At 36.3% G+C, this 57,671-nt stretch carries 52 protein-coding genes and 1 tRNA gene (1 of these 53 running past the window's edge); 27 read left to right on the top strand and 26 right to left on the bottom strand.

The features are described from left to right. Window positions 1-540: aminoacyl-tRNA hydrolase (locus ISP73_01830; protein MBL6657323.1), on the top strand; the 540-nt coding region annotated here is incomplete at its 5' end. A gap of 36 nt (window positions 541-576) precedes the next feature. On the opposite strand, the gene ISP73_01835 is transcribed toward ISP73_01830, so the two are convergent. Further along, window positions 577-1,380 (bottom strand): class I SAM-dependent methyltransferase, encoded by an 804-nt coding sequence (locus ISP73_01835; protein MBL6657324.1) that lies wholly within the window; start codon window positions 1,378-1,380, stop codon window positions 577-579. Then, entirely contained in the window at window positions 1,377-2,975 is a 1,599-nt protein-coding gene (locus ISP73_01840; GenBank protein MBL6657325.1) for a T9SS type A sorting domain-containing protein, read from the bottom strand. The genes ISP73_01835 and ISP73_01840 overlap by 4 nt, the downstream gene beginning before the upstream one ends. Window positions 2,976-3,075: 100 nt before the next feature. Between ISP73_01840 and ISP73_01845 the strand changes: the two genes are divergently transcribed. Then, the gene (locus ISP73_01845) at window positions 3,076-3,345 is read left to right on the top strand and encodes a T9SS type A sorting domain-containing protein (protein ID MBL6657326.1); all 270 of its coding nucleotides are present in this window, start codon (window positions 3,076-3,078) and stop codon (window positions 3,343-3,345) included. Between the two features lie 47 nt (window positions 3,346-3,392). Here ISP73_01845 and ISP73_01850 read toward each other — a convergent pair whose 3' ends face one another. Beyond that, window positions 3,393-4,922 carry a glycine--tRNA ligase gene (locus tag ISP73_01850; GenBank protein ID MBL6657327.1) on the bottom strand — a complete coding sequence of 510 codons (1,530 nt, stop codon included), beginning with the start codon at window positions 4,920-4,922 and terminating at the stop codon, window positions 3,393-3,395. Between the two features lie 59 nt (window positions 4,923-4,981). Between ISP73_01850 and ISP73_01855 the strand changes: the two genes are divergently transcribed. The 3 genes from ISP73_01855 (at window position 4,982) to ISP73_01865 (ending at window position 9,330) form a co-directional block, all read left to right on the top strand. Continuing rightward, complete coding sequence (locus tag ISP73_01855; GenBank protein MBL6657328.1) at window positions 4,982-5,554, top strand: DUF3109 family protein; 573 nt, start codon at window positions 4,982-4,984, stop codon at window positions 5,552-5,554. A 369-nt stretch (window positions 5,555-5,923) separates the two neighbouring features. Next, a complete protein-coding gene (locus ISP73_01860) occupies window positions 5,924-6,907 on the top strand; it encodes a ribonucleotide-diphosphate reductase subunit beta (protein MBL6657329.1) in 984 nt (327 codons plus the stop codon). Between the two features lie 35 nt (window positions 6,908-6,942). Continuing rightward, window positions 6,943-9,330 (top strand): ribonucleoside-diphosphate reductase subunit alpha, encoded by a 2,388-nt coding sequence (locus tag ISP73_01865; protein MBL6657330.1) that lies wholly within the window; start codon window positions 6,943-6,945, stop codon window positions 9,328-9,330. 75 nt (window positions 9,331-9,405) lie between these two features. Here the strand turns inward: ISP73_01865 and ISP73_01870 are convergent, their stop codons facing one another. Continuing rightward, the gene (locus ISP73_01870) at window positions 9,406-10,584 is read right to left on the bottom strand and encodes an acyl-CoA dehydrogenase family protein (protein ID MBL6657331.1); all 1,179 of its coding nucleotides are present in this window, start codon (window positions 10,582-10,584) and stop codon (window positions 9,406-9,408) included. Window positions 10,585-10,660: 76 nt separating this feature from the next. On the opposite strand from ISP73_01870, the gene ISP73_01875 reads away from it, so the two are divergent. The 7 genes from ISP73_01875 to ISP73_01905 are packed head-to-tail and all read left to right on the top strand — an operon-like array spanning window position 10,661 to window position 15,908. Next, entirely contained in the window at window positions 10,661-11,014 is a 354-nt protein-coding gene (locus ISP73_01875; GenBank protein MBL6657332.1) for a hypothetical protein, read from the top strand. Beyond that, window positions 11,015-11,644, top strand: a complete 630-nt coding sequence (locus ISP73_01880; protein MBL6657333.1) for a DUF4271 domain-containing protein — start codon at window positions 11,015-11,017, stop codon at window positions 11,642-11,644. Between the two features lie 40 nt (window positions 11,645-11,684). Then, complete coding sequence (locus ISP73_01885) at window positions 11,685-12,440, top strand: uroporphyrinogen-III synthase (GenBank protein ID MBL6657334.1); 756 nt, start codon at window positions 11,685-11,687, stop codon at window positions 12,438-12,440. A gap of 12 nt (window positions 12,441-12,452) precedes the next feature. Then, window positions 12,453-12,830, top strand: coding sequence for a ribonuclease P protein component (gene rnpA, locus ISP73_01890; protein ID MBL6657335.1), 378 nt, complete (start codon window positions 12,453-12,455; stop codon window positions 12,828-12,830). Beyond that, window positions 12,827-13,048 carry a membrane protein insertion efficiency factor YidD gene (gene yidD, locus ISP73_01895; GenBank protein MBL6657336.1) on the top strand — a complete coding sequence of 74 codons (222 nt, stop codon included), beginning with the start codon at window positions 12,827-12,829 and terminating at the stop codon, window positions 13,046-13,048. The genes rnpA and yidD overlap by 4 nt, the downstream gene beginning before the upstream one ends. Before the next feature lie 17 nt (window positions 13,049-13,065). Beyond that, on the top strand, window positions 13,066-14,727 hold the full coding sequence (locus tag ISP73_01900; protein ID MBL6657337.1) for a S41 family peptidase: 1,662 nt from the start codon (window positions 13,066-13,068) through the stop codon (window positions 14,725-14,727). Next, the gene (locus ISP73_01905) at window positions 14,727-15,908 is read left to right on the top strand and encodes an O-antigen ligase family protein (protein MBL6657338.1); all 1,182 of its coding nucleotides are present in this window, start codon (window positions 14,727-14,729) and stop codon (window positions 15,906-15,908) included. Before ISP73_01900 ends, ISP73_01905 begins: the two co-directional genes overlap by 1 nt. On the opposite strand, the gene alr is transcribed toward ISP73_01905, so the two are convergent. Together alr and ISP73_01915 are read right to left on the bottom strand one after the other, a co-directional pair. After that, on the bottom strand, window positions 15,893-16,975 hold the full coding sequence (gene alr / locus ISP73_01910; GenBank protein ID MBL6657339.1) for an alanine racemase: 1,083 nt from the start codon (window positions 16,973-16,975) through the stop codon (window positions 15,893-15,895). The two genes, ISP73_01905 and alr, sit on opposite strands and share 16 nt — an antisense overlap. Further along, entirely contained in the window at window positions 16,975-17,532 is a 558-nt protein-coding gene (locus tag ISP73_01915) for a thymidine kinase (GenBank protein ID MBL6657340.1), read from the bottom strand. The genes alr and ISP73_01915 overlap by 1 nt, the downstream gene beginning before the upstream one ends. Window positions 17,533-17,579: 47 nt before the next feature. On the opposite strand from ISP73_01915, the gene ISP73_01920 reads away from it, so the two are divergent. From ISP73_01920 to recJ, 4 genes are read left to right on the top strand one after another with little or no spacing between them, the layout of a single operon-like run. Beyond that, window positions 17,580-18,455 (top strand): DUF2279 domain-containing protein, encoded by an 876-nt coding sequence (locus ISP73_01920; GenBank protein MBL6657341.1) that lies wholly within the window; start codon window positions 17,580-17,582, stop codon window positions 18,453-18,455. 10 nt (window positions 18,456-18,465) lie between these two features. After that, entirely contained in the window at window positions 18,466-19,137 is a 672-nt protein-coding gene (gene rsmI, locus ISP73_01925) for a 16S rRNA (cytidine(1402)-2'-O)-methyltransferase (GenBank protein ID MBL6657342.1), read from the top strand. Beyond that, on the top strand, window positions 19,134-20,198 hold the full coding sequence (locus ISP73_01930) for a bifunctional 3-deoxy-7-phosphoheptulonate synthase/chorismate mutase type II (protein MBL6657343.1): 1,065 nt from the start codon (window positions 19,134-19,136) through the stop codon (window positions 20,196-20,198). Before rsmI ends, ISP73_01930 begins: the two co-directional genes overlap by 4 nt. Continuing rightward, entirely contained in the window at window positions 20,191-21,879 is a 1,689-nt protein-coding gene (gene recJ, locus ISP73_01935) for a single-stranded-DNA-specific exonuclease RecJ (GenBank protein ID MBL6657344.1), read from the top strand. Before ISP73_01930 ends, recJ begins: the two co-directional genes overlap by 8 nt. Here the strand turns inward: recJ and dnaG are convergent, their stop codons facing one another. The 3 genes from dnaG to rlmN are packed head-to-tail and all read right to left on the bottom strand — an operon-like array spanning window position 21,880 to window position 25,841. Beyond that, window positions 21,880-23,784 (bottom strand): DNA primase, encoded by a 1,905-nt coding sequence (gene dnaG / locus ISP73_01940; protein MBL6657345.1) that lies wholly within the window; start codon window positions 23,782-23,784, stop codon window positions 21,880-21,882. Continuing rightward, window positions 23,781-24,755 carry a polyprenyl synthetase family protein gene (locus tag ISP73_01945; GenBank protein ID MBL6657346.1) on the bottom strand — a complete coding sequence of 325 codons (975 nt, stop codon included), beginning with the start codon at window positions 24,753-24,755 and terminating at the stop codon, window positions 23,781-23,783. The genes dnaG and ISP73_01945 overlap by 4 nt, the downstream gene beginning before the upstream one ends. Before the next feature lie 36 nt (window positions 24,756-24,791). Next, window positions 24,792-25,841, bottom strand: coding sequence for a 23S rRNA (adenine(2503)-C(2))-methyltransferase RlmN (gene rlmN, locus ISP73_01950; protein MBL6657347.1), 1,050 nt, complete (start codon window positions 25,839-25,841; stop codon window positions 24,792-24,794). Window positions 25,842-25,870: 29 nt separating this feature from the next. On the opposite strand from rlmN, the gene ISP73_01955 reads away from it, so the two are divergent. Beyond that, window positions 25,871-27,007 (top strand): amidohydrolase family protein, encoded by a 1,137-nt coding sequence (locus ISP73_01955; GenBank protein MBL6657348.1) that lies wholly within the window; start codon window positions 25,871-25,873, stop codon window positions 27,005-27,007. Here ISP73_01955 and ISP73_01960 read toward each other — a convergent pair. Genes ISP73_01960 through ISP73_01985 form a run of 6 tightly spaced genes read right to left on the bottom strand, consistent with a single transcriptional unit; the run spans window position 26,991 to window position 31,375 of the window. Continuing rightward, window positions 26,991-27,662 (bottom strand): 2-C-methyl-D-erythritol 4-phosphate cytidylyltransferase, encoded by a 672-nt coding sequence (locus ISP73_01960; GenBank protein MBL6657349.1) that lies wholly within the window; start codon window positions 27,660-27,662, stop codon window positions 26,991-26,993. The two genes, ISP73_01955 and ISP73_01960, sit on opposite strands and share 17 nt — an antisense overlap. 2 nt (window positions 27,663-27,664) lie before the next feature. After that, window positions 27,665-28,720 (bottom strand): tRNA preQ1(34) S-adenosylmethionine ribosyltransferase-isomerase QueA, encoded by a 1,056-nt coding sequence (gene queA / locus ISP73_01965; protein ID MBL6657350.1) that lies wholly within the window; start codon window positions 28,718-28,720, stop codon window positions 27,665-27,667. A gap of 47 nt (window positions 28,721-28,767) precedes the next feature. Beyond that, the gene (truB, locus tag ISP73_01970) at window positions 28,768-29,475 is read right to left on the bottom strand and encodes a tRNA pseudouridine(55) synthase TruB (GenBank protein ID MBL6657351.1); all 708 of its coding nucleotides are present in this window, start codon (window positions 29,473-29,475) and stop codon (window positions 28,768-28,770) included. Then, window positions 29,476-30,279, bottom strand: coding sequence for an undecaprenyl-diphosphate phosphatase (locus ISP73_01975; GenBank protein ID MBL6657352.1), 804 nt, complete (start codon window positions 30,277-30,279; stop codon window positions 29,476-29,478). It abuts the gene before it with no gap. Further along, window positions 30,272-30,493, bottom strand: coding sequence for a DUF3098 domain-containing protein (locus ISP73_01980; protein ID MBL6657353.1), 222 nt, complete (start codon window positions 30,491-30,493; stop codon window positions 30,272-30,274). Before ISP73_01980 ends, ISP73_01975 begins: the two co-directional genes overlap by 8 nt. Before the next feature lie 3 nt (window positions 30,494-30,496). Next, window positions 30,497-31,375: a cell division protein FtsX gene (locus ISP73_01985; GenBank protein ID MBL6657354.1), complete on the bottom strand. Its 879-nt coding sequence runs from the start codon at window positions 31,373-31,375 to the stop codon at window positions 30,497-30,499. Window positions 31,376-31,451: 76 nt separating this feature from the next. Between ISP73_01985 and ISP73_01990 the strand changes: the two genes are divergently transcribed. Genes ISP73_01990 through ISP73_02020 form a run of 7 tightly spaced genes read left to right on the top strand, consistent with a single transcriptional unit; the run spans window position 31,452 to window position 43,478 of the window. After that, window positions 31,452-34,223: a leucine--tRNA ligase gene (locus ISP73_01990; protein MBL6657355.1), complete on the top strand. Its 2,772-nt coding sequence runs from the start codon at window positions 31,452-31,454 to the stop codon at window positions 34,221-34,223. 58 nt (window positions 34,224-34,281) lie between these two features. Beyond that, complete coding sequence (locus ISP73_01995) at window positions 34,282-35,277, top strand: tryptophan 2,3-dioxygenase (protein MBL6657356.1); 996 nt, start codon at window positions 34,282-34,284, stop codon at window positions 35,275-35,277. An 8-nt stretch (window positions 35,278-35,285) separates the two neighbouring features. Next, window positions 35,286-36,506, top strand: coding sequence for a peptidoglycan DD-metalloendopeptidase family protein (locus ISP73_02000; GenBank protein ID MBL6657357.1), 1,221 nt, complete (start codon window positions 35,286-35,288; stop codon window positions 36,504-36,506). A gap of 27 nt (window positions 36,507-36,533) precedes the next feature. Then, a complete protein-coding gene (locus ISP73_02005) occupies window positions 36,534-39,725 on the top strand; it encodes a gliding motility-associated C-terminal domain-containing protein (protein MBL6657358.1) in 3,192 nt (1,063 codons plus the stop codon). Next, the gene (locus ISP73_02010) at window positions 39,722-40,645 is read left to right on the top strand and encodes a PorP/SprF family type IX secretion system membrane protein (protein ID MBL6657359.1); all 924 of its coding nucleotides are present in this window, start codon (window positions 39,722-39,724) and stop codon (window positions 40,643-40,645) included. Before ISP73_02005 ends, ISP73_02010 begins: the two co-directional genes overlap by 4 nt. A 32-nt stretch (window positions 40,646-40,677) precedes the next feature. Then, entirely contained in the window at window positions 40,678-42,522 is a 1,845-nt protein-coding gene (locus ISP73_02015) for a tetratricopeptide repeat protein (protein MBL6657360.1), read from the top strand. Window positions 42,523-42,581: 59 nt separating this feature from the next. Next, window positions 42,582-43,478: a nucleotidyltransferase gene (locus ISP73_02020; GenBank protein MBL6657361.1), complete on the top strand. Its 897-nt coding sequence runs from the start codon at window positions 42,582-42,584 to the stop codon at window positions 43,476-43,478. A gap of 178 nt (window positions 43,479-43,656) precedes the next feature. Here ISP73_02020 and ispG read toward each other — a convergent pair whose 3' ends face one another. From ispG to ISP73_02035, 3 genes are all read right to left on the bottom strand, one after another. After that, entirely contained in the window at window positions 43,657-45,588 is a 1,932-nt protein-coding gene (gene ispG / locus ISP73_02025; protein ID MBL6657362.1) for a (E)-4-hydroxy-3-methylbut-2-enyl-diphosphate synthase, read from the bottom strand. A 61-nt stretch (window positions 45,589-45,649) separates the two neighbouring features. Beyond that, window positions 45,650-47,893 (bottom strand): T9SS type A sorting domain-containing protein, encoded by a 2,244-nt coding sequence (locus ISP73_02030; GenBank protein MBL6657363.1) that lies wholly within the window; start codon window positions 47,891-47,893, stop codon window positions 45,650-45,652. A 52-nt stretch (window positions 47,894-47,945) separates the two neighbouring features. Further along, on the bottom strand, window positions 47,946-49,766 hold the full coding sequence (locus tag ISP73_02035) for an ABC transporter ATP-binding protein (protein ID MBL6657364.1): 1,821 nt from the start codon (window positions 49,764-49,766) through the stop codon (window positions 47,946-47,948). 54 nt (window positions 49,767-49,820) lie between these two features. Between ISP73_02035 and rbfA the strand changes: the two genes are divergently transcribed. Both rbfA and ISP73_02045 read left to right on the top strand, forming a co-directional pair. Further along, a complete protein-coding gene (rbfA, locus tag ISP73_02040; GenBank protein ID MBL6657365.1) occupies window positions 49,821-50,159 on the top strand; it encodes a 30S ribosome-binding factor RbfA in 339 nt (112 codons plus the stop codon). Window positions 50,160-50,161: 2 nt separating this feature from the next. After that, window positions 50,162-51,361, top strand: coding sequence for an ABC transporter permease (locus ISP73_02045; protein MBL6657366.1), 1,200 nt, complete (start codon window positions 50,162-50,164; stop codon window positions 51,359-51,361). On the opposite strand, the gene ISP73_02050 is transcribed toward ISP73_02045, so the two are convergent. Both ISP73_02050 and dusB read right to left on the bottom strand, forming a co-directional pair. Continuing rightward, on the bottom strand, window positions 51,358-52,083 hold the full coding sequence (locus ISP73_02050; protein ID MBL6657367.1) for a pseudouridine synthase: 726 nt from the start codon (window positions 52,081-52,083) through the stop codon (window positions 51,358-51,360). The genes ISP73_02045 and ISP73_02050 overlap by 4 nt on opposite strands. Next, window positions 52,084-53,079: a tRNA dihydrouridine synthase DusB gene (dusB, locus tag ISP73_02055; protein ID MBL6657368.1), complete on the bottom strand. Its 996-nt coding sequence runs from the start codon at window positions 53,077-53,079 to the stop codon at window positions 52,084-52,086. It lies immediately after the preceding gene. A 115-nt stretch (window positions 53,080-53,194) separates the two neighbouring features. Here dusB and ISP73_02060 point away from each other — a divergent pair, with 115 nt between their 5' ends. Beyond that, a complete protein-coding gene (locus ISP73_02060) occupies window positions 53,195-53,998 on the top strand; it encodes a CPBP family intramembrane metalloprotease (protein MBL6657369.1) in 804 nt (267 codons plus the stop codon). Between the two features lie 42 nt (window positions 53,999-54,040). Here ISP73_02060 and ISP73_02065 read toward each other — a convergent pair whose 3' ends face one another. From ISP73_02065 to ISP73_02090, 6 genes are all read right to left on the bottom strand, one after another. Next, window positions 54,041-54,508 (bottom strand): biopolymer transporter ExbD, encoded by a 468-nt coding sequence (locus ISP73_02065; GenBank protein MBL6657370.1) that lies wholly within the window; start codon window positions 54,506-54,508, stop codon window positions 54,041-54,043. A gap of 2 nt (window positions 54,509-54,510) precedes the next feature. Then, window positions 54,511-55,056 carry a biopolymer transporter ExbD gene (locus tag ISP73_02070; protein ID MBL6657371.1) on the bottom strand — a complete coding sequence of 182 codons (546 nt, stop codon included), beginning with the start codon at window positions 55,054-55,056 and terminating at the stop codon, window positions 54,511-54,513. Window positions 55,057-55,060: 4 nt separating this feature from the next. Continuing rightward, window positions 55,061-55,399 (bottom strand): hypothetical protein, encoded by a 339-nt coding sequence (locus ISP73_02075; protein MBL6657372.1) that lies wholly within the window; start codon window positions 55,397-55,399, stop codon window positions 55,061-55,063. Between the two features lie 3 nt (window positions 55,400-55,402). Further along, complete coding sequence (locus tag ISP73_02080; protein ID MBL6657373.1) at window positions 55,403-56,215, bottom strand: MotA/TolQ/ExbB proton channel family protein; 813 nt, start codon at window positions 56,213-56,215, stop codon at window positions 55,403-55,405. Between the two features lie 408 nt (window positions 56,216-56,623). Further along, window positions 56,624-56,708 (bottom strand) — tRNA-Ser (locus tag ISP73_02085). Between the two features lie 30 nt (window positions 56,709-56,738). Beyond that, on the bottom strand, window positions 56,739-57,671 hold the 3' portion of the coding sequence (locus ISP73_02090) for an asparaginase (GenBank protein MBL6657374.1). Its footprint extends 72 nt past the window's final position; only the last 933 of its 1,005 coding nucleotides appear in the window; the start codon falls outside the window, past its right edge; the stop codon is at window positions 56,739-56,741.

A 57,671-nucleotide genomic window follows, 5' to 3' on the forward strand; every position in this document is an offset into this window, starting at 1 on the left:
GGAAACCCTGGTGTCAAGTACGAAAATACAAGACACAATATAGGATTTAAAGTATTGGACGCTCTAGCCGAGTCGTCCAATACTTCTTTTAAAGAGGAAAAACACGCTTACTACACTTCCATAAAACATAAGTCCAGAACCTATCACCTTATTAAACCTACCACTTTTATGAATTTGAGTGGCAAAGCCTTAAACTATTGGATGCAACATCTAAAAGTTAAAGTCGAAAATGTTCTTGTGGTGACCGATGATATTGCTTTGCCCTTTAGTGTCATGCGACTTAGAGGCAAAGGCTCAGATGGTGGACACAACGGTTTAAAAGACATCAACTATTACTTAGGACATACTAAATATGCCCGTTTACGCTTTGGAGTAGGCGATCAGTTTTTGAAAGGGCAACAGGCTCAATACGTCTTATCGGAGTGGACAACAGACGAAGAAAAGGACTTGTCAGAACGCATTCAACACGCCACAAAGATGGTACTCGCTTTTGGCACTATTGGCTTGGCACGAACCATGAGTGATTTTAATGGAAAATGATTCCTTAGTTCAAGGTATCGCAGTTTCCCTACCTAACTAATTTACCTTTCTTATCAGCCAAATATCTTGTGTAGCTTTTCCATTTATAATATCTCCAGCAATATGCTCTAGTACTTTATGTTTGCCCACGAGTTTATGGATAAAATTTTTAGGATGATGACTAGCAAAACTTCGATGTACTACTTTAATGCTTTTATGCTCTATGAGTTTATCGTCAAAAAACCGTTCTTTTTCTTCATCTGATAATTTGTTGATGAAAGCCTCTCCACTTAAAGTAATCTGTAATGTCCCATTTGGTTTAAGAATGCGAATCAATTCATCAAACCATTTATAGTGCAATTCTTCAGAAAGATGAGTGAAAATAGAAATGCCATAAATAGCATCAAAGGTATTTTCATTGTAGTTTGTAGGTGGATATAATTGATTGGTACTGAATTGAATATTCTTAATATTTTTTGTGCACCAATTGATATACTTTAAATTATAATCTGTTCCGTAGCATATGCAATTTGGACTAAGTATTTTTGGAAAATGTCTTATTACCCTAGCTGTTCCACAGCCCCAATCTAAAAGCTTAATGTTGTCGATAGGCATATATTTATTGAAACGCTTAAGAATATGCTTTGCTGTTTCAATACTCCCAAAGTAATACGTATTATAATTACTTATTCCAAATGCTTCATACATATAATAGGCTGGAGGTAGAATAATGTGAGGATTACTTTTTTTAAATCGTAATCTCTGTGTTGTACTTTTAATATAGTGATAAAGAAAAAATAAGTAATCAACTATAAGTATAAAGAAAGTAGGTCTTAATGTTTTAAGAAGTAATTTTTTCATTGAATAACTAAACTACTAATATATGATTTTTTGTCATTGCTTAACTCAATAAAATAGATACCTGTTCTTAAATTCGTTTTAATTGGGAAGTACTTGTCTGAATATTGGCCATTTTCAAAAATTAGACGACCTGATGAATCATAAATATTTATTCTATTTATTATATCTTCACTATCGATTTTGAAATTACCTTTACTTGGGTTAGGATAAATTTTCACAACACTATTGTTATCAATTTCATTTCGTCCTCTTAAATTTGCTCCCAAATCAATATACTTTTTAGCTTCTAATTTAACGTTGCAACCTTCTTGAAATGATACGTTTTTATTGATGTATATTTCTTCACCATAAAAGTTGATTTCAGAGTTATTTAGAAAATTAATGTTACAATTATTACCTCCTAGGGATATCTTTTTCGCAAATACATCAGGGTATTTGGTCCAGTATGTTTTATTACATACGTTAATGTAAATTTCAAAGTTATCCACAACTCTAAACAGTTGTCCTTCTCCTTTTTCTAAGTAGGCGTTTAAAAAAGCCCCAGTAGTTAATTCGTTTTCAAATTGATTTAAAATTGAATAATTATCGTTAAAGTTTAATTTTAGGCTTAAACCATTTTTTATACTCTTGTTGAAAATCCAAAAATAATTATTCTCATATTTATCTTCCATAAACGAAATAACAAAATTTGACATATTAGAATTATTATTTGTTTCAATAGGATTTTGAGCGTCAAAAAGACTATTGAAAAATAAGTCGTTCTGTAAGTTCTGCCAATTCGATTGTGAAGGAATGATTGTTGTTTGGTTTTCTCCAATACCTGTGTTCGTAGAATAGTGATATACATTTTTTAATTCTAAAGAAAATAATAAATCCCCATTATCGATTAAATTACCGTGTAGTTCTTTCAAACTTTCTTTTGTGGTTTGGCTTACAAGATTATCCCAAAATTTCGACCCTAACCAAGAATGATTAGAGCAATTGATGCTATATCCATTGCCACAGCCACCTGCTTGACCCTCTCTAGCCCAATAGAAAATTCCTTTTGATCCGTAAACTAAATTAGAGAAGATAACGTAGTTAAATTCAGCAATTTTTTTCCCTTCACCTGAGGGCATTCTTGGTGTAAACATTATAAAATATGGGAGATTATACTCTTTACCTAATGAAGAAAGAATTTGTAAGTTTTGAAAGTAATTTGTGTTGCCACTCATTGGGTAGTGGTCTACAGATAAAAAGTTCGGATTAGTTATATTTATAAAATCTTTTATGTAATTTTTATACTGTTGTATGTTAGCCTGTGGGCCAATATATTCATGATTTATTTCTAATTGATTTTTTGTTGAGTAATTTGGGTATAAATTAGAAAACCTGATTTTATTGTCACTATAATTATGTATAGCATCAGAAAAAGGTTTAGTTGTTGAAAAGTGTGCGTTTTTTGATGGTTCGTCGACAATATGCCACCCAATTACTGCTGGGTGTGAACCATAATAATTTAATGCCGAACTACATTTTTCAAAGTCAAAATTTGGGTTGTCATTATTTCTATATACACTTATTTCGTGACAATTTAAAATAACTTTCAGATTCAAAGAGTGAGCACGACTTAAAAAGTCTAGTACTGGAGTTGTTTCAGTATTTGAAACAGACTCTAACGGTTGTGCGTCTGATACAGCAAAACTTACGGTTACGATTGATTCTACAGTAAGTATAGTAGAAAAAGAGACTCTGAATATTAGAGTATACCCTAATCCATTCGAAAACTATACAGCAGTAGAGTTTGATAATCCTCAAAGTGAGCATTACACAGTAAAATTAATAGATGTTAGAGGGAGGTTAGTTCATCATCAAGAAGTAATTACAGAACGATTAGTCATTTATAGAAATCAAATGCAAAGGGGTATCTATTATTTGGAAGTTGATGGTAAACGTAAGGCTCGAGAAATAGTAATTATTCAATAAAATATAAAAGCCCCAATTTGGGGCTTTTATATTTGAGTTTTGAGGCATTATAAGTAGTTTCTAAAATCCACTTTTTTTGAAACAAGTGCATGTAAGCTGTCTATTGCTACTCGCTCTTGAGTCATAGTGTCTCTGTCTCTAACTGTTACTGTATTGTCTTCCAAGCTTTGGTGATCTACCGTAATGCAATAAGGTGTACCTATAGCGTCTTGACGTCTATAACGTTTACCAATGGAGTCTTTTTCTTCGTATTGGCACAGGAAGTCGCACTGAAGAAGACTCAAGATTTCACGAGCCTTTTCTGGCAATCCATCCTTTTTAGTTAGGGGCAAAATCGCTGCTTTCACAGGAGCCAATAATGCAGGGATTGACAATACTAACCTGTTTTCGCCATTCACCTCTTCCTCTTTATAAGAGTTGCTAAGAATAGTTAAAAACATTCGGTCAAGACCAATGGAGGTCTCTACCACATAAGGGACATAGCTCTCATTAATCTCAGGGTCAAAGTATTGCACTTTTCGTCCTGAATGTTCCTGATGACTTTTCAAATCGAAGTCTGTACGAGAATGAATTCCCTCTAATTCTTTGAACCCAAAAGGAAACTTAAATTCAATATCGCAAGCAGCATTAGCGTAGTGGGCCAAATTGTCGTGGTCGTGAAAACGGAAAAGTTCTTTGTCGATTCCAAGACTCAAATGCCATTTCATTCTAGAGTCTTTCCAATGTTCATACCATTTCATTTCCTCGCCAGGACGAACAAAAAATTGCATTTCCATTTGCTCAAACTCGCGCATACGGAAGATAAATTGACGCGCTACAATTTCGTTTCTAAATGCCTTCCCAGTTTGTGCTATACCAAAAGGAATTTTCATACGAGCAGTTTTCTGCACATTCAAAAAATTAACAAAAATACCTTGAGCGGTTTCAGGTCTGAGGTAAAGGTCAGTAGCCCCATCGCTTGTCGACCCCATTTGTGTTTTGAACATTAAATTGAACTGACGAACATCGGTCCAATTTTTTGTGCCAGACACAGGGCAAACGATTTCTAACTCTTCAATAAGTGCTTTAACATCATCCAATTTATTAGCACTCATAGATTCGCTAAAGCGTTGCATAATGCTTAGGCATTTTGACTTGTAACCCAAAACTCTAGGGTTAGTGCTTACAAATTGTTCTTTGTCGAAACTATCGCCAAAACGCTTGATAGCTTTTTTGACTTCTTTATCAATTTTGCCTTCAATTTTAGCCACATAGTCTTCAATAAGAACATCGGCTCTGTATCGTTTTTTAGAATCTTTATTATCTATGAGAGGGTCGTTAAAAGCATCAACATGACCCGACGCTTTCCAAGTGGTAGGGTGCATAAAAATAGCAGAGTCCAAACCCACAATATTTTCATTCATATTAACCATTGACTTCCACCAATAGTTGCGAATATTATTCTTTAGTTCAGAGCCGTTAGGGCCATAATCATATACTGCTGCTAGTCCATCATACAACTCACTAGATTGAAAAATAAAACCATACTCTTTAGCGTGAGCAACGACTTTTTTAAATACCTCTTCATAATTTGCCATGTCGCAAAAATAAACATATTAGTTACACTTTTACATCCTCTTTTGTTATCTTTGTATAGATGGTTCAGATTGAAGACAAGATTATTTCATTAGACGTGTTTGACAGACAATTTGCTTGCGACTTATCCGCTTGCAAAGGAGCATGTTGCGTTGACGGAGATGCTGGAGCCCCATTAAATGATGATGAGCTTTTTGTACTGTCTGAAATTTTTGATGAGGTAAAACCATATATGCGTCAAGAAGGAATTGACGCTATTGAAGAACAAGGCTTTTATGTCGTTGATTCAGACGGTGATAATACCACTCCCTTAATCAATAATAATGAATGTGCATTTGTTTCCTTTGATGTTGACGGCACAGCAAAATGCAGCATCGAACAGGCTTATAATGAGGGTAAAGTCGACTTTAAAAAGCCTATATCTTGTCATCTTTTTCCGATAAGAATTGAAAAGTATAAAGATTTTGACGCAGTTAATTATGAAGCCATAGACATTTGCAAGCCAGCTTGTGATTGTGGGGAAAAATTACAAATGCCTGTCTTTCGTTTTTTAAAAGAACCACTTATTCGACACTATGGAGAAAAATGGTTTGAGGAGCTGTGTGAAGCCGACAAACTTTTAAAAAATAGTTAATCAACGAGCTAATAATTTTTGTTTTTCAATTTTTTGAAACGTAAAATGACATCCATTTTTTTTTGAAAAAAATCTTGACTTTTTGAAAAGTTTCAACTTGCTCGGTTAAGCAATTTTTTTTTGAAATAAAAAAAACAGAGGACTGTTAACAACTTGAATTTATTGTGAATAAAATTGAATTGCTTTCGTCTTTTTTTTTTGAAACATTTGTTGTGAGCTAATTCATATATCAAACGCACTGTTTGAATTTACAAAAGTTGAATTGGTTGTGTTTTAGGAGTAAATCCCATAAAATGTAAAGCTAACCTGAAAGGTGGAGAAATCAAAATTTTCTCTAGGAAAACCTTTCGCTAAATTTTAAAATGAAGAATGGCAACAGCTATTGAACCCATACTCAAAGAGAACGCAAATCGTTTCGTTTTATTTCCTATAGAACACGACGATATTTGGAAGTGGTATAAGAAACAAGAAGCTAGTTTTTGGACTGCTGAGGAGATTGATTTGCATCAAGACCTAGTAGACTGGGAATCAAAGCTGAATGACGATGAACGCTACTTCATCAAGCATATATTAGCGTTCTTTGCAGCAAGTGATGGTATCGTAAATGAGAACCTAGCTGAGAATTTTGTAAACGAAGTTCAGTATACTGAGGCAAAGTTCTTTTACGGTTTTCAAATTATGATGGAGAACATCCATTCAGAAACCTATTCGTTATTAATTGATACCTACATCAAAGACAAGAAAGAAAGAAACCAGTTGTTTACTGCCATTGAACATTTTGATGCTATTAAGAAAAAAGCAGATTGGGCAATCAAGTGGATTGGAAGCGATTCTTTTGCTGAAAGGCTAATTGCTTTTGCAGCTGTTGAGGGAATTTTCTTCTCCGGCTCATTTTGTTCTATCTTCTGGCTCAAGAAAAGAGGACTTATGCCAGGTCTTACGTTCTCAAACGAGCTTATAAGTAGAGATGAAGGTTTACATTGTGATTTTGCATGTCATTTACATAATCACCACCTAATCAATAAAGTTCCTAAAGAGAGAATAAAAGAAATTATAGTAGACGCATTAGATATCGAAAGAGAGTTTATCATTGAATCTTTACCAGTAAAATTAATTGGTATGAATTCGGATTTAATGACCAAATATTTAGAGTTTGTTACCGATCGCCTGTTAGTAGAATTAGGCTGCGAGAAGGTTTACAATTCTGAAAACCCATTTGATTTTATGGAAATGATTTCCTTAGAAGGAAAAACAAATTTCTTTGAAAAAAGAGTAGGTGATTACCAAAAAGCGGGAGTATTAGGTGAATCATCAGACTCAAAAGATAATTTTTCGTTTGACGACGATTTTTAATAGAAGTAAGTTACTTAACAAGTAAAAATAAAAGGATGTTTGTAGTAAAAAGAGATGGAAGAAAAGAGTCAATAAAGTTTGATAAGATTACGGCTCGAATTCAAAAGTTATGTTATGGCTTTAGTGACTTGGTAGAACCTACCGCAGTTGCTATGAAAGTAATTGAGGGAATTTATGAAGGTGTAACTACTTCGGAGCTAGATAATTTAGCTGCTGAGGTGTCAGCTTCAATGACCACCCGTCACCCCGATTATGCCTTATTAGCTTCCAGAATCTCCGTTTCTAACTTACACAAAGACACCAAGAAATCGTTTTCCGAAACGATGACTGAGCTATACAATTACATCAACCCAAAGACGGGCAAGAAAGCACCATTGATTGCTGACGATGTTATTAAAATTATCAAAAAGAACGCCGAGCTTTTAGACTCTACCATCATTTACGATAGAGATTTTTGCTACGATTACTTCGGCTTTAAAACATTAGAGCGTTCTTATCTTTTGAGATTAAATGGTAAAGTTGCTGAACGACCACAGCACATGCTTATGCGTGTAGCTATTGGTATTCACAAAGAAGATATACAGTCTGCTATTGAAACGTATGAGTTGATGTCGCAGAAATATTTTACACATGCTACTCCTACATTATTTAATGCTGGAACGCCTAAGCCACAAATGTCATCTTGTTTTCTATTAACAATGAAAGACGATAGTATTGATGGGATTTACGATACACTAAAGCAATGTGCAAAAATTTCTCAATCAGCAGGTGGTATAGGTCTAAGCATTCACAATGTACGAGCAACAGGCTCGTATATTAGAGGAACTAACGGGACGTCTAATGGAATCGTTCCAATGCTAAGAGTATTCAACGATACAGCACGCTACGTTGACCAAGGCGGTGGCAAAAGAAAGGGTTCATTTGCTATTTACTTAGAACCTTGGCATGCTGATGTTTTTGATTTCTTAGACTTAAGAAAAAACCATGGTAAGGAAGAAATGAGAGCAAGAGATTTATTCTTCGCTTTATGGACTCCAGATTTATTCATGCAAAGGGTTAAAGAAGACGGAGAATGGACGCTAATGTGTCCTAACGAATGTCCAGGTTTAGCAGATACTTACGGAAAAGATTTCGAGAACTTATACAAAAAGTACGAGAAGGCAGGGAAAGGCAGAAAGACGATTAGAGCAAGAGAGTTGTGGGAAAAGGTAGTAGAGTCTCAAGTTGAAACGGGCACACCTTACATTCTTTACAAAGACGCTTGTAATGAGAAGTCTAACCAAAAGAACTTGGGAACTATTCGTTCTTCCAATTTATGTACTGAAATTATAGAGTACACTGCGCCAGATGAAGTTGCTGTTTGTAACCTTGCTTCAATTGCATTACCAATGTTTATTGATGAGGAGAAAAATGTATTCGACCACGAAAAGCTATATAACATCACTCGTGTAATTACTAAAAACCTAAACAAAGTAATTGATAGAAATTACTACCCTGTTGCAGAAGCTAAAAATTCAAATATGCGTCACAGACCTGTTGGACTCGGAGTGCAAGGTTTAGCAGATGCATTTATTAAACTTCGTTTACCTTTCGATTCTCCGGAAGCAAAAGTGTTGAATGAAGAAATTTTTGAGACCATTTATTTTGCTGCTTTAACATCATCAATGGAATCCGCGAAAGAAGAGGGGGCATATCAAACTTATGAAGGCTCTCCAATCTCTCAGGGTCTGTTCCAGCACAACTTGTGGGGTAAGAAAGACGAAGAGCTAAGCGGAAGATGGGCTTGGGGAGAACTAAGAAATCAGATAAAAGAAAATGGTGTGCGTAACAGCTTATTATTAGCTCCTATGCCAACAGCATCCACTTCTCAAATCTTAGGAAACAACGAATGTTTCGAGCCATACACATCAAACATCTATACTAGACGTGTGTTGTCAGGAGAGTTTGTTGTCGTAAACAAACACCTACTACTTGATTTGGTACAGTTAGGCTTATGGAACGATGAAATGAAAAATGAAATCATTAAAGCAAATGGTTCTGTTCAAGGTATTGAATCAATTCCTGAAAACATCAAAGCACTTTACAAAACCGTTTGGGAAATTAAGATGAAAGATATCATTGATATGTCAGCCGATAGAGGACACTTCATTGACCAATCTCAATCTCTAAACTTATTTATTGATCAGCCTAACATTGGCAAGATTACATCAATGCATTTTTACGCTTGGGAGAAAGGTCTCAAAACAGGGATGTACTACCTAAGAACAAAAGCGGCTACTCAAGCGATACAGTTTACGGTACAAAAGCAAGCTAAATCTCAACTCGAACCAGTTGTTGCTAATAAAGAAGGAGAGTACACTTCTGAAGAAGCGATAGCATGTTCAATTGACAATCCAGACGATTGCATAGCTTGTGGTTCTTAGATAGAAACTAATTAAGTTAGTCATAAAAAAAGCTCGCATTTGCGAGCTTTTTTTATGATGTGATTTATATATTTTTTATACAAAGGCATTTTCACCAGTAATATCCAAACCTGTGATGAGTAGGTGAATGTCGTGCGTACCTTCATATGTAACTACAGACTCTAAATTCATCATGTGACGCATGATAGGGTATTCACCAGTAATTCCCATACCACCCAACATTTGTCGAGCATCACGAGCAATTTTTAGTGCCATATCTACATTGTTTCTTTTACACATAGAAATTTGAGCAGAAGTTGCTCTGCCTTCATTACGAAGAACACCTAATCTCCATGTAATAAATTGTGCTTTTGTGATTTCCGTAATCATCTCAGCTAATTTTTTTTGTTGAAGCTGAAAGCCAGCAATGGGTTTACCAAACTGAATACGTTGTTTAGAATATCTAAGAGCTGTATCGTAGCAGTCCATAGCTGCACCGATAGTTCCCCAAGCAATTCCATAACGGGCCGAGTCCAAACATCCTAGCGGCGCACCTAAACCGTCTTTATTTGGCAATAGGTTTTCTTTTGGTACTTTAACATTATCAAATACCAATTCGCCAGTAGCTGAAGCCCTTAGACTCCATTTGTTGTGAGTTTCTGGAGTTGAAAAACCTTCCATTCCTCTTTCTACAATTAATCCTTTAATTCGTCCATCTTCATTCTTTGCCCAAACAATAGCAATATCTGCAAAAGGAGAATTAGATATCCATAGTTTCGCGCCATTTAACAAATAGTGGTCGCCCATATCCTTAAAATTAGTTACCATCCCACCTGGGTTAGAACCAAAATCAGGCTCGGTCAAACCAAAACAACCTACCATTTCACCACTTGCTAATTTTGGCAAGTATTTCTGACGTTGCTCTTCGTTACCATATTTGAAAATAGGGTACATTACTAAGGAAGATTGAACGGAAGCAGTAGAACGAATTCCACTATCGCCTCTTTCCAATTCTTGCATGATTAGTCCATAAGAAATTTGGTCAAGTCCAGCGCCACCATATTCAACTGGAATATATGGGCCAAAAGCACCAATTTCTGCTAACCCCGAAACAAGATGATTAGGAAATTCAGCTTTTTGACAGCTTTCCTCAATAATTGGCGACACCTCTCTTTTTACCCAATCACGTGCTGCATCACGAACAAGCTTGTGTTCTTCAATCAGTAAGTCATCGAGTTGAAAATAATCTGGTGCTTGAAATAAATCTGTAGACATAATGTTGTTTATTAAGTGAGTACAAAATTATTGAATAATTTATGATAAATGGCTAAATTGCAATAAAATCCACCAGATGAAACAAACGATTTTTACTTTTTTTATGCTATTGCTTATAATTTCTTCTTGTAAAAAGGAGGAATTAACGGAGCCTATTGAGCCAATAGAACCTCAAGTTGAGACGTATGCCTCTATAAAAAGCATTATTGATAATAATTGCGTGCTATGTCATGCCATAAATCAAAATGCATACATAACGGATTTCACATCATACGACAACATTAGTTCTTACTTAGATAACCCAGATAATACAATGATTGATAGACTAAATTCCGATGATGAATTTTATAAAATGCCTCCAAACGGTGAGCTTTCTCAAACGGATAAAGGACTCTTAATTTCATGGATTAATGACGGCTATATTCAATAGATGGATTTAATTGCAGAGGCATATAATTCGCCCAATCAAGAGTGGGTATTTATTCTTTTTATTTTCTTCTTTTCATATATAACATTTCTGAAGTATAATTATTTCTCAAGATTTGTTTTAATACTTAAGTCGCCATTTAGCCAAAAACATGCTAATCAGTTTCTAAGAGAAGAATCTAGATCATCCAATAAGTTGTATTTATTACCTCTTTTTGCTGCCTTTTTATCAATGTATGTTGTTGCTCAGTCCTTCTCGATGGTTTCTTTTATTTTTCATTTTAGTTGGATTATATCCTTCCTTTTTTTTAAATATTTATTTTTAGTTTGGTTGGCATATATATTCCAGAAAAAATATCAATTTGAAGAAATAATTTTTCAATCTTTTCTGTATGAACGTGTGGCAGCTATAGTGATATTCCCTTTACTATTGCTTTTGTTTTACACTAGTATACCACAAAACTTAGTTCTAAATTTTATTTATATTTTTCTTGTTTCATTTACAATTTATAAAATTGTCAGAATGGCCTATTTGAGTTTTTTTAACTCATCATTTTCTAAAGCACATATAATTATATATCTTTGCACACTTGAAATTCTACCGTTAATAATCTTGTCAAAATATCTTTGTTAGACTTATTTGCGGTGTTGTTTATAATTAAAAACATTTCTTTTTGAAAGAGAATAAAGTTAGAACTATTCTGGTTTCACAGCCAAAACCTGAGTCAGACAAGTCGCCGTATTTTAGTTTAGCTAAGAGGTGTAATGTTAAAATTGACTTTAGACCATTTATACATGTTGAAGGATTATCGGCTAAAGAATTTCGTCAACAAAAGATTAGTATTTTGAGTCATGATGCTGTAATTTTTACCAGCAAGAACTCAATGGACCATTTCTTTAGAATGTGTGAGGCTACAAGGATTACTGTTCCAGAAGAAATGAAATACTTCTGTGTTTCAGAAGCAATTGCTTACTATCTCCAAAAGTATATTACTTACAGAAAAAGAAAGGTATTTATCGGAAAGCAAAAGATTGAAGATTTACATCCAGTATTCAAGAAAAATAAGGAAAGTAAATTCCTCTTACCATGTTCTGATATTCTGAAAGATAGTATTCCAGAATTTTTGGCTGATAATGGTTTCGACTTTACCAAAGCCGTAATGTATAACACAGTATGTAGCGATTTATCCGATTTGGAAAATGTATTTTATGACATATTAGTATTCTATAGCCCATCAGGAATAAAGTCCCTTTATCAGAATTACCCTGACTTTAAGCAAAACAATACTCGAATAGCAGCTTTTGGACCTACAACGTCAAAGGCAGTAGCGGATGCTGGATTGACATTAAACATCAAGGCGCCAAGCCCAGAGTATCCGTCTATGACAATGGCATTAGAGCAGTATATAAAAACTGCTAATAAGCGTTAGAATCACTTTATTATGGCCTTATTTAGTTTTAGTAAAAAAGAAAGGCTAAAAAACAAACAAGAAATAGAGTCTTTATTTTCAGAGGGCGACCGCCTGTTTGAATACCCTTTTAATGTTATTTGGAAATTAGAATCTACTTCAGACTCTACACTAAAAATGGCTGTTAGTGTTCCTAAAAAGAAAATACCTAACGCAACGGATAGAAATAAAATTAAACGATTAGTAAGAGAAGCTTTTCGTAAAAATAAGACCATTATTCAGCAACCACTTGAAGAGAAAAACGTAAAATTACATCTCATGCTCGTTTATTCTCAGTCAAACATAATGTCAATGTCTGAAATAGAAGATAAAATAAGTGTAACTTTACAACGTTTAGCTGAACAGATATGAGTCGATTGTTTTCAGTTGTTTTTCGGGCCTTAATAATGCTTTACAGAGGAGCAATTTCACCGTTGTTTTCTCCAATATGTAGATATACTCCTAGCTGTTCTGAGTATGGTCTTAAAGCGATTGATAAGCATGGACCATTTAAAGGTATGTGGCTAACGCTTAAACGACTAAGCACTTGCCATCCTTGGGGAGGACACGGACACGACCCAGTTCCTTAATTTTAATTTTTAGATTAATGAAAAAAATAAAAAAATACGCCTTAATATTATTACTGTCTTTTGCCTCAATTTTCTCTGTTGGCTTTGTAGATAATTATTTTGAGATTTCTAAAAATCTAGATATTTTTAGTTCTCTATACAAGGAGCTAAACATATTTTATGTTGATGAAACTGACTCTGGTGAATTGATGAAGACCGCCATAGACGCCATGCTAGAATCATTAGACCCTTACACAACATATATTCCTGAGTCTGAAAAAGAAGACTTTGAATTTATGACAACAGGTCAGTATGGAGGCATAGGAGCAGTCATTACAAAAAATGGAGATTGGGTTTATGTTAGTGAACCCTATGAAGGCTTTCCTGCTGATAAAGCCGGTTTAATTGCTGGTGATAAATTTGTAGAAATAGCTGGTAAATCGGTTGAAGGTAAATCAACTGAAGATGTAAGTAAAGTGCTAAAGGGTGAACCAAATACTTCTGTTAAAGTTCTTGTTGAAAGAGAGGGCGTTAACAAACCATTTGAGGTTGAAATTACTCGCGAAGAAATCAAATTAAACTCCGTCCCATATTATGGCATGGTTTCTGATAGTATTGGATATATTAAAACACGTTCTTTTACCAGAAATATTTCAAAGGAAGTAAGTGACGCTTACAATGAATTAAATTCTGACAATCAACTAAAAGGACTTGTACTAGATTTGAGAAGTAATCCTGGAGGCTTGCTAAATGAGGCGATAAAAATGTCAAATTTATTTATCGACCAAGGTCAAGAAATCGTTTTTACAAAAGGAAAAGTAAAAGAATGGGATAAAAGCTACAAAACAAGAAGTACTGCACTTGACACTACAATGCCTTTAGTAGTATTGATAAATAGAAGTTCTGCTTCGGCATCCGAAATTGTTTCAGGAGCTATACAAGACCTCGATAGAGGGGTAGTTTTGGGTCAAAGAAGTTTTGGAAAAGGACTAGTTCAGCAAACTCGAAAGCTCAGTTATAATGCACAACTAAAGGTTACTACTGCTAAGTATTATATCCCAAGCGGCAGATGTATTCAAGCCCTTGACTATTCCAATCGTGATGAAGACGGTAGTGTTGGAAAAATTGCAGACAGCTTACGAACAGAATTCAAAACTTTAGTAAACAAACGAACAGTGTATGATGGTGGAGGGATAACCCCTGATATAGAAATTGAACCACATAAATACAGCAATATACTAAGAAGTATTATTAGCAAACGACACATTTTTAATTTTGCCAATAGCTTTAGAAGTGCAAATGATAGTATTTCCTCAGCCAAAACCTTTGTAGTTACTGACGCTATTTACGATGATTTCAAACAGTTTCTTAACGACAAGGAGTATGAGTATGAAACGAAAACAGAAAAGACTATTAGCGCTATAAAAAAAGATGCGGAAAAAGAAAAGTATCTGGAAGACTTAGAAGAAGAATTAGAAGCTCTTACTCTTAAAATGGAGCAAAGTAAGAATAATGATATTGAACGTTTTAGAGATGAAATTGTTGAAGTCTTAGAGGCAGAAATAGCTACGAGGTATTATTATCAAAAAGGTAAGATAGAAGCAACGCTTAAACATGATGAAGAGTTGGCAGAAGCAATTAATGTGCTAAATGACCTAGAAAAATACAATGCCATTTTATTGGGAGATAGCATAGAGTAATGAAACTTAAAGGCATTCTTTTAATATCGCTTGCTTTTTTTCTGCCAATCTCAATTTTTGTTACTGATGTACTAGTTTTTTCAATAGCTATTTTTTGGCTAGTTGATGGAAGCATTTCAATGAAGTGGAAAAAAATAAAGGGTAGCAAATGGATGCTCTCTTTATTACTCCTTTTTGCTGTTTATCTGCTCGGCATGTTGTGGGGTACAAACCATTTAAATGGCAGTTGGATTCTTCAAAAAAGTGCTATTCTGTTACTACTTCCTATTTTATATTCCTTTGACTTTTCGGATAAGCAGATAAAAAATTCGCTTTATGCTTTTGTGCTTTCAATGACACTATCTTCAGTGATAGCCTTACTGATTAATCTAAAATGGATAAAACGCCTCTTCAAGTACTCTGATATTTTTGCTAAAAACTGGAGCAACTCTGTTTTTATACCTTACACAGACCACAACGTATTCTTAGCATTTACAATTTTACTGTGTCTGATTTATGGACTTTATCTATTTAAGAACAAACGTCAATCTATCCCACTTCTAATAGTTGTAGTAGTATGTATGATTAGCCTTTTTACTGAAAAGGGTAGAGCAGGTCAAATAGCATTTCTTTTAGGCACAACTATGTTTTTAATATTTACTTTTTGGAATAAAAAAATGTGGTTAGCTTTTTCATTTATTTCTTTGATTTCAATAGTTGTTTTATCCTATAATTTTTCTTCTACCTTTAATGAAAGAATACACAGCTCATTAAATCAAACTCAACAACTTGATGAGGAAAACAAAAATTCTCTGAACACACGGTATTTCCTTACGAAATATACTATTGATAAATTAAAAGAAAGGCCTGTATTGGGTTTTGGAACAGGTAGTTTCGTGCAGGAATTCTCGTCTATAAACGAACATGCTACAAAAATTCTGGACGGGAATAAACATAGAACACCACACAACAATTATTTGTTTGTATGGTTTGAATTAGGATTGATTGGACTACTCACCTTTATCTCCATTTTTTATTTTCAAATCAAAGAAATATACAAACAGCCTAATGGAAAATTTAGGATTATTATGCCCGTAATGTTTTTGATAATAATGCTATTCGACACCTATTTTCAGAACCACAATTCGGCAGTTTTATACGCTTACTTATCCTTTGCGTTTACCTATTATTCGTTTAAATAGATACGTTTTATACGCCTGTTAAGCGTTGCCATAATTTCATAAGGAATGGTTTTCAGTTCGCTCGCTAGAAGAGATACCGAATGTTCTGGGCTAAAAATAATGACCTCATCGCCTTCTTTTATAGTAAGACCAGAGACATCAGCAATAAAACTATCCATGCTGATATCGCCAATTATTGGACATTTATTACCCTCAATTAATACATGCCCTCTTGAGTTGCCAAGTTTACGGTTTAACCCATCAGCATAGCCTACTGGAACAACCGCAATTTTCATCTTTTCATTAGCGGTAAACGAATTTTGATAGCCAACATTATCACCTTCTTTTACCTCTCTAATTTGGCTTATTACACTTTTTAGTGTGAAAATTTGCTCTAACTCACTATGATGCATGCCACCAAATAAGGAAATACCTAGCCTCACCCAATCCGTAGACTTTATGGAAAAGCGTAACGCACCATTACTATTGACAATGTGTGTTGGGATGTCTACATTAAAATAAGTATTCACACTATTGCTAATACTATTAAACAGTTTTATTTGACGTTGACTAAATTCATCTTTATTTGGATCATCAGACGCTGATAAATGCGAGCAAATGCTTTTTAATTTTAAATTGGGATGTTGACTGATTTTTTCCAAAATTTGATTAACATCATCCGCCTCAAATCCATATCTATTCATTCCAGTATTAAACTTTAAATGAATATTTACTTGAGTGTCAACTGTTGAATATAAATTCAACATCCTATGATTGAAGATAACAGGCTCTAGCTCATTTTTTAAAATAACATCCACACTTTTAGAACCTGGATTTGCTACAATGATTGGTAGGCTTACACCAGCATGTCTTAGCTGTACACCTTCATCAAAATCTGCTACCCAAAAAGCATCAACTCCTAAGTTTTCAAGTTTTTTAGAAATCTCTACATCACCAAGACCATAAGCATAGGCTTTTACTACAGCAACTATATTATTATCCTTTGATAGCTTGCTTTTTAAATACTTGAAATTTTCTTCAAGTGTTTTTAGATTAACATACAATACGGTCTCGTGAATATGGGTCATTACTTTCTATAACAATTTCTACACCTCGCTTCGTACTCATTCTTTTCGCCTAAAAGAATTCGTTCATTTTTCTCTACTATTCGGTACGAGTAATTGGCTAGACTACCGCATTGAACACATATTGCCCTTACTTTAGTTACTTCATCAGCTACTGACAATAGTTGTGGGATTGGTTCAAAAGGTTGCCCTTCATAATCCATGTCCAAAGCGGCAATGATTACCCTTACACCATTATTAGCTAATTCGTTACATACGTCAACTAATTCAGCATCAAAAAATTGTCCTTCATCTATACCTAAAACATCAATTCCCTCAGAAAACGTAAATATTTCAGAGGCTTTACTAATCGTTTTACAATCAATTGATATTTGATTGTGTGAAACAACTTTTTCACTATCATACCTGTTTTCTATAGATGGTTTACAGATTACTACGCGTTGTTTGGCAATTTCAGAACGCCTTAATCGACGAATGAGCTCTTCCGTTTTACCTGAAAACATGGAGCCGCAAATGACTTCAATGCTCCCTCTTTTTTCTTTACTCTTTTCTAAAAACATTCAATTAACTTTGTAAACAAATGTAAGCATTGATTTTATTTTACAATATGCCAAAGTATTTTCTTATTTATCTTTTATCATTTTTAATAGTAAAGTCATCATTTGCTCAGTCCGATACATCGAAGGTTAACCCCTATAAGCTCGCTTTAGTGTTAGGAAGTGGAGCTTCAGTTTTGGGCGGCTCCTACATTTATGTGCAAAACTCTTGGTGGAGTGACCAGTCTACTGAATTTCACTTCGATGACGGCACGGATTTACGCTATGCTAAAAATATTGACAAAGGTGGACATTTCTTTGGTGGAGTATTGGTTTCTGATTTTTTTCACTCTAATTTGAAATGGGCAGGAGTACCTGAAAAGAAAGCCTATTGGTATGGTGCGGCCATGGGGTCGTTTATTCAGTTAGCCATTGAAATGAAAGATGCTTATGCACCTTATTGGGGATTTAGCTTATGGGACTTTGGAGCAGGATCAATAGGTGCTTTAGTGCCAATAGGGGAGCGCTACTGGAAGCCTATGGAATACATAGATTTTAAATTCAGTTACTACAAAAGGAGTAATCATTATTGGGATTTAGGAATTGCTCAAAAGCCTTGGGCGCCACCACATCCACATGCATATCAAGATGATTATATAAACCAAACCTATTGGCTTACGGTATATCCTTTCAAAGACCAAAATATAGACGTCGGTATTTCTATAGGCTTTGGACTTGATGACACTCAGTACCTCAATGAATATAATTCTAAAGTGAGTGGCAATAATGAAATATATCTTGCTCTGGATTATGATTTGAAAAGAGTGCTTAAAAAATGGAATACTCCAACAGCAAAGCGAGTAAAACATTGGCTTAATTATATAAAAGTGCCTGCTCCAACACTCATAATCAGCCCAGAGACCAAATTTTACCCTATTTTCTTTTAAATTTGTAGTAATGGCAAAATTATTTATCGTTCCTACTCCAATCGGAAACTTAGAAGACTTAACCTATAGAGCCGCAAGAGTTTTAGAAGAAGTTGACCTTATTCTAGCGGAAGACACTCGAACGAGTGCTAGGCTTTTAGCTCATTATTCCATTTCTACTCCTATGCGTTCGCACCATATGCATAACGAACATAAGACAGTAGAAAAGTGGGCAAATGAAATATCTTCTGGGAAAAATATTGCTTTAATAACAGACGCTGGAACACCTGCAATCTCTGACCCTGGATTTTTATTAGTTAGAGATTGTGTTGAAAATCAAATTGAAGTGGATTGTTTACCAGGAGCTACTGCTTTTGTACCCGCATTAGTTAATTCCGGTTTACCTTGTGACAGATTTACCTTTGAAGGTTTTTTGCCTCAGAAAAAAGGGCGTCAAACACGATTAAAGGCTTTGGCGACTGAAAGCAAGACGATGATTTTTTATGAATCACCTTATAGGATTGTAAAAAGTTTGCAGCAGTTTGGTGAATATATGGGTTTAGATAGACGAGTTTCTGTTTCAAGAGAAATAAGTAAAAAATTCGAAGAAACAGTGCGAGGGACTTTAGCTGATGTAATTGATCATTTTACTGAAAAAGAACCGAAAGGAGAGTTTGTAATTGTTTTAGAAGGACTTAGATGAAGGATATAAAAAATCAACAATTTCCAAAACCATTAATTATTGCAGGGCCGTGTAGTGCAGAAAGCCTAGAGCAAGTAATGTCTACTGCTAAAGGTTTAGTAAATAAAGCAACCATCTTTAGAGCTGGAATATGGAAACCACGCACGCGTCCTAATTCGTTTGAAGGTATTGGCGAAAAAGCGTTGCCATGGCTAAATGAGGTCCAAAAAGAAACAGGACTAAAAGTAGCAACAGAAGTAGCTAATGCTCAGCATGTAGAAGCTTGTTTAAAGTCAGGCATAGATTTTCTTTGGATAGGAGCTAGAACTACCGTAAACCCCTTTTATGTTCAGGAAATTGCAGAAGCCTTGAAAGGGGTAGACGTTAGCGTTATGGTAAAAAATCCATTACACCCTGAGTTAAGTTTATGGATGGGTGCTTTAGAGCGATTAAACCAAGTAGGAATAGATAGACTTTCTGCCATTCACAGAGGTTTTTTCACTTTAGAAAAGTCCGCTTTCAGAAATGAGCCCAAGTGGGAGTTGCCAATTAAATTGAAACGATTAAACCCTGGATTACCAATTATTTGTGATCCTAGTCATATTTCAGGTTCACCACAAATGTTAGCAGAAGTTTCACAAACGGCTATGGATTTGAATATGGATGGATTGATGATAGAAACACATTACAATCCATCTGTCGCATTAAGTGATGCTCAGCAGCAAATCACTCCTAATGAATTAGGCGTATTATTAGACAATCTTATTTTACGAAGCTCAACCCATCCAAATGATCAGTTTAGAACTGCCTTGAACAAGTTAAGGTTAGAGATAGATTTGATTGATAAGAAACTTGTTGACATCTTAGGTCAACGCACCGAAATAGTCAAAGAAATTGGGCGATACAAAAAAGAAAATGCAGTTACTATTTTGCAAATAGAAAGGTGGTTTGAAATATTAAGCTCTCGAAAAGATTGGGGGGAAGAGATGAATCTAGATCCTCAAATGATAGCCGAATTATTCGAGCTAATACATAAGCATTCTGTTCTCACTCAGTCTCATATTTTAAAAAATAATGACTAATAAATGGACATTAAAGCCTCTGCCAGATTCTAAAATTGTTAAAGATTTGAAAGATAGCCTTGGCGTATCCTCTGTCATTGCCACCCTCTTAGCACAAAGAGGGATAACAGATTTTGATGATGCCAAAACATTTTTTAGACCACAATTAAGTCATCTTCACGACCCTTTTTTAATGAAGGATATGGATAAAGCCGTTCAGCGTTTGACTAGGGCAATCTCCAATAATGAGAAAATATTGGTTTATGGTGATTATGATGTTGACGGCACGACTGCAGTTTCCTTAATGTACCTTTTTCTAAAGCGGTTTTCTGAAAATATTGAGTATTATATTCCTGACCGTTATACTGAAGGATATGGCGTTTCTTATAAAGGAATAGACTATGCAAATGATAATGGCTTTTCACTGATTGTTTGCTTAGACTGCGGCATAAAAGCCGTTGACAAGGTATCTTACGCCAAGGTAAAGGGAATTGATTTTATTATATGCGACCACCACAGGCCAGCTGAGGTGCTTCCTGAAGCAATTGCAGTTCTTGACCCTAAACGTAATGACTGCGATTACCCCTTTAAAGAATTGTGCGGATGTGGTGTTGGTTTCAAATTAGCACAAGCCTACTGTCAATTTCACAATCATCCTTTTGAAGACTTAATACCCTTATTAGATTTAGTATTGGTAAGTATAGCTGCCGATATTGTTCCAATTGTAGGAGAAAATAGAGTACTATCCTTCTTTGGATTGCAACAGATAAATTCAAATCCAAGAAATGGTTTAAAAGCATTGATGGAGGTGTCTAACAGAAAAGATACCTTTAATATTTCGGATGTCGTTTTTGGAATAGCACCAAGAATTAATGCTGCTGGTCGGATTGAGCATGGCAACAAAGCGGTTGAATTGCTCATTCAAAATGATTTTGCCCAAGCCAAAGAAAAAGCAGAATATATTGACCAACACAATCATACTAGAAAAGAACTGGATAAAAGCATTACCCAAGAAGCTCTTGAAATGATTGTACCTAATGCTAAAAGTACAGTTGTTTGCAATGATAATTGGCATAAAGGGGTCGTTGGAATAGTAGCCTCACGCTTAATAGAAAGTCATTACAGGCCAACCATTGTACTCACAGAAAGTAACGGAAAACTGACAGGCTCTGCACGATCAGTTAAAGGCTTTGATGTGTATAATGCCATTGATGAATGTTCTGATTTATTAGAGCAATTTGGAGGGCACAAATACGCTGCTGGGCTTACATTAAAGAAAGAAAATTTAGCTGCATTTACTCAGCGTTTTGAAGAGGTTGTTAGTGCCACTATCTCTGAAGATATGCTAGTTCCCGAAATAACCATCGATTTGGAAATAGATTTCAATGACATAAATTTTAAGACTTATAGAATCTTGCAGCAAATGGCTCCCTTTGGCCCATCAAACAATAGGCCAGTATTAATGTTAAAGGGGGTAGTTGACAATGGAAGGGGTAGATTAATTGGAAGCGATCAATCCCATTTGAAATTAGGTCTAACAGATACTGTGGGTAGTAAAGTATTCGATGGGATAGGTTTTGGAATGGCAAATCATTTTCCAAAAATAAAGAATAAAGAATCTTTTGATGTTTGCTTTGTGTTAGAAGAAAACGAATGGAATGGAAATACAAACCTCCAATTGAGGCTAAAGGATATTAAGTAACTATTTAAGAATAGTCCTTCCGAGTTTAGCTGAAATTTCTTTCTTCAATTTTGAAAGCGAATTTATCTCTGATAATATTTCAAATTCAGCATCCTCAGTCGCTGCTTTAAGTTCCTCGTTTTTGTTTTGAATAAGTTCGCCAATTTTAGCAATCTTCAAGGAATAAATGGCTGTTTCAACAGCTGGTTTTAATTGCATCTCTTCAGTTTCAGTATAGATACCGTGGTCTTTCCATCGTGTACTCATTGAATGTGGAGAGCTAATGATATCCGCAGCTAATCGAGAAACATTTGGATTTTTATGTAGAGTGAAAAATTCTTGTTTTAAAAGTTCTTCTTTAGCGAGTGCTTGACAATAAGCATCAAAAATAAGCTGGTAATTAGGATTCGAAAACTCAATTTCATTTTCAAGTTCTGAAACAATAAACTGAGCAACGTACATTTCATTACTGTCAAATTCAACCAGCTGATCACTGTACTCCAACAAAAACCGAATAATGTCCTTTTCTTGATACTCGGAAGTGCTTTTGCTTTGCTTTACTGTATTGACATTGTTTTCTTGTGTCGGCTTCTTCTCTGCTCGCGGCGTTTTTTGGTTTTGACGACCAGAGCGTTTTATGTCAATGATTTTATTGCTAATTTCTGTTTCTCCTATTTCCAAAAGCTTAGAGCATTCTCTTATGTAAACAGCTCTAGTAATCTCATCAGGAATCATAGCTATTGAATTAACTATTTCGTTGATGAGGTTTACTTTTTTGATAGGGTCATTTTTACTTTCGTCCTTTAACAGATTTGTTTTGAAAGTCAAAAAATCTTGCGCTTCATCTGTTATAAATGACTGTATTTTTTCTTGACCTAAAATTTTGGCGTAGCTATCTGGGTCTTCTCCTTCGGGAAATAGAACCACTTTTACATTCATGCCTTCAGAAAGGATGAGGTCAATACCTCTAAAAGAGGCCTTAATACCTGCAGAATCGCCATCAAACAATATGGTGATATTCTTAGTAAATCGCTCTATAAGTTTGATTTGCTCAGAGGTTAATGCTGTTCCTGAAGAGGCAACCACATTTTCAATGCCGTGTTGATGCATAGATATAACATCAGTATAGCCTTCTACCAAAAAACAATTATCTTGTTTTACGATAGCTGATTTAGAAAAATAAATACCATATAAGACTTTACTTTTATGGTAAATATCGCTTTCTGGAGAGTTCAAATACTTTGCAGCCTTTTCACTATTTTTAAGAATTCTGCCGCCAAAACCCAATACTCTTCCTGACATACTATGAATGGGAAACATTATTCTTCCTCTAAAGCGGTCAAATGACTTTTTATCTTTTACGATACTTAAGCCCGTTTTTTCTAAGTACTCAATTTTATACGAGTTACCCAATGCTGATTTTGTAAATGAATCCCACCCTTCAGGGTTATAGCCTAACTGAAATTTGTCAATCATTTCGCTTGATACTCCTCTTTCCTTAAAATAGCTTAGACCAATTGCTTTACCCTCATTGCTTTTGTGCAGACTATCTTTGAAATAATCACGAGCATATGAGTTGACTACAAATAAACTTTCTCTCGCATTGGCTTTTTCTATTTGCTCTGGTGTTTGCTCTTCTTCAACCAGTTCAATATTGTATTTTTTGGCAAGGTAGCGAAGCGCTTCAGGGTATGAATACTGCTCGTGCTCCATAACAAAGTTGATGGAATTGCCACCCTTTCCACAACCGAAGCATTTAAATATTCCTTTGACTGGTGAAACGGTAAATGAGGGAGTTTTCTCATCATGAAATGGACAATTACCTAGAAGATTAACCCCTCTTTTTTTGAGAGTAACAAAGTCTCCTACAACCTCCTCAATTCGGACGCTATCGTAAATAGTGTCAATCGTTTCTTTTGGAATCATTTTTTTCTTTCGATGACGAAATTTACTAAAAGTTCTAGAGACTTTCGGCTTTCATTGTCGTCAAAAGTTTTCAACAAAGACAAGGCTCTATTTTGATAGCCTTTCATTTTTTCAATGGTGTATTCAATACCGCCACTTTGTTTGACTAGCGATAATACTTTGGATACGCGTTCACTATCAGTATTGTGTTTTTTTACTGTTTGGATAATGAATTTGCAGTCTTTTTTTGAGACGTGTTTTAAGGCATATATCAGAGGTAAAGTCATTTTTTGCTCCTTAATATCTATCCCAGTTGGTTTTCCAATAATATCATCATTATAGTAGTCAAATAAATCATCTTTCATCTGAAATGCTATACCCACAAGCTCACCAAATTCTCTCATTTTATCGATAGTCTTTTCGTCTTGTTTTGCTGCAGTAGCACCACAAGCACAACATGCTGCAATAAGCGTAGCTGTTTTTTGTCTAATGATATCAAAATAAATATCTTCTTCTATATCGAGATGCCTGGCTTTTTCAATTTGAAGTAACTCGCCTTCACTCATGTCTTTTACAGCTTTGGATACAATTTGTAGTAAATCATATTCTTTGTTTTGCAAAGACAACAATAAGCCTTGAGATAGTAGAAAATCACCCACTAAGACGGCAATTTTATTTTTCCATAAGGCGTTTATTGAAAAGAAGCCTCTTCTTAAATTGGCATCATCAATAACATCATCATGTACTAAAGTAGCAGTATGTAAAAGCTCTATAAGAGAAGCTGCTCGATAAGTGCTCTCATTAATTTCTCCAAACATTTTGTTGCAAAGGAAAACGAACATAGGCCGCATTTGCTTCCCTTTTCGTTTTACGATATAGTGTAATACCTTATCTAAAAGAGGAACGTTACTCTTTAAGGACTCCTTAAATTTAGTTTCAAACAAGAGCATCTCTTGTTGAATAGGGGTCTTAATCTTTTTAATCGAGTTCATTTGAAGAAATAAGGAGGTACAAAGATACAAATATCACTAGGATTTGACTAGCTTATTAGCTAATTGTCCACAAGCGGCATCAATGTCTTTCCCTCTGCTTCTTCTGACGTTTACAATTAGGTTTTTACTTTCTAAATAGCTTACAAAAGCATCTACCTTTTCTCTTTTGGCCTGTTGGAACTCCCCATCGTCAATTGGGTTGTATTCAATAATATTGATTTTACACGGCGTTATTTTTGCAAATTGAGCCAGCTCAATAGCGTCACTGATTTCATCATTAAAGCCTTTAAAAATAATGTATTCGTAGGTTAGTCTCGTGCCAGTCTTTTCATAAAAATAGATAATGGCTTCTTTAAGAGACTCCAATGAGTTTTGCTCATTGATAGGCATTATGTAATCTCTTTTTTTGTCGTTTGCAGCATGAAGAGATAAAGCAAGGTTAAACTTAACTTCATCGTCACCTAGTTTTTTAATGAGCTTGGCAATACCAGCTGTTGAAACCGTAATTCGTTTTGGTGACATTCCTAGACCATCATTTGAGGTGATTTTTTCTATGGAATTTATCACATTTCTATAGTTCAATAAAGGCTCACCCATTCCCATGTAGACGATATTACTCAGTTTTTGCTGGTAATTTTTTTGAGCAAGTTCATTAAGCATGAATACTTGATCGTACATCTCATCTGGGTTCAGATTTCTTAGTCTATCAAGTTTGCCAGTAGCACAAAATTTACAGCTCAAGCTACAGCCTACTTGAGAGGAAATACAAGCAGTCATTCGTGATTTTGTAGGGATAAGTACACCTTCCACATTGTTGTCATCAAATAGTTTAAAGGCTGATTTAATGGTGCGGTCTGTACTCTTTTGAGACTCAGAAATTTGAATATGTTGAATAACGAATTTTTCGTCTAGCAATTCAATAATTTCTTTAGATATATTTCTCATGTCTGAAAATGATGACACGGATTTTTTCCACAACCACTCATAAACTTGCTTTGCTCGAAAGCTAGGGTGTTTATGGTCAACAAAAAAGTCTTTTAACTCTTCTAAGGTCAGTTCACGAATGTTTTTTTTCTGTAAAGACATGGCGCAAAGATAGTATCTTTGTACACTCTATGCGCTACTTAACTTCAGATATAGTTTTTACATCAATAGGACCACCTATTCTTAATGGTGTTCTTGTGGTAGATGACAGCGGTAAAATAGTAGATATCCTTTCAGATAAAGAAGGTCTAGACTCATCCAGTATAGAATACTTTGAGGGGGCTTTATGCCCAGGCTTTATTAATACCCATTGCCATTTAGAATTGTCTCACCTCAAAGATAGAATGAAAGAAAAAACAGGTTTGCCATACTTTATTTCTAATATTGGAAAAATACGTAAGTCATCTGATGATGAGATACAATCATCTATTAAATATGCGGATAAATTAATGTTTGATAATGGGATTGTAGCTGTTGGCGATATTAGTAATACTGCTGATTCATTTGCGATTAAAGACGAGAGTCCCATTTATTACCACTCATTCATTGAGCTTTTTGCTTCTGACCCTTCAAGAGCAGATGAGGTTTTTCAAAATGGACTGCATTTATTGGGACAATGCAAGCATAAGGCTTCTTTAACCCCACATGCTAATTATTCTGCTTCTAAACAATTATTTGAAAAAATACGTTCTCACAATTCTGGAGAAATAATTACCATTCACAATCAAGAAACGCCAACAGAAGATCAGATGTTTATAGAGGGTTCTGGAGAGTTGTTAAATGAACTCATCGCTAGGCACTTTTTTAAATTTACAGGTAAAACAGCGCTAAAAAGTACATTAACACAATTGCCAGATGCTCCCGTATTGATGGTTCACAATACATTCACAACAAAAGAGGACATTCATTGGGTAAGTAAAAATTTCGATAATGTTTTTTGGGCAACTTGCCCCAAAGCAAACATATACATTGAAGACGCATTGCCCACATATGATTTTTTTATTGAGAAAAAAGCCAAAATGACATACGGAACAGATAGCTTAGCGTCCAACGATACTCTTTCGATTTTAGAAGAAATGAAAACTATAAAAAGTAGCGTGTCATTAGATAAGTCCATTGAATGGGCTTGTAAAAATGGAGCTGAATTTTTACAAATTGATGAGTGTTTTGGAACTTTTGAAAAAGGGAAAAGCCCTGGCATTAATCACCTGAAAAACTTGGAAAATTTTGAGTTAACCGATCAGAGTTCTGTTAGTCGCTTGATTTGAGGTACATCTCAGCAATTTTCAAATCTTCTGGCGTTGTGATTTTAATATTTTCTTTATTACCGTTAATTAAAATAATTTTTTCGCCAATTGCTTCAACTACTGAAGCATCATCTGTGAATGATTCATTGTAGTTAAGTTCGTATGCTTTTAGGATTGTATCGCTTTTGAAACATTGCGGGGTCTGAACAATCTTATAGTTGCTTCTATTTACGACTATACTTGTATCGTCTTTAAGTTGCCGTACACTTTCAATCACATCTAGGGATGGAATGGCACTTCCTTCAGCTTTTGCGGTTGCCATACATTTTCTTAATACCTCTTGGCTAATTAGTGGACGTACACCATCGTGAATGGCTACAACACCCTCTTCTTTAACAAATGCCAAGGCATTTTTTACGGATTCAAATCGTGTTTCTCCGCCTTTAGATAAATGATGATTAATAGTTAGGTAGTGTTTTTCACACAATTCTTTCCAGTATTCGAACTGTGACTCTGGAAGAGCCACTATGAATTCGGCATTCGGAATAAACCGACTTAAGCGTTCAAGGGTATGTATAAGAATAGGTTTAGAGTTAAGCTCTAAAAACTGCTTAGGGATAGAAGAACCCATTCGGTTTCCGCTACCCCCAGCTACTATAATTATATATTCTTTCACTTTTATAAAATCAGCATCGCATCACCGTAAGAGAAAAAATTATACTTCTCTTTGATAGCTTCCTTGTAAGCACTCATGATTAAATCATGTCCTCCAAAAGCAGAAACCATCATCAATAATGTCGATTTCGGAGTATGGAAGTTAGTAATCATACAGTTTGCAATATTAAAATCGTAAGGAGGATAAATAAATTTGTTAGTCCACCCTTCATATGGAGTAATAAGCCCTTGAGTAGTAACTGAAGTTTCTATCGCTCTCATAGATGTTGTTCCTACAGCACATACTTTTCGTTTGTTTTGAATACCACTATTGATGAGGTGTGCAGTGTCAGCATTGATAAATAATTCCTCTGAATCCATCTTATGTTTGCTCAAGTCTTCTACTTCCACCGATCTAAATGTTCCTAGACCAATGTGAAGGGTAATGTTGGCAAAATCAACACCTTTGATTTCTAAACGTTTTAGTAATTCACGACTAAAATGTAAGCCAGCAGTTGGAGCTGCAACAGAACCTTCATTTTTTGCATAAATGGTCTGATAACGTTCTTCATCTTCGGCATCTGGCTCTCTTTTAATGTATTTTGGAAGAGGTGTTTCGCCTAAATCTTTTAGCTTTTGTCTAAACTCCTCATAACTTCCGTCATAAAGAAAACGTAAAGTCCTTCCTCTAGAAGTTGTGTTGTCAATTACTTCAGCAACTAAATCGTCATCACCAAAGTATAGTTTATTTCCTATTCTAATTTTTCTTGCGGGGTCAACTAAAACATCCCACAATAGATTTTCTTTGTTAAGTTCTCTCAACAAAAAGACTTCAATCCTAGCGCCAGTTTTTTCTTTATTTCCATACATTCTTGCTGGAAACACTTTAGTTTCATTGAAAATCATCACATCACTTTCGTCGAAATAATCAATTAAATCTTTGAAAAGTTTGTGTTCAAATTTACCGGCCTTTCTATCTACTACCATCAAGCGAGCTTCATCTCTGTTGGCAGAGGGTCTTTCCGCTAAAAGTTCTTCAGGTAATTCAAAATTAAATTGTGATAGCTTTCTTTTTATCATGTTTATCTTTTTGTAAATGAATTAAAAAAGTTCGCAAATATACTAAATTAAAGCGGAGCATTTTGATTATTCTGAGGAGAAAAAGAATCTATAAACTCATGAATATCAACAGCTTGGGAAAGATTAAAATTTCCAATTCGTGTTCGTGTCAATTGACCAAGATAGGCTCCGCTATTTAAATACTGACCAAATGAATGCGCCAAAGACCTTATGTATGTGCCTTTACTACATACGATCCTGAAGTGCACGGCAGGTAATTCTACTTTAGTAATTTCGAATTCACTGACCTGAACCAGACGTTCTTTAATTTTTACATCCTCTCCTTTTCTGGCGTGTTCGTACAAGCGTTTTCCATTTTGCTTTATGGCCGAGTAAATAGGGGGTATTTGTAAAATTTCGCCAGTCAGAGATTTCGTGGCTTTCTGAAAATCATCTTCATTTATGTGATCAATAGGGTATTCCTTGTCCACCTCAGTTTCAAGGTCATATGAAGGGGTTGTAGCTCCCAAAATAAACTTGCCAGTATATTCTTTTTCTTGGCTTTGAAATTCATTGATGCGTTTCGTAAATTTGCCTGTACATACTATGAGCAAACCATCTGCCAAAGGGTCTAAAGTGCCGGCATGTCCGACTTTTATTTTTTTGACTTGAAGATGAGAGCGAAGGGTATTTCGTATTTTTTTTACAGCATCAAAAGATGTCCATCGAAGTGGTTTGTTAATCAATAAAAAATGTCCTTCGAGAAAGTCAATCATTTAGAAAGTAGAAAATACGATTGCTAGTGTACCAACAATGAAGCAGTAATAAGAGAAGTACTTTAGCTGACTATTTTTGACTAAGGAAATCATCCATTTGCAGGCTAACAGACCCGTGATAAAAGCAGCCATAAAGCCTACAATTAATGGGATTAGTGTAGCGCTTTCTGAAGAAATTTCACCACTCAATATATCCTTTGCCATTTTTCCAAGAATCAGCGGAACGACCATTAAAAATGAAAACTTAGCCGCCTTTTCTCTGTCAATACCCAATAAAACAGAAACGGATATAGTGGCTCCTGACCTAGATATACCTGGTAAAATAGCAATGGCTTGAGCAATACCAATTAAAATAGAGCTTGAATAGCTTACGTTTTTGTTAGTGTTTTTTGCTTGATCGGCAACATATAGTAGTAGTCCTGTGAGAATAAGCATAGCACCTACAAACAAAATTTGACCGCCAAAAAGGCTGTCAATTTGCTCGTCAAAAATAAGCCCAATAAGAGCTGCGGGTATCATGGATAAAATGATTTTCAAAGAAAATTTAAATTCATCATTCCATTTGAATTGAAGAATACCTTTGATGATTTCACTTACTTCTTTACGAAATATGTACAAGGTACTTAAAGCGGTTGCAGCATGAAGAACAACCGTCATTAGCAAATTCTCTTCAGGCAAACCCGTATTGCCAAAATGTTTGAGGATAAAGGCAGTGATTTCAAGATGACCACTACTGCTAACGGGTAAAAATTCAGTAAGCCCTTGGACAATCCCCAAGAGAATAGCTACAATAATTTTACTCATCTTTTGCTTTGTGAAGTATGGCAAAGACTTCAACAACAAATCCACTTACAAGAAAAATTGTTGATAGTGTTAGCCTTCTGAAGTTAAAAATAGCATCGCTGAACACCTCTGGGTCTTCAGACTTTCCGCCACTCATTAAAATGTAGCCACATATAATGAGTACTACTCCTAAAATCATTAATTGATAATTTCTTTTTCCAAAATTGAATTCCATAGTTTAATGGTATAAATCGTTTTCGTTCATTTTAAGGTATTTGCCAACGGCAATATTGGTAACAATTACACTCATCAGCACACCAAATAAAAGTATTCCAATAAAAATAAGAACAATGGTATACATGTCTTGTAGTACTAATAATTCAGGCATTTCTTTATGTAGACTAAACAACACAGAAATCAGTAAAATCACACCAATCAAACCAGAAAAAACACCTTGTATAATTCCACTTCTTAGGAAAGGTTTCCTTACGAAAGAATTAGTAGCCCCAACAAGTTTCATAGTTCTAATGATAAAGCGTTTTGAATATACTGTTAGCCTTATAGTGTTATTAATTAGAGCAATAGCCACAATCAATAGAAGGACACAAAAAGAAACTAATATTAAACTTAGTTTTCTGACGTTGGAGTTGATAGAGTCAATTAAATCTTTTTGAATAATTATTTCTTTGATGATTTCATTGCCTTCAATTTCTTTTTCTAAAGCCGTAAAGTTTTGTTCACTCGCATACTCTGCATTTAAAAAGACTTCTATGCTTGCAGATAAGGGGTTAAAGCCTAAAAAAGATATAAAATCTTCGCCCAAATCACTTTCTAATATTTTAGCAGCTTCATCTTTACTCACAAAGCGACTACTCTTAACCCATGGTGATGCATCAAGATTTTTTTGAAGCTGGAAACGGTCTACTTTCTTAATGTTATCTTTTAGAATTAGGCTAACACCTACATTCTCTTTTATGTAATTTGTAAGTCGGTTTGTATTAATATAAATAAAACCCATAGAGCCAAGCATAAGCAACACTAAAGAAATACTCAACATAGTAGACAATGAAGAAGTTCTGAGCTTACGTTTTATGTGTCTTTCTTGTGCTTGTTTCATTACGCTTGCTAAGGTAATAATTTTTGGTGCTTAGTTTAGACGATTGATTAACTTTGCTGATAAATTATTTTTTGGAATGGAATACGATTTTAAGAGTATCGAACAAAAGTGGCAAGACAATTGGAGAAAATCCAAGACCTATAAAGTGGAGGAGATTGACAATAAGCCTAAATTTTATGTGTTGGATATGTTTCCTTATCCATCAGGAGCCGGCTTACACGTAGGTCATCCTCTCGGTTATATAGCATCGGATGTATATGCTCGTTTTATGAAGCATAAAGGTTACAACGTTTTACACCCAATGGGTTACGATTCTTTTGGCCTTCCTGCTGAGCAATACGCCATTCAAACTGGACAACACCCTGCCATTACAACAGAAAATAATATTAATAGATACCGCGAGCAACTTGACAAAATTGGTTTTTCATACGATTGGGACAGAGAAGTACGAACTTCTGACCCCAATTATTATAAATGGACCCAATGGATATTTAAGCAGTTATTCGATTCCTATTACTGTAACATTCAGCATAAGGCTAAACCAATAGATGAACTAATTCGTTCCTTTTTTGACAGTGGTAATGAAGAAGTTAATGCCGCTTGCGATGAAGATACACCACAGTTTACGGCTGAGCAATGGCACGCTTTTTCTGAGCAAGAAAAAGAAGAGATTTTACAAAAATACCGCCTTACATTTTTATCGGAAACATGGGTAAATTGGTGCGAAGGACTGGGGACTGTACTTGCAAATGATGAGGTAAAAGATGGCCGCTCAGAGAGAGGTAATTTCCCTGTAGAGCAAAAACTAATGAAGCAATGGTCTATGCGAATTACCGCTTATGCCGAACGCTTATTGACGGATTTAGATACATTAGATTGGAGCGATTCTATAAAGGAAATTCAACGCAACTGGATAGGTAAATCAAAAGGGGCATCAGTATCATTCAGCGTAGAAGGAACAGAACAACAAATAGAGGTTTTTACTACTCGTCCAGATACTATTTTTGGAGTGACCTTTATGGTTTTAGCTCCTGAGCATGAGCTGGTGAGAAAAATTACGACTGCTGAACATAAAGAAGAAATTGAAAAGTACTGTCATTTAGCGGCATTGAAATCGGAAAGAGATAGACAAGCAGACGTCAAAACTGTCACAGGTGCATTTACAGGAGCTTATGCAATACATCCATTTACCAATGAAAGGGTTCCTATTTGGATTGGCGATTATGTTCTGGCTTCTTACGGAACTGGAGCGGTTATGGCTGTACCTTGTGGCGACCAAAGAGACTGGAACTTTGCCACTCTTTTTGGTATTGAGATAAAAAACATTTTTAAAGATACAGACATCAGTGAAGGAGCAAATGAAGATAAGTCCGCCATCATTGATCATTCAGATTTTTTATCAGGACTAAGCTCCAAAGAAGCTATTCAAAAAGTCGTAGAATCCTTAGAAGAAAAAGGCATAGGAGAAGGAAAAATCAATTACAGGCTAAGAGATGCTATTTTTAGTAGACAACGCTATTGGGGTGAGCCTTTTCCAATTTATTATGACGGTGGTATCGCTAAAGCCACACCCACCAACGACTGTATTGAATTACCTCCAGTAGATAAATACTTACCGACAGAACAGGGGGAGCCCCCTTTAGCAAGAGCAAATAAGGAGGATTGGAATATTTTTCATGGAGAACGAATGGAATACAATACTATGCCAGGTTGGGCAGGTTCATCCTGGTATTTCTTAAGGTATATGGACCCCCATAATGAGGAGGCATTTGTGTCCAAAGAAAAAGCAGATTACTGGGGGCAAGTAGACCTTTATATAGGCGGAGCAGAACATGCCGTTGGTCATTTGTTGTATTCACGCTTTTGGACGAAATTCTTGTGCGATAGAGGCTTTATTGGCTTTGATGAACCATTCAAGAAAATGATCAATCAAGGAATGATATTGGGACGTTCCAATTTTGTTTACAGAATAAATGATACCAATACATTCGTAAGTTTTGACAAGCGAAAAGAGCACAAATGCAGCCGACTACACGTTGACATCAACTTAGTGAATAATGATGTTTTGGATGTTGAAGCGTTCAAAAGCTGGAGAGAAGAATTTAAAGATGCCGAATTCATCCTCAGTGATAATGGAGAATACCTCTGTGGTTTTGAAGTTGAAAAAATGTCTAAATCAAAATATAATGTTCAGACCCCAGACGATTTGGTCGAAAAATTTGGAGCCGACACATTAAGGATGTATGAAATGTTTTTAGGGCCTTTGGAACAATTCAAGCCTTGGGATACAAAAGGCATCAATGGCGTTCATAATTTCTTAAGAAAATTTTGGCGATTAGTACACGACGAAGACAACAATTTTGACATAGAACACTCCGAGCCAAACAAGGAAGAATTTAAAGCATTGCATAAATGCATCAAAAAAGTGACAGAAGATATAGAAAGGCATTCTTTTAATACGGTGGTGAGTACCTTAATGATTGCCGTTAATGAACTCAACGATTTAAAAAGTAAAAACAAAACAATCGTTTCGGAATTAGTAGTTTTAATTTCGCCATACGCACCACATTTCGCCGAAGAGATGTGGCAAAAACTAGGAAATACGAACTCAGTTACCTTAGCAAAATGGCCACAGTTTGATGAAAAGCACTTACAAGAAGACGCCTTTACCTATCCAGTATCTTTCAACGGCAAAATGCGTTTTACTATGGATTTATCGGCAGACTTAAGCAAGGACGATATCGAAAAAGCCGTGCTCTCATTTGAGAAAACGATCCAATATTTAGAAGGTAAAAGCCCAAAGAGGGTGATAATAGTCCCAAAGAAAATCGTTAATATCGTAGTATGATTTCAAACATACCACAAGACCTATTATATTGATAGATATGCATAAAAAATAACGACCTATGGAATTGACAAAAGAGATTAAAGAAAAGTTAGAGAAATTAGATAAGAAGTACGCTTCAATAGGTCAAGATTTACCGGCATATTTAGATGGCTTATTATATGCCAACCCCTTACACTATTGGGACTACACCTATGTTGACACTCTACTAAGTCTGCAGCACCCAAAGACAGACTTCCCTGATGAACAAATATTTATCATTTATCATCAAATTACGGAGCTATACTTTAAGCTTGCTCTCTTAGAATTAGAACAAATTTCCAATAATGGCAAGAAAATGTCCGATGAAGGAAGAGATATGGGGTGGAACGATAGCCTGTCTTCAGACTTTTTTGTTGAAAGGTTAAAACGAATAAATAGTTATTTTGAAGTCCTTACTAGTTCATTTGGCATTATGGTCAATGGAATGGAGAAAGAACAATTTCTAAAATTTAGAATGTCTCTCTTACCATCTAGTGGTTTCCAATCTGCCCAATACCGATTAATTGAAATCTCCTGTTCTTACCTTATTAACCTCACAGACAAAGAACAGCGTGAAAAACTAAAAGACGCTAGTATTGAAGAAATGGCTCAACACTTCTACTGGAAAGATGGAGCTATTGATGTTAAAACAGGCAAGAAGACCTTGATGCTTGAGAATTTTGAGAAAAAATACATGGCTCAATTTATTGAAAGAGCCCATCAGTTCAAGGACAAAAATTTAATGGCTAAATATCAACAATTGAGTGTTGAAGAACAGCAGAAAGAAGATTTGATACATCAACTTCGTTTATTAGATTTGAACGTTAATGTTAACTGGCCTTTGGTTCACTATAAGTCTGCCGTTAGGTATTTATCCTCAGGCAAAGAAGACATTGATGCAACAGGAGGAACGAATTGGCAAAAATATTTGCCGCCACGTTTTCAAAAGCGAATATTCTTCCCAGAGTTGTGGACCGAGGAGGAAATGAATAATTGGGGAAGGCAATGGGTAGTAAAAGCCCTCAGCGAAAGTTAAAAACTAGAATGACAAAAACACATATTAAACTAGGTTTATTTGGAATTATAGCCTGTATTTTAATAGTGTTTTCTTCTTGCAATTCTATAGAATCAGCCCCCCCCACTCCAAGCACTTTCGAATACGGAATTTGTGTAGATACCTTTAAAGTAGTAAAGGGTCAGGTTGAGGCTGGTCAAACACTTGGAGCTATACTTTACCTTAACCATATCAATCATGGAACAATTGATAAAATTGTAAGAGCATCAAAAGGCATTTTTGATTTTAGAAAAGCCAAAGTGGGTGAAAATTATACTGTAATATGTTCTGACGATTCTATTCAAAAAGCTAAGTACTTTATTTATGAAACATCGAGTACTGACTATGTGGTTTTTGATATCAGAGATACTATCAAAGTTTATACTGGACAAAAAGAAATTGAAGTTAGAATAAAAAAGTCAAGCGGTAAAATAGAGTCGTCTTTGTGGAATGCTTTAGTAAATAATAACATGAGTCCAGCTTTAGTGATGGAGCTGTCAGGAATATACGCATGGACAATAGATTTCTTTAGGATACAAAAAGGCGATTACTTCAAGATAATTTATGAAGAACGCTTTGTAGAAGATGAATTTATAGGAATAGGGCGAGTCTATGCCGCTTTATTTAACCATGCTAACGAAGATTTTTATGCTTTTTACTTTGAAGAGGAAGAAAACTATGGCGATTATTTTGATGACGAAGGAGGAGCTTTACGCAAAGCCTTTTTACGAGCACCATTAAACTTCTCCCGAATAAGCTCAAGCTATAGCAAACGTAGAAAGCACCCCGTAACGGGAAGAGTAAAAGCACATTTGGGAACGGATTATGCAGCACCTACTGGAACGCCAATTTTATCAACAGCTAATGGTACGGTTACACATGCTAGGTACAAAAGAAACAATGGTAACTATGTAAAAATTCGCCATAATAGTACCTATACAACTCAGTACCTGCATATGTCAAAAATAAAATCTGGTATTCGACCAGGAGTGTATGTCAAGCAAGGCGATGTAATTGGCTATGTGGGAAGTACTGGACTAGCAACAGGTCCGCACGTGTGTTACCGTTTTTGGAAAAATGGTAGACAAGTTGACCCATACAAGCAAAAACTACCCCCTTCAAAACCGGTTAAAAAAGAAAATAGAGCGGAATTCGATAGTATTAAGGACAGCTTAATGAATATACTAGTTGAAATTCCTTCCGATTTTTAGTCCCATAGATTCATTATCTTTACCCCTATGAGGGGGATATTAATAGGCTTACTTTTCTACTCTTGGGCATCCATAGCTCAAAACCTTTTTTTTATTGAAAATAAAGGGCAATGGGATATTCCGTTTGAATCAAAAATAGACATCGCAAATGGAGCATTATTTTTAGAAGAAAAAGCCTTGACCTTTAATTTTGTAGACGCTTCATTTTTCACTCATCAACATGAAGCCAAGCCCCAAAGTGACAGCCTTTCTGCTCATGCTTACCGTTGGAATTTTTTAAAAGCTAATACGCCAGTAATATCATATTCCAAGCCTCTAGAAGGAGAACACAATTACTTTACAAATCGGCAAAAGGTATCGAACTTAAAAAAGCATCAAAAAGTAACCTACAACAACTTGTATGATGGAATAGATTACACCATTTATACCTATGGAGATGGGCTAAAATACGATTGGATAGTACAGCCCAATGCTGACCCAACTGACATAAAAATGAGGTTGGACGGCATTGACCAAATTGAGTTAAGAGAAGGCCGTTTACACCTTTTTACCTCTTTAAACCTTATTACAGAAGAGCGACCCTACGCCTATCAATGGATTGATAATGAAAAAATAGATGTGGAGTGTCATTTTATATTGAAAAACAAAAAACTCTCTTTTGATTTCCCAAAAGGGTACAATACCAATTATGAGTTAATTATTGATCCTGAAATGATATTCTCATCCTATTCTGGTTCGGTAGCCAGCAACTTTGGTTATACCGCAACCTATGATGATTATGGGTTTTTATATGCAGGAGGGACCGCTTATGACATTGGCTATCCCATAACAGTTGGTGCATACCAAACAGCATACAATGGCGGAGTTGTAGGCAACGATGTGGTATTGACCAAGTATGACACAACGGGTTCATTTTTAATATACTCTACCTATTTAGGTGGGGCAGGTGATGAGGTACCTCATAGCCTAATAGTATATGAAGAAGAGTTGTTTGTCTTAGGAACTACTGGCTCTTCAGACTTTCCTGTTACGGCAAATGCTTTTGATAACACTTTTAACGGAGGACCTTTTTTAGCAGTAAATGGAGTAGGAGTTAACTACTCAAATGGCTGTGATATTTATGTAAGCCGCCTAAGTGCTGATGGGACAGAGCTCTTATCCTCAACTTTTTTGGGAGGGACTGACAACGATGGCTTCAACAGCTCTTTAACTTTACGTTACAACTATGCCGACCAAATGCGAGGAGAAATAGATATTGATAGTGAAGGAAATTGCTATATCGCTTCCTCTACCTTTTCCAATGACTTTCCTATTGTGAATAGTTTAATTCAACCGGCTAATAATGGCGGACAAGATGGAGTATTAGTGAAAATGGACAAGTCCCTAGAAAATATTTTATGGAGCTCCTATTGGGGCGGAACTAGTGATGATGCCCTCTATTCGTTAGCTTTTGACAATAACAATAATATCTATGCTGCTGGTGGAACATCGTCAGCAAATCTAAACACCTCTGCTACGGCATATGCTCCCGATTATTTAGGAGGTGGTGTAGATGCTTTTGTTACACATTTTTCTAATGATGGAGATGATATTATAAACTCTACCTTTTTTGGTTCTGACCAATACGACCAATCGTATTTTATAGAATTGGATAATGATGGAGATGTCTATCTTTTTGGTCAAACTTTAGCCCCCAATAATACTCTTGTTTTCAATGCTGTATTTTCACAACCGAATAGTGGGCAGTTTGTCTGTAAATTAAATTCAGAGCTTTCATCCTTAGAGTTTTCTACTGTATTTGGCTCGGGTAGTGGTGGAATAGACATCTCGCCAACAGCCTTTTTGGTAGATGCTTGTAACCGAATTTATTGTTCCGGATGGGGAGGAGCTACAAATGGTGCCGATAACTTAGGTCCTGGCGGCAACACTTTGGATTTAGTTACCACTTTTGACGCCTTTCAATCGGAAACGGATGGCAGTGATTTTTACCTAATTATTTTTGAAGATAACGCAAACACCTTATCCTATGCTTCATTTTTTGGTGGCGACCAAGCTGAAGAACACGTAGACGGCGGAACCAGTCGATTCGATAAAAAAGGAACGGTCTATCAATCTGTATGTGCTGGCTGTGGTGGATTTTCCGATTTTCCTACTACTGAAGGAGCCTATTCATCAACCAATGGAGCAAGTTGTAATAATGCTGTCTTTAAGTTTGATCCAGATTTCCCATTGACTATTGCAAACTTCTTTGCACCCTCACTAACTTGTGACTGGGAGGTTCCTTTTGAAAACCTAAGTATTGGTGATAATAATTCTTACTCATGGGACTTTGGCGATGGTAATACCTCAACTGAAACAACGCCTGTACATACCTATACAGCTGAGGGAGTTTATGAAGTTACACTTGTTACAAATGACCCGACTTCTTGTAACCTTACAGACACTTTAAAGAAAAACATTACAATAGATAAAAATGAATTTTCAGAGCAAAGCGATTTATTCATTTGTAAAGACGATAGCGTATTATTAAACCCTACTACTCTGGCAGATTTTGAATACCAATGGTTTCCAGCAAGCGGATTAGAAAATAGCTTTGACGTTTCAACTACTGCTTCACCAAGCACTACCACCGAATATTATTTAATTGGTCAGTACGAAAACTGCTTTGATAGTATTAGGCAGTTAATAAGAGTAGATGATGTTGATTTGGTATATAACCCTCAGGCTGAAATATGTGGCTTGCCCATTTATCTTAAGGCATTTGTAGGTGATTCAACGGAACTAAGCTGGTCAACCAGTGCAGATTTTAGCACTACTGTTGAACAAGATAGCTTTTTGGTTTCTTCACATGGTACCTATTATTTAAGGGCTACCAAAGACGATTGTGTGAAAACTGGAGCCATTGATGTCGCTCTTTCTGACGACTGCTGTTCGGACAAAAACATCATTATTCCAAATGCCTTCACGCCAAACGGTGACCTGTTAAACGATAGATATAGAATTAAAGATGAGCTTAATATTATCCGAGAATTTGAATTAAATGTCTTTAACAGATGGGGTCAAAAGGTGTTTTTTACAACACAAAAAGACGACAGTTGGGACGGTTATTTTAAAGGAGAATTACAGCCTACTTCCGTGTTTGATTATCATTTAACTATTGGATGCGTTGGTGGAGAGAAGCAATTTTTTAAGAAAGGAAACATTTCGCTTATTAGATGAAAAATTGGATTTACATACTTCTTTTGTGTCCATTTCTTGGCTTTACTCAAGATATCCAATTTAGTCAGTGGTACAATAACCCCTTTTACCTAAACCCTGCTAATACTGGTCTGTTTGATGGCGATTACAGAATAACAGCTCATCAACGTGAGCAATGGGCAAGTGTAAGTATTCCTTTTAACAGTACATCTGTGGCTTTCGATATGCCTTTTAAATCGTGGGGCTTTGGAGCCCAATTGTTAAGGGATCAGTCCGGGAGTTCAAATTTATCACTAACACAATTATCCATATCAGCAGCACGTTTTGTAGAACGCTGGAGCTTTGGTTTACAACTTGGATTTGCTCAACAGAATATTGATTACTCTGAATTGTACTTTCTGGATTCTGGCGAACAAATCCCCTCTTTAAGTAAGAGCTTTATGGACATAGGACTTGGCATAAATAACACCCTTTACATTTCTGATTCAGAACTTAAACTCGGCTATTCATTGGCCCATATAAATAAGCCTAACCGTTCGTTTTATTCCAATGAGGATTTGCTAGCGGTAAAGCATCAGATAAGTACCGTTCTACAGAAACCCCTTAACACTGAATGGTCCTTAGAGCCTTTTTTCTATTATGCTTTGCAAAGCAAACAAGCACAATCTATGATAGGCTCGAAGCTTACATTTGATATCAGCGAATATTACTTCCAAGATATAAAATTAGAAGCCGGTAGTTTCTACCGCTTCGGTGATGCGGTGGGCTTATTAGTTGGTATTAATTGGCAAAGCAGTCATTTAGCATTTTCTTACGACTGGAACGTATCGGACCTAGTGCCAGCAAGTAACTCATTAGGTGCTTGGGAACTTTCGTTTAGACATATTATAAAATCTTCGATGCCTCGACCATCGTACAAAACGTGTCCAACCTTCTTATGAAACACCAATTATTTACATACCTCTTTTGCCTAATGGCAACGTTTTCTTTCGGACAAAACAAGTCCGCTTTGGTTAACGAAGGCAATTATTATTTTGAGCTCAAGGACTACTTTTCTACTATATACTTTTACGAATTAGCCTTGGAAAAGGACAGTACATTAAGCAGTTTGTGGCACCCTTTAGCAGAAAGCTATCACCTCACCCATCAGTATTCCAAAGCCATTAGGTATTTTCAAAAGGCAGAGGCTTTAAAGCAAGATGCTAAGTACCCCAACATTCTTTTGTATTTAGGGATGTTACATAAAAATATAGGCAGTTATGAGGAGGCTTCTACCTACCTTCAAACTTTTTTGGATGAACATCCCTATCCATCTGATTATTGGTACAGAAAAGGCTTGATGGAACTCAAAGGCAGTGAGTTAGCACAATTCATGAAAGATAAGGATGAGGTAAGTGTAGAACATTTGGACGATAAGGTAAACTCTTCAGTATCTGATTTTGCACCCTTTACAGACGACAAGGGGCATTTGTATTTTTCATCAATGGAAAAAGATGACGGACTTGCAAATGAGCTATATATTGGACACCGTTCTAAACTGATGATTGCCGACAAAGGAGGGATTGCAAAAGCCTTCAATGTCTTCAACGATTTGGATTATCATATTGCTAATTTATCTTTAAATCCTGATGGTACTGAAGCCTTTTTTACCAAGTGTAAGAATGAAAAAAATGAGATACAATGCTATTTATACAAGAGCATTTTAAAAGATGGTTTGTGGCAAACACCTCAGCTAATGGACGAACGCTTTAACACTACGAATGCCAAAAATACCCATCCGCAATGGGCGTTGTGGGAAGGCGTTGAAGGGCTTTTTATCTCATCGGACAGAAGAGGAGGAGAAGGCGATTTGGACATTTGGTTTATACCAATGCAAGGCAGTCCTCAACACTTAGGTAATGGCATTAATACAGTAGGCAAGGAAGTAACGCCATTTTACCATTCGACAGAAAGGGTATTGTATTTTAGTTCTGATTTTCATCCTGGTTTGGGAGGCTTTGATATTTTCCAAACACCTTGGGAAGAAAATTGGGGTTTAGTATCAAATGTTGGAAAACCGCTAAACAGCAGTGCCAACGATTTGTACTATAGCTCACGATTGGACAGCCCTTTGTTGGGGTATTTTTCTTCTAACCGAACCGGCTCACAAACCCTTAGCTACGAAAGCTGTTGTAATGATATTTATGCCTTTGAAAAAACAGAAGAATGCGTTTGTATAAAAATAGACAGCCTAGCCACTGCTATGCGTCTTAACTTGCCTTTGAGTTTGTATTTCCATAACGATGAACCTAATCCAAATACTAGAGACACTACAACAACTCTTTCTTATACCGATGCTTATGATTCTTTTGTTAGCCTAAAGGAAGAATACGTCAAGCGATTTGCTTCCGTTTTGGGAGGTACAGCAAAAAATCAGGCGGAAAGACAAATGCGCACCTTTTTTGACCAAAGCGTTAATCAAGGTATGGCACAACTGCAAGCATTTGCCCAACAACTGCAAGAGGCTATGGCATTGGGTGCTAGCATTGACCTTAAACTAAAGGGCTTTACCTCACCACTGACTGATAGCGATTACAACACTCTATTGGCAAAACGACGTATTTCTAGTGTAGAAAACTACTTAAGAGCCTACAACGAGGAGGTGCTTTTACCTTATTTAGAAAGCGGAAAACTGACCCTCGTAGAGTTGCCTTTGGGCGAAACCCAAGTCAATATGGAGGTGAGTGACAATCCGAATGACAGGCGTAATTCGGTTTACAGCATAAAGGCATCAAGAGAAAGGCGTATTGAGATTCAATCCATTTCTGTTGAATTTTAGAGATAAAGTCTTTTAGGTTTGATTTATTATATATTTTCGCAAAAAATTAACCTTTTTATATGAAACCAGCACTTTTAATATTAGCCGCAGGAATGGGAAGCCGATATGGTGGACTCAAGCAAATTGATGGTATAGGACCGAATGAAGAACCCATCATAGAATATTCTATTTATGACGCTATACAGTCTGGTTTCGGAAAAATTGTATTTGTTATTCGTAAAGAATTTGATGAAGCCTTTCGTTCCCGTTTTGCTAAGTTCGAAAGTATGATTGAAATCGCTTATGCTTATCAGCCTGTACAAGTCGAATTAGAAGGGGTTGATTTGGTAGAACGTCAAAAGCCATGGGGAACGTCCCATGCTGTATTGGTTGCAAAGGAATGTATTAATGAGCCTTTTGCAGTTATCAATGCCGATGATTATTACGGAGCCAACTCCTTTAAAATAATGGCTGATTTTCTAAGTAATGATTGCTCGCCATCGGTAATGTCTATGTTAGGTTATGTTTTGGAAAATACCCTATCAGAGCATGGTACAGTAAACCGAGGGGTGTGCGAAGTAAACGCCAATAACGAACTTATTGAAGTGATTGAACGCACCAAAATTGCCAATGTTAATGGTAAGGTAGAGTATAATTTAGGTGAAGAGGGTGGAGCAGAACTTAACCCCAAAGCCAGTGTGTCTATGAACTATTGGGGTTTTCACCCTTCCATATTTGAGCACATTGAAAATGGCTTACATACCTTCATGAAAGTACATTCACAAGACCCTAAGGCAGAGTATTACATTCCAAATATAGTAACCGATTTAATCAATAATGGTACTATGGCAGTAAGGGTAATTCCTACTACTGATACTTGGTTTGGTGTTACCTACAAAGAAGACAAGCCTATGGCAGTTGCTGCCATTGCCGAACAAATCGAAAAGGGCGTTTACCCAACACCTTTGTGGGGCTAGGATTATAGTTTCAATAGTTTTTGACTTTGTGGATGTCCAACAAAAAGTAATACGAAGAGTAGCGTTTTTTCAATAGCAAAGAGTCTTTAAGTTTAACAATTATCACCAAGTTAAAAAGTTAATTCAACAAAAAATTGTAAACTTTTTTAAAAAAGAGATGGTTTCTTACGCCTTCAAATTACTTAGGCTCAACCCAATCGCCATAGGTTTTGATAAGGTCAATGAGGGCATCCACGGCTTGGTCTTCAGGAATGTTGCGTTGCACCACTTCTTTTTCTTTGTAGAGGGTAATTTTTCCTACACCTGTACCAACATATCCGTAGTCGGCATCGGCCATTTCACCAGGTCCATTAACGATGCAACCCATTATACCAATTTTTAACCCTTTGAGGTGGTTGGTTTTGGCACGAATTTTGGCCGTTGTTTCTTGCAAATCAAAGAGTGTACGTCCACAGGACGGGCAAGAGATGTATTCGGTTTTGGAGATACGCGTTCGTGTGGCTTGTAGTATGCCAAAAGCCGTTTGATTAACGGTTTGGTCAGAGCCGCAGTTTTCAGCAGCAATGAATATACCATCGCCTAGGCCATCAAGTAATAAAGCTCCCATATCGGTTGCAGCATGCAGTTGCAACTCTTCCTCTTTGAGGTTGCCGTAGGCACGACCGATAATAACCGGAACGTTGCATTTTTCATTCATGAGCTCAACGAACAAACGCCTTTGTTCTGCCATGCCGTGAGCGTTCCAGCTGTCAATAAGTAAAACAGCAGTAGGGTCGCTTTTCAGAGCATTGATAAGTTCAGCGCTGAGGTCAGGTAAGCAAGCATAAATAATATTCAGTTGTTCCGAAAAAGTGTCTTTTTCTAAATACTGTTTGTGAGTTAGAAAAGGATAAACTCTGTCTTCATTTTGGTGCTTTAGCCAAGTGTCGTAATGGTAAACGACGCCTAATGTTCCTGGAATGTTGAAGTCAATTTCTTCATCGCCCAAAAAGACATAATCGCATGCCATATCGCCAATGTTCCATTTGTCTGTCGGCACAGAATAGCGGTAGCCTAAGGCAAAAAAGGAAGCTGGACTTAGTTTTTTCTTGAGTGAAAAATCAGCCATAACAATAGGCACTTGCTTTTCGCCAATGTTTAAGACTTTATTGCTTTCCCTTCGGACGTAGTTATAGCTATCTATAGGGTAGCTTGTAATGGCTTTTATGTTTTGGTGTTTCTTTCTGGTGCCGTAACGCTTTACTAATTCTCTTGCTACTGGGATTTCATATTCAGGCTCTTCTGTTAGTGATACACGAACCGTGTCGCCAATGCCATCTTCTAAAAGTGTACCAATACCTACAGCAGATTTAATACGTCCGTCTTCGCCCTCACCGGCTTCGGTTACACCCAAATGTAAGGGGTAATTCATATTTTCCTCCTTCATCTTTGCAATCAAAAGGCGATAGGCTTGCACCATCACTTGGGTGTTGCTTGCCTTCATGGAAAGGATGATGTTGTGGTAGTCTTCTTCTTGACAAATACGCAAAAACTCTAAGGCAGATTCTACCATGCCTAGTGGAGTGTCGCCATAACGCCCTAAAATCCTATCGGAAAGCGAGCCGTGATTGGTGCCTATTCGCAAAGCAGTACCTTCTTCCTTACAAATTCTGACTAATGGAACGAAACGTTCTTTGATGCGTTGAAGTTCTTGCTGATATGTTTCATCAGTATATTCTAACTCTTCAAACTTTTTCTTATCGGCGTAGTTGCCAGGGTTTACTCTTACCTTTTCGACTATTCGAGCCGCTATTTCGGCAGCGTTTGGGGTAAAGTGTATATCGGCAACCAAAGGGGTATCATAGCCTCTAGCTCTTAATTCGTCTTTTATATTTTGAAGGTTCTCGGCATCTTTTTTAGAAGGAGCAGTGATTCTCACAATTTCACAACCTGCTTCTATCATTCGAATACTTTGCTCTACAGTTGCTTGAGTGTCCATAGTATCGGTCGTGGTCATGGACTGTATGCGTATAGGGTTGTCACCTCCAACACCCACATTTCCTACCATCACTTCTCTTGTTCTTGAGCGGCTGTATCTTGTTAAGCTATTACAATAAGAGGGTTTAGTCATCAGCGTAAAAATATAAAAACACCGTTAATATAAGTTTAACTTATCTTAAAATTAATATCGACTATCGGTTTAAGACAATTTTCTGAGTGTTAATGATATCTCCACTTTGCACTTTAACAACATAAATACCATTTGAAAGAGTATCTAAATGAAGGGCCTTCTTCTGGGTATTTTCTCCCCATTTTTCTTCAACTATTTTTTGTCCGTTTACAGAATAGACTTCAACAGTTGTAGGTATTCTTGTTGAGGCATCATCTCTTTCAATAAATACTGTTCCTTCACTTACAGAAGGGTAGATGTTAAAGTTTATCATTGTGTGATTATCTATGGATACGCCATTTGTTACTCTAAACGAATGCACTATAGCTGAGCCAAAGTCTTTGTTAAATGAACGAAATACTGAAATGGTATCGTAGTACATGAAATTTATAAAACCACTACCATCAGGTTGACCAACATTGTCCCAGTACCAAAAGTCGAGCCCATCGCCACCGGTATCATCTATTCTAAAGGTGTAACAGCCATTTCCTAAGGTAACAGTATCGTTGTAGAGGGTGTTGTTGGCACAGTTATCACGTGAATAAACGACTTCATTATTACTGTTTTTAATTGTCCAAGAGCTTTGGCTACCATAATTGTTGGTTTTTAATCGCACTAAGAATGACGGCTTATAAACGGGTAAGTCTTCAAACTCTGATTCCATAGTGTCGTTGTCGCTATGCAAATCTGTTGTGCCATTAGGGTTTGATAAAGTAACGATGAATTTATTTTCATTTCCATCATGAATCATTGGGTCAAGTGTTACTTCTTCCTCTTCCATAAACTTAAGGCTACCTGTCCATTGGTAAGTTTGCATTGTGCCACCTTTTACACCGTATCGAATATCTACAGAAGTTAGAATATCTTTTCCTGAGTTTCTAATTTTAATAATTGGATTGGAACAGATAGGGTTAAATCTTGAATAGACATCCTGCTTAGATGGGGCTAAAATATCAGTGACTTCAGCATCTAAGGTGAAGTTAGGCTCTGTGTACTGAAAAAGGTGTACAGCACATGAGTAAGAGGCATCTCCGTTTGGGTTGTAGTTGCTAAAATTAATGTCAATGGCAACGGAATCTAGTGACATACCAACATATGGGGTGATTTCGTGATTGTAAATAGGCACTGCCTCGCCAGGGCACCAGTTGGCACGGTCAAAAATCCATGTTCCACCTTGTGGCCAAATGGCATTAAATCCGCAATCGTCTTTCCAAATAGTATTTCCTCCGACGATACTTCCGTTTACTTTAGCAGTATAGCTAACGCCCGAAGTAAACTCTCCTGCTTGTCCGTGGCCTGATGGAACGAACTGTAATTTATATTCTTGAGCAGAGGGCAGTAAAGCAACTTTAGCCTCTGGCATCTGCGTTGATTCAAAACTATTGGAGTTGGAATAGCCATAGCTTGAAGCACCATTTTTATATACATTGGATAGTTTTAAAGGTGTTCTTGGTGGTGTTCCTTCTATAAATTCAAAGTCTAACTTTACGCTAAAACCACTGCTCCACCCTGCATAAAAAGCGTCAATTTCTACAGAGTCTTTTAGTAAATGTTGGAAGTCTGTAACATCATAGGTGAAGATGTGTTTCCAGTTTTCGTCATAACCATTAGTGCCATAACTTCCATTGGCAGGGTTCATATACGTACCGTAAGGCGTGATGGCTCTACCCAACTCAAAATCTTCAATTACTTCGAAGACATTATAGGTTACGGTGTTGTTAAGGTATAGCGTTGTATCAGCAGCAATAAGTGTAGAGTCAGTGATTACTCCTTGGCTATCAAATGTTGGATTATAGTAGTCAGCGGCATAAACATATTGTGTATCTGTTACTATAAAAGGATCGTCTTGGTCTTCAAATAAGAGTAATACCATTGTGTCGTTAGCAACGGAAGTAGTTCCATTTACGCTATCCCAATTATTTGTGAATGTTGGAGAATAACTGAAGGTAGCGGAATCTACAATTTCATTATTTAATTTAAATGAAGGGGCTAAGACCATATTTGAATCCAATACACCTGTACGGTTTCTCAATAGAATATGCACGTCATAGTCCCATCCGCTACAGCCAGTAGAAGCACAGCCCATAGTGAAGTGCATAAGCACTTTTCTGTACGATTCGCCACTATTAGGAAATTCTCCCCAGTCTTTATAATGACCGTACCATGTCATATCGGTATTGTCATGGACTTGTACAAATGTAGTGTCACCATTTTCAGCGGTTGCTACTAGGCTTGAAAGACATAAAAGGAATAATAATCTTATCATAATTGTGCTTATATTGAATGTGCATCAAATATAAGAAGAAAAGGGAAAAAAATTAGTTGAAATTTTGATAATCAATGAGTCTCTTATAAGCTCCATTTTTTTGACTTAGTTCATCGTGAGTACCTTGCTCTATAATTTCTCCCTTTTTAATGAGTATGATATTATCGGCATTTTGAATTGTAGACAATCGGTGAGCAATAACCAATGAAGTGCGTGTTTTCATGAGTTTGCCAAGTGCGTCTTGTACTAGTTTTTCAGATTCAGTATCCAAAGAGGAGGTGGCTTCATCCAAAATCAAAATAGGTGGGTTTTTATAAATGGCACGTGCTATACTTAAGCGTTGTTTTTGTCCCCCAGAAAGTTTAGCTCCATTTTCGCCCACAGTGCTATCGTAACCTTTTGGCATCTCCATAATAAAGTCGTGGGCATTGGCGGCTTTTGCAGCAGCAATGACTTCTTCTTTATTGGCATTCTCATTGCCAAGTGTAATGTTATTAAAGACGCTATCGTTGAATAAAATAGAATCTTGTGATACAATGCCCATAAGTCCTCTTAAGTCGGTCAGCTTATAGTCTTTGATATTAACGTTGTCGATTAATATTTCGCCCTTTTCAATATCGTAAAATCGTGATAGTAAATCTGCAATGGTAGATTTTCCACTTCCTGATTCTCCCACAAGGGCTATGCTTTTTCCTTTCTTTATTTCAAGGCTTAAATTCTTTAAAACGGCTTGATTATCGTACTGAAAAGACACGTTTTTGAACGCTATGCTCGACTCAAAATTACTTTTTCCTTTAGCTTGTTTTGGCTCTTTTATTGGATTGTCCGTTTCCAAAATACTCAGTACTCTTTCTGCCGATGCGCTTCCTTTTTGGAGGTAATAGAATGCTGTGGTAAAGGACTTGGCAGGAGGAATGATTTGAGAAAATATAGCAATGTAACCGATAAAGGCTTCTGGCGATAACACATTGTCGGCCCCTAATACCAATTGTCCGCCGAACCACATAACACAGACTAGAACAATGGTACTCAAAAATTCACTCATTGGAGATGATAAATCTTTTTTACGGAGCAGCTTGGTCATTATATAGCGGTAATCGTCGCTGTTTTCTTCAAATTTTTCTTGAATTTTTTCTTCAGCATGAAAGCCTTTAATGATGCGTAAGCCTCTTATGTTTTCTTCAATAATAGAGAGGAGTTCGCCCATTTTATTTTGTCCTCTATCTGATGATTTCTTGAGGCTTTTGCCAATTCGAGCAATTAAAAAACCAGCAATAGGGAATAGTACAATTACAAAAATAGTGAGCTGTGGACTAATAACGATTAGAGTAGCTAAAAAGATTATAATATTCAAAGGGTCTTTGAATATCATTTCCAATGAGCTCATTATAGACCATTCAATTTCTACTAAATCAGTTGTCATTCGGGCAATAATATCCCCCTTCCTTTTTTCGGTATAAAAGCCAAGTGGTAAAGACAGCACCTTTTTGTGTAAGGCATTACGCATATCTCTAACTACCCCATTTCGTATTGGAGTTAGAAAGTATAGTGCCAAATACCTAAATAAATTTCGGAACATAAACATTACCAATACCAAAAGGCATATGAACAATAAGGCATCAATTTCTCCTCTTGTCTCTATAATTTGTGTGATTTGAAAATAGAAGTTTTCTTTGATGGATGAAGTACTGAAAGCCAATTCCGGCGCTTCATATACTTTTTCTTGTGTGCCAAAAAGTAAGCCTAAAAACGGAATTATCATGGTAATGGACACCAAAGAAAAGATTACCGTTAGGATGTTAAAGACGATATTAAATACGGCATAAACCCAGTAAGGCTTGGCAAATCGTAAGACTTTAAAAAAATCTTTCATTATGCAAATGTATTAAAATGCTCTTTTAAGGTTCTAAAAATTTATCTTTGTTCTATGGAAAGTACAAGACAGAAAAAGGTTTCGAGACAATTGCTGAAAGATTTATCTGAAATTTTACAATTACATGGTAGGGATTTAATTGGCACTTCTTTTGTGTCAGTTACTGTAGTGCGTGTATCGCCAGATTTGTCTATTGCTAGAGTATATATCAGTGTGTTTGGTACAGATGATAAAGACGCTTTGCTTGAAAGAATGAATAAGCAAGGCTATGCTATTCGTAAAAAATTAGGGCAACGTATTCGTAATCAAATGCGAAAAGTTCCTGAGCTCAAATTCTTTTTAGACGATTCGGTTGACTACTCTCAGCAGATTGAAGATTTACTAAAAGAATAGCATTGAGAGTAGCCTTATACATAGCTAAACGGTATTTGTTCGCCAAAAAATCTAAAAATGTTGTTCATTTTGTAAGTCTAGCGTCAATGATAGGCGTAGCGGTAGGTACTGCAGCTTTGGTATTGATTTTGTCTGTTTTTAATGGCTTTGAACAACTTATTTTATCCCTTTACAATTCTTTTGATCCGCCTATAAAAGTATCCGTTTTAGAAGGGAAAGTTTCTGATTTTGAAGAGGCAAAGGCCTATCTCAACGAAAATAATATTCTGTATTCAGAAGTTTTGGAGGAAAAGGTGCTTTTGCGTTATCAAGAAAAAGAATACATCGCTACACTAAAGGGTGTTGATGATAATTTTAAAAATATCAATTCTATAGATAGCTTACTTGTTGCAGGTGAATACATGTATGTTTATGAGTCGAAGAATACAGCTATAGTAGGACAAGGGGTGGCGTACTATTTGTCTATGCGTATAGGAAATGCTTTTGAGCAGCTGAAAGTATATGTTCCGGATCGAGAAAAAAATAACCTTTTACGCCCTGAAGAATCTTTTATTCAAAAAAGCATCTTGCCTGTTGGAGTGTTTAGCATTCAATCTGATTTTGATGCCGAGTATGTTATTGCACCAATATCATTTATCAGAGAAATTTTAAACAGAAAGGGACAGTCTTCCTCGCTTGAGATAAAATGTAGTGACTCGGAAATAGCCGGTATTCAAGCTGATTTGCAAGAAATATTGGGCAGTCAGTTCGAGGTGAAAAGTCGATTTGAACAACATGCTTTTCTTTACAAAATACTGAGTTCTGAAAAACTAGCTGTTTTTCTCATATTGACCTTTATTTTAATCATTGCCACTTTTAATATTATTGGTTCGCTTACCATGTTGTTGATTGAAAAAAAGAAGGATATTGAACTGCTTTTTAATCTTGGGGCAAACCGTTTATTAATCAAAAACATATTCTTCTATGAAGGACTTTTGACTACTGCTTTAGGGGCTGTAATTGGTTTACTATTTGGTTTGCTGATAGCCTATGTACAAATATATTTTGGAATAGTAAAGATGGGCAATGGGTCTTTTGTTGTCGATAGTTATCCAGTAGTTGTAGAGGCTATAGATGTAGTATTGGTTGGCTTTATTGTAATGCTAATAGGAAGTGTAGCTAGTATTATTCCTTCTAGGCAACTGAGTAAGCAGCTGCTTTAATTATCTATAGTTTTAGAGGAGTCAGCCAATAAATTATTGAGCTCTCTGAATTCTTCTTTTGTCATTTCCCTGTATTTTCCATTGGGCAAGTCTAAATGAATATTCATTATTCGCACCCGCTTTAGTACTTGTACGTGATAGCCGAGGTATTCGCACATTCGGCGTATCTGGCGATTTAGTCCTTGAGTAAGAATAATCTTGAAACGCACCCTGCTAAGTTGCTCCACTTTACATGGTCGAGTAATAGTATCTAATATTGGCACCCCCTGACTCATCTTTTTAACAAAGTCTATGTCAATGGGTTTGTTTACTTGAACGATGTATTCTTTCTCATGGTTATTTCTAGCCCTCAGTATTTTATTGACGATATCGCCATCATTGGTAAGCAATATCAGTCCCTCACTGGCTTTGTCAAGTCTGCCTATTGGGAAGATACGTTTTGGGTAGTTTATGAAGTCAATAATATTATCTTTTTCTACTCGAGTGTCGGTGGTGCAAACAATGCCCCTTGGCTTGTTTAAGACCAAGTAAACGGCTTTTTCATCCTTTTTGACAACACTTTTACCATCTACCTTTACAACATCACCCTCTACAATTTTAGTGCCCATAAGTGGTACTTCGTCATTAATGGTTACTCTACCTTCTTCGATGAGTTTATCTGCAGCTCTTCTTGAGCAATAGCCTGCCTCGCTGAGGTATTTATTTATTCTGGTTTCTTTCATTTAACTAAATTGGGAGCTGCCAAATTTCATTTTTATTTCATCCAAAATATCAAAAAGTTCTTCAGGCTCTTGGGTGGTAACCAATCGCATTCTGTAATCTTTGAAGTTTGGAATATGTTTGAAATAATTGGTGTAGTGTCGTCGAGTTTCTACTACTCCTAGTATAGGGCCTTTCCATTTTAATGAAAATTCCAAATGCTCTTTACACGTTTTTATTCTGTCCACCATTGTTGGCTTTTCTAGGTGTTCGCCAGTCTTTAAATAGTGTTTTATTTCGTTAAAAATCCATGGGTAGCCAATGGCTGCACGACCAATCATTATGCCGTCAATGCCGTATTTTTCTTTTTTGAGCTTTGCTGCTTCTGGACTATCGACGTCTCCATTTCCAATGACAGGAATATGCATTCGACTGTTGTTTTTCACATCGGCAATTAGGCTCCAATCGGCTTCCCCTTTATACATTTGTTTTCGTGTACGTCCGTGAATAGAAATGGCTTTTATGCCAACGTCTTGCAAGCGTTCCGCGACTTCAACAATATGTTTGCTATTGTCGTCCCATCCTAAGCGTGTTTTGACGGTTACTGGCAGGTGAGTGGAATTCACAATTTCTTTTGTCATGGACACCATCTTAGGAATATCTTGTAATATCCCTGCACCCGCACCTTTACAAGTTACTTTTTTTACTGGACAACCGTAGTTTATGTCTATGAAGTCGGGTTCGGCAGCCTCACAAATAGTTGTTGTTTTTCTCATGGACTCTATATCGTGCCCGAAAATCTGAATGGCTAGTGGACGTTCGTATTCGAAGAAATCCAATTTTTGAACGCTTTTGGCGGCATCTCTAATAAGTCCCTCTGAAGAAATGAACTCGGTGAACATAACGTCTGCACCATTTTTTTTGCATAATGCTCGAAAGGGAGGATCACTTACGTCTTCCATTGGAGCAAGCAGTAAGGGGAAGTCTCCTAAATCGATATTACCTATCTTTACACTCATCTTTTGCAAAACTAATTAAATATTATTTTCTATGAAGCTGAAAGGGATTTATCAATCACATTCGTTATCCAAGCAGTTTATCCTCTTATTTCTTCTCATATTTAGCTGTTTTTTTGTGGCAAACCTCATTGGTATGTCTGGTTCTTTGTTGTTCGGAGCCTCTTCATTGACCGATTTGCAGAGTCAAGAGACCATATTCTCATTGAAGTTTTTACAAGCGTGGAGTTCGGCGGGGATTTTTATTGCACCGCCTTTTCTTTTTGCATATTTAAGTGGCAATTCATTGTCTTTTAAGTCGGTAAGCCGACAACAGCTGATGTTAACTGTCGTGATTATGTTGTTTGCTATGCCTTTAATAAATGGTTTATCGTTTTGGAATGAGCAATTGCATTTGCCTGCCTTTCTGGAGTCGGTAGAAGCTTGGATGAGAGCAGCTGAGGCTAAAGCTATGGCAATTACTGAAGCCTTTTTGTCTGTTAATACTGCTCTTGGATTAGCTGTAAATATTGTCATTATAGCCATAATTCCGGCTTTGGGAGAGGAATTGCTTTTCAGAGGTGTTATTCAAAAAGAGTTATCAAAATGGAGTGGGAAAATTCATTTGAGTATTTGGATAACCGCATTTCTTTTTAGTGCTATGCACTTACAGTTTCTAGGTTTTCTCCCTCGCTTTTTAATCGGTGGTCTTTTGGGGTATTTGTTTTATTGGAGCGGTTCTATTTGGCTTCCTATTCTAGCTCATTTTGTAAATAATGCAGCAGCAGTCATTCTATCTTATATGGTTGTAAAGGGAAGGCTTACAGCAGATGTTGAAACCATAGGGGTTAATCAGGGGCAAACGTCTATGCTATTGATAGCCTTGCTTTCTGTGGGGCTGTTATTGTATTTGCTTAAAGAAATTTCTCTCAAAAAGGTATAAAAAAAGCCCTCTAAAGAGGGCTTAAATTTTTTCTTGAAAATCTTATTGTACCGCTTTTCTCGTAGAGTAATTTATTTTGAGTGCGTTAGCCTTACGGAGTTCTTGTTTTACGTCCGTTACGATTCCCATTTTAGTGTCTTTATCTACTTTGATAGAAGTTGTCATGAAAGGCACCTCTTTTTCATCTCTTGCAGCACGTTCTGCAGTAATGTATTGAGGGATGTCATCCACAGTAGCAAAAGCATCGTTCAATTGAATACGGGCTTTAGTACCGTAAGTTGTTTGCATTCGCTCAACAGGACTACCTATGTAAATGTAGCTTACTAAAGATTTTTTCTCTAATTTTTGGATTTCACTGGCTTGCGGAAGGCTTTGTTTTACCATGATGGTTGTCTCACGCATTACAGTTGTTACCATGAAGAAAAATAACAGCATAAAAACAATATCAGGTAAGGATGCTGTTGAGATACCCGGAGTATCTTTGTTGTTATCTTTTTTAAACTTAGACATAATTATTTTCCTATGTTTTTAGGTTCTGCTTCAGAAATCTTTTGAGGATATTCTTCTCTAACTTCCTTTTGTTGACGCTTAGATAAATCGCTGTACATCAGGCCAAATTTTTTCATTGAACTGGCATCTCTTAATTCACGATAAGCTGCGGCCAATTCATTCTGCACCTGTATATAGGTTTCGTATGAAGTACCTCTATCATTTTGTAATGATATTATGGCTTTTTGTGGATTGTCTGATGATTCTGGGTCTCTACCTTTATTGTTAATAAAGGCTTTAGCCCCAGCTCTTAGCTGAGAAATATCTAGGAATTCATTTTCAACCAGCAACTGATTGTTGGAGTTGATAAGAACTACATAGATGTTCTTGGCTTTTATTTGAGAATCGTCTTGTTCAATTTCTTCTTCAGGCATTGGAGGGAGCTTACGAGCCAAGCCCGTATCAACATCCATGGTAGTAGTTACCAAAAAGAAGATAAGAAGTAAGAAAGCAATATCGGCCATAGAGCCTGCATTGATTTCCGATGCGCCTTTTGCTCTTCTTGCCATAGTTCTACTTTTTAAATAGTTTTCCTAGTTCAGCATAAAGAACTGCAACAATAGCTCCAATAGAGAGGATGTAAAAGGTAATTAAACCCATTCCCACTCTTTTGGTAGAGCCTTCAGTCATTCCAAACTTTTCAGAACCAGGGAAGTTCATAATATCTCCTGATGCGATAATGTATGAAAGGATGCAAATAAGCACCAATCCACCCACTCCCATCAGCGCGTTTTTTCCTTTAGACGGATTCTTTGCCAAGAACATAAGCGGATAAACGATGGCTGCAAGGGCAGCAACGCCTATCATTAAGTAGGTAAGAATCAATCCAGCGTTGATTAGAAAATCTGACATGCTTTATTTGATTTTATTTTTCACTAAAATGTCTACGAAAGAAATAGATGCATCTTCCATAGTGTTTACGATGCTGTCAATTTTAGCAACGATGTAGTTGTAAAAGATTTGAAGTATCATCGCTACGATAAGACCGAATACCGTTGTTAAAAGTGCTACTTTAATACCTCCAGCAACTAAAGATGGAGAGATATCACCTGCTGCTTCAATAGCATCAAAGGCACCAATCATACCAATTACAGTACCCATAAAACCAAGCATAGGTGCTAGGGCAATGAATAATGAAATCCAAGAAAGACCTCTTTCTAATAATCCCATTTGTACACTTCCGTATGCTACAACTGATTTCTCTACAACATCAATACCTTCACCTGAACGGTCTAAACCTTGGTAGAAGATACTTGCTACAGGACCAGCAGTGTTTCTGCACACCTCTTTAGCACCTTCAACGTTTCCTGAAGATAATGCACCTTCAATGTCGTTTAGTAATTCATCAGCGTTTGTAGTCGCTTTGTTTAGGTAGATGATACGCTCAATACATAGTGCTAATCCTAAGATAAGACACAATAGAACGATACCCATGAACGATGGACCACCTTCAATAAATTTTTGTTTGATTACTTGGTGAAAAGAAGGGTTTTCAGCGACTTCAGCGCTTTCTGTTGCAGTTGTTTCTACAACTTCTTCTTCAACAGTTTGAGTTTCTTCAACTTGGGCGGTTGTGTCCACTTCATCTTGAGTAATAGCATATGAAACCTGACTTGTGCCTATTGAAAGGGAAATAGTCAGCATAAAAAGTGCTAAGAGATTTTTCATTTTGATATTGTTTTAATTTGATTTAAAATTTTAAGTATCGCAAATCTACATAAATAATTTTTAAAAAAATACACTCTAAATACATATGTTGCGTCCAATAAGCTTAATGTGTTTTTGTCCTTAGATTCAAAAAATCAAGTATGTTGGATTTTAATCAATTATTTTCGTTCTTGTATTATTTAACTCACCAAGATGAGATAGTTCTAAGTCAAGATTTTAGTTTCATCATATATTCTATTATTGGTGCTTCTTCTGTTTTCTTTGCACCCCTATTGCAGAAATTTTTTAATCGATTGTTCAAATAACTTAAAAGGTTTTTCCATTGTTGGCGCGAGCATCCTTGCTCGTGCCACTCTATTTTAGGTCTTTAAATAGAAAAAACACCCTTTTGGGTGCTTTTGTCTATTGCGGAAAGGAAGGGATTCGAACCCCCGATACGTTTCCGTATACACGCTTTCCAAGCGTGCGCCTTAAGCCACTCGGCCACCTTTCCAGTAGGGTTGGCAAATCTACTAAATGAAATTTAATTGGTGAGTTCTCCCCTCATTGAAATTTGAAGAAGTTCCTTAATCTTTTCAATTGGATACCCTTCGCCAATTAAGTACATGAGTTTGGTTAATGCCGCTTCAGTAGTCATATCTTTACCACTAACCACTCCCAACTCTTCTAGCTTTGAGCTGGTTTCATATAATCCTTGGCTAACGCTTCCGGAGAGGCACTGACTGATATTCAAAATGATTTTATTGTTTTCTATGGCTTCTTTCAAAGCATCAATAAACCAGTCTGAAGTAGTAGCGTTCCCTGAGCCAAAAGTTTCTAGAACAATAGCTTTGTAAGGCAATCTAAGGGTGCTTTGAATAAAATTTTTATTCATGTTTGGGAACAGTTTTAGCATCATTACGTCATTGGACAGTGAGGTATGAACGGCAAATTCCTTGTCAGTATGGTCGTAACTGATAGGGTTGTATTTTATTTGTAAGCCAGCTTCTGCAAGGGGGATGAAGTTGGGACTTTTAAAAGCTTCGAAGTGCTCGGCATTTATTTTTATACTTCGGTTTCCTCTCAGTAGTCGGTATTCAAAGTAAACGCAAACTTCAGGCACTTTTCCTTCAGCTGCAATTTCTATGGATGAGATAATATTTTCTTTGGCATCCGTTCGTCTTACACCTATGGGCAGTTGTGCGCCTGTTAGTACTACAGGTTTATGTAGGTTTTCGAGCATAAAGCTCAATACAGATGCCGTATATGCCATAGTATCAGAGCCGTGAAGGATTACAAAGCCATCAAATTTGGTATATTCTTTTTGTATGATTTCAGCCAGTTGTACCCATACGTCTTGATTCATGTTTGAGGAATCAATAGGGGGGTCAATGCTAGTGGTATGTATTTTGATATCAAAGCTATTGAGTTCAGGAATTTGACTTTTAAGTTTTTCTAAATCAAAGGCTTTGAGGCC

The sequence above is a fragment of the Flavobacteriales bacterium genome, from assembly GCA_016779935.1.
Taxonomy (GTDB): Bacteria; Bacteroidota; Bacteroidia; order Flavobacteriales; family UBA7312.

Excerpts from the sequence above, each read along its gene's own strand:
- ISP73_01975 (MBL6657352.1), bottom strand. The coding sequence starts at position 30,279 with ATGAGTAAAATTATTGTAGCTATTCTCTTGGGGATTGTCCAAGGGCTT.
- ISP73_01920 (MBL6657341.1), top strand. The coding sequence starts at position 17,580 with ATGCCAAAGTATTTTCTTATTTATCTTTTATCATTTTTAATAGTAAAG.
- ISP73_02030 (MBL6657363.1), bottom strand. The coding sequence starts at position 47,893 with ATGATAAGATTATTATTCCTTTTATGTCTTTCAAGCCTAGTAGCAACC.
- ISP73_01905 (MBL6657338.1), top strand. The coding sequence starts at position 14,727 with ATGAAACTTAAAGGCATTCTTTTAATATCGCTTGCTTTTTTTCTGCCA.
- ISP73_02000 (MBL6657357.1), top strand. The coding sequence starts at position 35,286 with ATGACAAAAACACATATTAAACTAGGTTTATTTGGAATTATAGCCTGT.
- ISP73_01930 (MBL6657343.1), top strand. The coding sequence starts at position 19,134 with ATGAAGGATATAAAAAATCAACAATTTCCAAAACCATTAATTATTGCA.
- queA (MBL6657350.1), bottom strand. The coding sequence starts at position 28,720 with ATGATAAAAAGAAAGCTATCACAATTTAATTTTGAATTACCTGAAGAA.
- dnaG (MBL6657345.1), bottom strand. The coding sequence starts at position 23,784 with ATGATTCCAAAAGAAACGATTGACACTATTTACGATAGCGTCCGAATT.
- ISP73_01860 (MBL6657329.1), top strand. The coding sequence starts at position 5,924 with ATGGCAACAGCTATTGAACCCATACTCAAAGAGAACGCAAATCGTTTC.
- ISP73_01955 (MBL6657348.1), top strand. The coding sequence starts at position 25,871 with ATGCGCTACTTAACTTCAGATATAGTTTTTACATCAATAGGACCACCT.
- truB (MBL6657351.1), bottom strand. The coding sequence starts at position 29,475 with ATGATTGACTTTCTCGAAGGACATTTTTTATTGATTAACAAACCACTT.
- yidD (MBL6657336.1), top strand. The coding sequence starts at position 12,827 with ATGAGTCGATTGTTTTCAGTTGTTTTTCGGGCCTTAATAATGCTTTAC.
- ISP73_01990 (MBL6657355.1), top strand. The coding sequence starts at position 31,452 with ATGGAATACGATTTTAAGAGTATCGAACAAAAGTGGCAAGACAATTGG.
- ISP73_01870 (MBL6657331.1), bottom strand. The coding sequence starts at position 10,584 with ATGTCTACAGATTTATTTCAAGCACCAGATTATTTTCAACTCGATGAC.
- ISP73_01880 (MBL6657333.1), top strand. The coding sequence starts at position 11,015 with ATGGATTTAATTGCAGAGGCATATAATTCGCCCAATCAAGAGTGGGTA.
- ISP73_02005 (MBL6657358.1), top strand. The coding sequence starts at position 36,534 with ATGAGGGGGATATTAATAGGCTTACTTTTCTACTCTTGGGCATCCATA.
- rsmI (MBL6657342.1), top strand. The coding sequence starts at position 18,466 with ATGGCAAAATTATTTATCGTTCCTACTCCAATCGGAAACTTAGAAGAC.
- ISP73_01945 (MBL6657346.1), bottom strand. The coding sequence starts at position 24,755 with ATGAACTCGATTAAAAAGATTAAGACCCCTATTCAACAAGAGATGCTC.
- ISP73_02075 (MBL6657372.1), bottom strand. The coding sequence starts at position 55,399 with ATGTCAGATTTTCTAATCAACGCTGGATTGATTCTTACCTACTTAATG.
- ISP73_01850 (MBL6657327.1), bottom strand. The coding sequence starts at position 4,922 with ATGGCAAATTATGAAGAGGTATTTAAAAAAGTCGTTGCTCACGCTAAA.
- ISP73_02070 (MBL6657371.1), bottom strand. The coding sequence starts at position 55,056 with ATGGCAAGAAGAGCAAAAGGCGCATCGGAAATCAATGCAGGCTCTATG.
- ISP73_01985 (MBL6657354.1), bottom strand. The coding sequence starts at position 31,375 with ATGAAACAAGCACAAGAAAGACACATAAAACGTAAGCTCAGAACTTCT.
- rnpA (MBL6657335.1), top strand. The coding sequence starts at position 12,453 with ATGGCCTTATTTAGTTTTAGTAAAAAAGAAAGGCTAAAAAACAAACAA.
- ISP73_01915 (MBL6657340.1), bottom strand. The coding sequence starts at position 17,532 with ATGTTTTTAGAAAAGAGTAAAGAAAAAAGAGGGAGCATTGAAGTCATT.
- ISP73_02020 (MBL6657361.1), top strand. The coding sequence starts at position 42,582 with ATGAAACCAGCACTTTTAATATTAGCCGCAGGAATGGGAAGCCGATAT.
- rlmN (MBL6657347.1), bottom strand. The coding sequence starts at position 25,841 with ATGTCTTTACAGAAAAAAAACATTCGTGAACTGACCTTAGAAGAGTTA.
- ISP73_01995 (MBL6657356.1), top strand. The coding sequence starts at position 34,282 with ATGGAATTGACAAAAGAGATTAAAGAAAAGTTAGAGAAATTAGATAAG.
- ISP73_02015 (MBL6657360.1), top strand. The coding sequence starts at position 40,678 with ATGGCAACGTTTTCTTTCGGACAAAACAAGTCCGCTTTGGTTAACGAA.
- ISP73_02065 (MBL6657370.1), bottom strand. The coding sequence starts at position 54,508 with ATGTCTAAGTTTAAAAAAGATAACAACAAAGATACTCCGGGTATCTCA.
- recJ (MBL6657344.1), top strand. The coding sequence starts at position 20,191 with ATGACTAATAAATGGACATTAAAGCCTCTGCCAGATTCTAAAATTGTT.
- rbfA (MBL6657365.1), top strand. The coding sequence starts at position 49,821 with ATGGAAAGTACAAGACAGAAAAAGGTTTCGAGACAATTGCTGAAAGAT.
- ISP73_01980 (MBL6657353.1), bottom strand. The coding sequence starts at position 30,493 with ATGGAATTCAATTTTGGAAAAAGAAATTATCAATTAATGATTTTAGGA.
- ISP73_02010 (MBL6657359.1), top strand. The coding sequence starts at position 39,722 with ATGAAAAATTGGATTTACATACTTCTTTTGTGTCCATTTCTTGGCTTT.
- ISP73_01835 (MBL6657324.1), bottom strand. The coding sequence starts at position 1,380 with ATGAAAAAATTACTTCTTAAAACATTAAGACCTACTTTCTTTATACTT.
- ISP73_01900 (MBL6657337.1), top strand. The coding sequence starts at position 13,066 with ATGAAAAAAATAAAAAAATACGCCTTAATATTATTACTGTCTTTTGCC.
- ISP73_02035 (MBL6657364.1), bottom strand. The coding sequence starts at position 49,766 with ATGAAAGATTTTTTTAAAGTCTTACGATTTGCCAAGCCTTACTGGGTT.
- ISP73_01865 (MBL6657330.1), top strand. The coding sequence starts at position 6,943 with ATGTTTGTAGTAAAAAGAGATGGAAGAAAAGAGTCAATAAAGTTTGAT.
- dusB (MBL6657368.1), bottom strand. The coding sequence starts at position 53,079 with ATGAGTGTAAAGATAGGTAATATCGATTTAGGAGACTTCCCCTTACTG.
- ispG (MBL6657362.1), bottom strand. The coding sequence starts at position 45,588 with ATGACTAAACCCTCTTATTGTAATAGCTTAACAAGATACAGCCGCTCA.
- ISP73_02080 (MBL6657373.1), bottom strand. The coding sequence starts at position 56,215 with ATGAAAAATCTCTTAGCACTTTTTATGCTGACTATTTCCCTTTCAATA.
- ISP73_02050 (MBL6657367.1), bottom strand. The coding sequence starts at position 52,083 with ATGAAAGAAACCAGAATAAATAAATACCTCAGCGAGGCAGGCTATTGC.
- ISP73_01855 (MBL6657328.1), top strand. The coding sequence starts at position 4,982 with ATGGTTCAGATTGAAGACAAGATTATTTCATTAGACGTGTTTGACAGA.
- alr (MBL6657339.1), bottom strand. The coding sequence starts at position 16,975 with ATGACCCATATTCACGAGACCGTATTGTATGTTAATCTAAAAACACTT.
- ISP73_01875 (MBL6657332.1), top strand. The coding sequence starts at position 10,661 with ATGAAACAAACGATTTTTACTTTTTTTATGCTATTGCTTATAATTTCT.